Genomic DNA, 57,671 nt, shown 5'->3' with positions numbered 1-57,671 from the left:
GTCTTGGCGCGAAGCGCCATTGCCCAGCCGGCCTACGGTAGGGCATGTTTGGCGGCGATGACGCCCCCCACTAAGACTGACGCGCTGGCCGCCCTTCGAAACCCCCAGCCAGCGTCGCTCGACAGCCTCGTGGCCCTGACGTACGACGAGTTACGCCGGATCGCGCGGCGTCATTTGGCGCGCGGCCGCCGCGTCGGCGTGAGGAGCGGAACGCTCGGCACGACCGCGCTCGTCAACGAGGCGTATCTCAAGCTCGTCGACCAGTCGAATGCCGGTCCCAAAGACCGGGCGCACTTTCTCGCCATAGCGGCCGTCGCGATGCGCCACATTCTCATCGACCGGGCGCGGGCGCGTTCGGCCCGAAAACGCGGCGGGGGAAATGCGGCCGTCACTCTCGACGCGGACGCGATCGCCGGCGCCGACGACCCCCAAACTCTGCTCGACATCAACGACGCGCTGGAGCGAGTGGCGGTCGTCGATGCGCGGCTGGCCCGCGTGGTGGAGCTGCGCTTTTTCGGCGGACTCTCGGAGGACGAGATCGCGGAGGTGCTCGGCGTAACCGTGCGAACGGTACAGCGCGATTGGGCGCGCGCGCGGATGCTTCTTCGCCGCGAGCTCTCCGCCTGACGCAGCCGTGACCGATCGCCCGGGTGGAGGGAACGGTTCCGGTCCGATGTCGCCGGACGAGTGGCGCGTCTTCGGGCCGCTGCTCGACGCGGCGCTCGAGACGCCCCCGGAACGCCGCGCGCGGTTCATCGCGGATGCAAGTCACGGCGACCCGGCGATGGCCGAGCAGCTGCGTCAGCTCGTCGCCGAGTGCGAGGAAGGCGACACGCTGCTCGACGCGGGCGCGATCGATCGCTTCTCGTTTCTCCTCGACGACGACGAAACCGTCTCACGATTTCCGGCGACGCTCGCCGGCCGGTATCGCGTGGAGCGCGAGATCGGGCGGGGCGGCATGGCGATCGTGTTCCTCGCCCACGACACGGCGCACGACCGGCCGGTCGCGGTGAAAGTGCTGCGTCCATCGGCGCGGGCGCGCGTCGGGGCCGCGCGATTCTTGGCCGAAATTCGGACGACCGCCGCGCTGCGTCATCCGCACATCGTGCCGCTCCACGACTCCGGCGAGGCGGAAGAATCCTTGTACTTCATCATGCCGTACTACGAGGGCGGCACGTTGAGCTCGCGGCTCGATCAGCAGCCGCAGCTGCCGGTGGCGGAGGCGTTGCGGATCGCGTCGGACGTCGCGGCCGCGCTCGAGCACGCGCACGGGGCCGGACTGATCCATCGCGACATCAAGCCCTCGAACATTCTTTTCTCGAGCGGGCAGGCCCTGCTCGGCGACTTCGGCGTCGCCCGGCCGGTGGAGCGAACGGCGCCGAGCATCACGTCGACCGGCGTTGTCGTCGGGACACCGGAGTACATGAGTCCGGAACAAGCCGCGGGCGCGGCGACGATCGACGGGCGAAGCGACATCTACAGCTTGGGGTGCGTCCTCTATGAGATGGTCGCCGGCGAGGCGCCAGTCGGCGCCTTGAGCACGGAGACTCTCTCACAACATGGGGCCCGCGCGCTTCGACGGCTGCGTGCGGCTCGGCGTGATCTCCCGGCGTGCGTCGAGCGCTGCGTGTCCCGCGCGATGGCACCCGACCCGGTGAATCGTTACAACGCGGCGGAAATGTCTCTCGCGCTCGCGGATTGCGAGCGTGCGATCGCCGCGCCGGAGTCGGCGGCGAGGCGCGGATTCAACTTCGTGTGGAGGTCGGTGACCGGTATCATGCTCGCCGCCACGGCACGGGGCGAAGGCCGCAGCGGCGAGCGAGGGTAGAGGAGAGCGGAATCAGCGCCGATCGTTTCAGTGCGCGACGAAGGGAATCGTCGCGATTCCCAGGACATCGTTTGACGCCTGATCGATGATGGCGACGTGAAGCGTCAACACCTGCTCGCCCCGTCCAATCTTCTTGAAGTACACGAATCCGCCGGCCGCACCACCTGACTCGATGGCGCCTTCGGGCAGCGCCCGCTGCAGCATCTCCGGCGTTGGAAGCGCGATGTCCGTGTACACGGTGACGTATGGCTGATAGTACTGCGGGTCGTACGCGAATCCACCGGTTCCATTGATGTAGTTGTACCGCATGTAGGTCGGCGAAAAGCGGCCCACGTACGGCGCGTACGTGTACCCGCCGAAATAGTACGGCTGCTGAACGGTCACGGGGACGCTCACCTTGCCCTCGACGTTGTAGGGTGGGATGACGTCCAATCGGTGCCCGGCGGCATCGGTCAGCACGATGTGGTCGTACCGGACCACGATCGCGCGGTCGCTGTTGTTGTTGAACTCGAGCAGGACGGGCGTCGCTTTCGTCTCGAGATCGGGTGGGTCGAAGTGCCAAGCCTGGGTTCGCGCGGTCACGCTGACGTTCGCCACCGACGCGACGGCGCCTTCACCGGGTCCCGGCGACGCCGGGGTGGATCCCGCGGCCGGTGAAAGCTCGGCATATGATCGGGCGCACGCCGAAGCGGCGACGACACCCGCGACAAGAATCAATCTGGACTTCACAACTGCCTCCTTCGTGCACAATCAACGTTTCCGTGTTACGTCGTTGGCATTCGACTTCCTCGATCGGGTTGGGGAGGGAGGGGAGGGAGGTGACTCTGGAGCGGGTGATGGGGGCGAGGCTGGGGGTTTGCCTGGCGGCTGGGGACCGGCCGTGGCGTCTTCGTATTCGCCCCGGCTCGGAGCGCGTACGTGCACGCGCCGCCCTTTCGTGACGCCCGCGGACCCTTGGTCGACGTCGGGCCTTTTGCCACCGTCTCGCATTCGCCCATCCTTGCGCGGGGCGACATCACGACTCGCCCGCGCGCACCTCTGCCATCGACAAAGGGCAGACTTCGGGCCGCGGCGCGAAAGGTTCTACGAGACCGGCTTCAGCTTCATTCGCGTCTGCACCTTCGAGGCGATGCAATCGCCAAGCTTGCGTCCCTCGACATTGCCCGAAGGAAAATGGATGCCGCCGTAAATGCGCGACATGCCCGCCTCGATCGCCGCCTCGCGGAACGATCCGAACTTCCGCACGGCGTGCCCGAGCGGAATGCTGGTGCTGTCCTCGAACGGCTGCGGGCCGAGCACATCCGTCATCGCGCCGGCCGCGGCGGCTGAGATCGTCGAATGGCCGGATAGGTATTCGGGGAAGGGCGGAGTCGGAATCGCCGGTTCCCATGTCGAGTCCATCGTCTCGCGGATGAACGTGCGCGGGCGGATCAGGTTGAGTCTGAACTTGTAGCCCCACGCGGAAATGAACGCGTCGTTCAGCGCGACGCTCGTCGCCACCATGACCCACGCCGCCTGTTCGGCGCTCAGGTGCCGCTCGGTCACCATCTGGCTCGCGATCGACAGCCAGTGTCCGGCCGGCGTTCCGGTCTCGCCGCCGTTGTCGGCCCAATACAGTGCGGTTTCACGCTGCGACGGCGTCAACGCCTTGGACGTCTCGTAGACACTTCGCGCTTCGTCGTACAGCGGCGTTCCCGGCTTCAACGAAAACGCCGGCGGCATTGGCGCGGGGCAGTCGTTCCATGAATGCAACGCGAATGGTCGATTGTAGCCCCAGTAGGGCTCGGTCACCCCTGCCATGTTCGCCGCCGGGAGCGTCTTTCGCCCCGGACGCTTCGGTCGGTCGAGAATGAGAGAGCGATCGTCGACTGTGCCCGCCTTGAGCGCGTTCGCCGGGTTGCTCGGCGTCACGGCTTGGCTCGCGCCGGAAAGGCTCTGCGTCGCGAAGACAGTCGCGGGATCGTCGTTCACCCAGAGCCCGGGTCCAACCGGCGCCACGTACGTTTTTCCCCGCGTGCTGTCGAATCCATCGCCATGCGACCAGGACACGATCGCAAGGCCGATGCGCTGGCCAAGATCCGTCGACTGCTTCGCGACGTCGCTGCCGACGCCGAGCGCCTTCCGAGCCCGCGCCAGCGAATCGGCGAGCCGGCTCAACGTGGCACGAGTCGTCGGCAATCCCTCGGTGAACAGCGAATCCAGAACGGTGTGCTCGGCCGCGACGGCGATCAGCGTGGGGTCGTAGGTCATGCCCGCGGTGGCTCGCGGCAGGGAATCGAGTCCGTTGAGCGTTCCGACGAGTGGCGTCGCGGCCGGTTTTGTCGCGACGAGCCCCGAGTACAGTCCCGCAGACGCGTACGCGAACACGCGCGACGCGACGGGCGGAGAGAGACGCTCGGCGCGGACGACGCCATATAGCGCGCGCTCCCACTCCGAAATCATTCGAGGGTCCGCATCGGGCGACGGACGGCACGCGAGGGGAGCGGTCAGGAGGGCCGCCACCGCGAAGATTCTGGCTTTTCGGTCAGTCATGTGGAACGACGGGGCGTGGCATCAAACGGGGGACGCGCGACCTGGGTTGCCGAACGCGGTCGCGGGGGTCCCGCTCTCAGTGGTATAATTGCGAGGCCACCCTCGGTAGACCTCCGATAGCAATGTACGCGTCGCGCACACCGCTCGCATCCGAACGCGCAACGGCCGTTGTATCACGGACTTTGCGGGGCCCCCTCGAGGCGCTGCCGTGGACGCTGCGGGTCGGCGCTTGTCTGTGCTTCGTGGGTCACGGGGCGTTCGGGATCATGGCGAAGCAGGCATGGCTTCCGTACTTCGCCGTCGCTCACATCGGCCCCACAACCGCGTATTCGCTGATGCCCGTCATCGGCGCGATCGACATCACGATGGGCTGTTTCGTACTGCTCTCGCCGCGGCCCGCCGTCGTCTACTGGATGACCCTGTGGGCGGTGTGGACGGCGCTGTTGCGGCCTCTCGCCGGCGAACCCGGATGGGAGGCGTTCGAGCGCGCCGGCAACTATGGCGTGCCACTCGCGATGATTCTTCTCGCGGCCCCGTGGCGAGGCGTCGGCGGTGTCTTCGCGCCGATCACACTACGTCCGCTGACCGACCGGCTCCTGCGACAGCTCGAGATCGTGCTCGTCGCCGTCGTCGTCCTCTTGCTCGTCGGCCACGGCGCGCTCGGCCTCGAGGGAAAGCCGGGTCTCGTCGCGAACTACGCGTCGATCTTTCCGGACGACGTCGCGGCGCAAATGACGCCGATTGTCGGCGGCAGTGAGATCGCGCTCGCGCTAGTGCTGGCGCGTTGGCCCTCGGTACCGCTCGCGCTCTTCGTCGCCTCGTGGAAGCTCGCGATCGAATCGCTCTTCCTCGCGGCCGGCGCGCCTTTTTGGGAAATCGTCGAGCGGGGCGGCAGCTACGCGGCGCCCGTGGCGTTGGCGATCGTGCTTCTGATCGCCGCACGCCGTCGGCGAAGAACCGGGCGTCGGACCCTGACGTGCGCTCGCGGCTAGCGAAGCTCGTCGCGAGGCTGCGCTCGAAGTACGGTCCTCCGACGCCGGCGCCGGCGAAGACCGCGTTCGAGTTGATCGCGTGGGAGAAGGTCGCCTACCTCGCGACGGACGAGAAGCGCGCCAACGCGTTCGCGCTCCTGCGAAACAAGATCGGGCTCACGCCGAAGAAGATTCTCGCGGCGCGACGCGCCGAATTGATCGACGTGCTGGCGACAGGCGGCATCGGTGCACCGGAGCGCGCGGAGAATCTCGTGAAGGCCGCGGAGCTGGTCGTAGGCGACTTCGACGGCTCGCTCGACCAAGTCTGCCGCCGCGCGCTGCCGGACGCGAAGAAGCAGTTAATGCGGATCTACGGAATCGGCGAGCCCGGGGCGGAGAAGATTCTGCTGTTCACGCGTTCTCACCCCGTCATGGGACTCGACTCGAACGCGCTGCGCGTGCTCAACCGGCTGGGATACGGCACCGTCGCGAAATCCTACACGACGACGTATCGCGCGGCGACCGCCGCGGCGGTTCCAGAATTGGGCTCCGACTTCGACGCGCTGATCGAAGCGAACCAGCTACTCCGAACGCACGGCCAAACCGCCTGCAAGACGACCGCGCCGCGCTGCGCCGCGTGCGTCATCCGCGGGGACTGCCCGAGCGCGCGGTGACCGGGGCCGGCTCCGACAACTCCTCGGCGCGTGAGTGCAGCTCGAGACCGGAATCCGCCGCGCGCGTCTTGCGCTTCTTGAAGATGAACTCGGGAGCGAGCGCGACGCCGAGCAATGTGACCGGAATGATCTGTTGGGTCTGGATGAGGAACGCGACGGCAATCGCCTCGTTGCTGTCCATACCGAATGCCGTGGCCGTGAGCGCGTAGAGCGCCTGAAACACGCCCACGTTTCCAGGAGTCGCGCGGATCGCGAAGCCGGTATTGACGGCGAGCAGCGCCGACACCGTTCCGACGAGCGACAAATTGAAGTCGGCCGCGCGCGCGGTAAGGGCGTACGTCCAGACCTGCATCGCCCAGATGGCCACCGAGAGCGCCATCGCGACGAGAAAGCGCGGACCGGTCGAGATACCGCCGATCGTCGAGCCGAAGTGCCTGAAGAATTCGGCGACGCGGCCGCGCCATCCGTCCGCTTTCGTTTCGGAGAACTTGATCTCGTCGAGGTGCGGACGCCGGATCAGGTAGATCATGAGGCCGACGACCAGGGCGAGGGCGATCCAAGCGACCGGCCGAGCCTTGGACAAGCGGTCCGGCAGCTCGAGGAACGAAACCGCCAACACGAACATGACGATGTAGCCGATCAGCTCGAACATTCGTTCGAGCGCCAGCGACGCGAGAATCTTGGCGCTCTGCACGTGCGCCGCGCGCGCGACGAACACGACGCGCGCCGCTTCGCCGCCGTTGGCGACGAGGATGTTGTTGAGCCCCGCGCCGGCGAACGTCGCCCTAATGGCGAGCCAAAGCGACGGAACACCGGCGGGGCGCAGGAAAATCCACCATCGCACACCCTTGAGCGCGAGCGACAGCAGATTCACCGCCGCGGCCGCGAGCAGGATGGTGAGATTCGCCCGGGTGATGTGCTCCCACGTCGTGGTCCAATTCACCTTGCGCGCGAACAGAACCAGACCCGCGATGATCGCGACGGAAAGCAGTGCGCGAAGCGATCGCGAGACGGCCTTGTTCATGCGGCGTCGAGGAGGCTGAATCGGTAACCCCGATCGAGGAGGCGATCCACCAAGAGGGGCACGGCGTGTGCCGTCTGCAGGCGGTCTCCGTCGGGATCGTACCCGTCACCATCGTGCAACAGCAGGATCGCGCCGGGCGACGCGCCCTCGACCGTGCGGCGTGCGATCTCGTCGGCGCCGGGACGATCCGAATCCCACACGCCCAACGACCAGCCGACCGTGCGCTGGCCGAGCGTGCGGGCGATATAGGTCACCCAAGGGCTGCGAAAGCCGTGCGGCGCGCGAAAGAAGCGCGGCCTTGGAGCGCCGGCTTTCATCATTGCGTCCGTGCCAAGCTCGAGGTCACGCCGTACGTACGCGGGCGACCTGAGGTGAAGTTTCCGATGGTAATAGCCGTGGTTGCCTAACGCGTGTCCTTCGGCGGCAGCGCGGGCGACCAGCTCGGGCCAGCGTTCGGCGTGCCGGCCGAGGATGAAGAAGGTCGCCTTGACCCCGCGCTCGGCGAGCGCGTCGAGCACGAGCGGCGTGGCGGCGGGGTTTGGCCCGTCGTCGAACGTGAGGGCGACGACACGGTCACGCGTCGCGAGATGGCGGATGGTGGGACCGAAGACGAAGCTGTTGCGATGGAAGGCGCCGTGCGCAGCCCCGCCGATCACGACGGCAGCCGCGCCCAGGCCGAGCATCATACCGCGACGGCGACCCTTCCGAGAACCGTTTGATACACGTCGAGTACCCGAGCCGTGACACGGGCCCACGAGTATTCGAGTGAATTCTCCCGACCGGTGGTGCCGAGTTGGATGGCAAGGCCCTCGTCATCGAGCACTCGAACCAACGCGTCCGCGAGCGCATCGCGGTCGCCGCACGGAACCATCAGCGCCTCCCGGCCGTCGACCACGACGTCCCGGAAGCCGAGAATGTCGGAGCAGACCACCGGCGTCTGGCAGGCCATCGATTCCAGCAGCGTGATGCCGAAGGATGCCTTCGTCGTCGGGCACGCGTACACGGAGCTGTGCGCGTAATAGCTCGGTCGGCCCTCGAGCACGGCGCCGACGAAGCGAATGTCGCGGTCACCATTGGCCTGCTTGTAGTAGTGCTCGCGAAGCGGTCCGTCGCCGACGACGACGAGCCGCGCCTGGCGCCCTCGGTTGCCCTTCGCCTTCACACGACGGAACGACTCGATCAGCGTCGTCAGTCCGTTGCGCGGGTCGAAGCGGCCCAGGAAAAGAATCGTCGGAACGTTGTTCGTGATTCCCGGAGGTGGAGGAGCACTCGGATGGAAAACGTCCGTATCGATGCCGTTCGGGATGATCCGCCAGTCCGCCTCGAAATAGCGGTCGAGCGCGACGGTCGTGCTGTGGGAGACGGCGATGGCGGCGCTGAGCATGTCGAGCCGCTTCTGGAAGAAGCGCCGGCCAACCGTGTAGCCGAACGACCGGTCGAAATACGTGTGGAACGTGCCGACGACCGGACAATCCGCCTCCTCGATCGCGAGGATCGGGAGGACGGGCGTGAGCGGCGAGTGCACGTGCACGATGTCGTACTGTCCCTGTCGAAGCACGCGGCGCATGTCGCGGCGGAGATTCCAGCCGAGTGTGATCCGCGCCTGTGAACCGTTGGCGTAGACCGGCTGGCTCCGGCCAAGCCGAATGACGTGCGGCTGCGGCTGGGCGTCGGGGATGTTCGAGGTGATGACGTCGACGTGGTGTCCACGCCGGCGGGCTTCGCGGGCGAAGAAGTGAACGTGCTCGCAAACGCCGCCGAGGTGCGGATAGTAGTACTCCGTGACCAGGGCAATGCGAAGCGGCCGCTCGTCGTGGGTGGACTCGAGGAGCGGTAGATTCGGCAACGCCGGATGATTACGACGAAAGCGCCTGGAACGAAGAGCCGGATTCAAGAGCGGCATGAGCAGCGGCAAGTCGTGCGATTGGGACTCGGAAGGGGGAACACGAGACGTAGTCGAGTCCGATCGAGTGGCAAAAAGCCACGGAGCGCGGTTCGCCTCCGTGCTCGCCGCAGATCCCAACTTTGAGCTGCGGACGCACCGTTCGACCGGCCTGTACGGCAAATCCAATCAGTTTGCCAACCCCGTTCCGGTCAAGGACCTGGAACGGGTCGTCGGGAAGTATACCACGATCTACGTAATTGGGTAGGAACCGCCCGGCATCGTCTCGGCTCAAACCGAATGTGGTTTGAGTTAAATCATTGGTACCAAACGAAAAGAAGTCAGCCTTCGCCGCGATCTCATCCGCGGTGAGGGCGGCACGGGGCAACTCTATCATCGTCCCGATGGTGTAGGGAATCTCTTCACCCATCGCACCAAGAATTCTTTGCGCGGCGTTTTCGAGGATCGCACGCTGATTCTCGAATTCAGCAACCGTCGCGACGAGCGGCACCATGATCTCGGGACGCACGTCGAAGCCGCGCCGCTTGGCGCGCACCGCGGCCTCGAAGATCGCGCGGCCCTGCATGTCGGTGATCTCTGGGAACGTGATTCCCAGCCTGCATCCGCGATGCCCCAGCATCGGATTCGTCTCGCGCAGCGACTCGACGATCCGTTGCAACTCCTCTCGCGGAATACCCAACGTGCGCGCGAGCAGTTTGCTCTCTTCGCCGCCGTGCGGCAGGAACTCGTGCAACGGCGGATCGAGCAGACGGATCGTCACCGGCAGCCCGCTCATCGCCTCGAAGATTCCCTCGAAGTCCGAGCGCTGCATCGGGAGCAACTTGGCGAGCGCGCGACGTCGTCCGGCTTCGTCGCGCGCCACGATCATCTCGCGCATCGCGCCGATGCGGTCGCCCTCGAAGAACATGTGCTCCGTGCGACAGAGCCCGATTCCTTCCGCGCCGAACCCGCGCGCGATGCGCGCGTCCTGCGGCGTGTCGGCGTTGGCGCGGACGCGCAGCCGACGGACGTCGTCGGCCCAGCCGAGCAATCGCGCGAACGACTGATAGGTCGGCGCGGACCGGCGGTCGCGCGTGCCGCGAATGACCTGCACGACCTCGCTCGGCGTCGTCGGCAGGTCGCCGGCGTAGATGCGGCCCGATGCGCCGTCCACGGTGACCCAGTCGCCTTCGGCAATCGTTTGATCACCGGCGGTGAACCGCCGGTGAATCACGTCGACGTCGATGTCGCGACAGCCGACGACGGCGCATTTTCCCATGCCGCGCGCGACGACTGCCGCGTGGCTCGTCATGCCGCCGCGCGCCGTGATGACGGCGCGCGCGGCGACGATGCCGTGAAAATCTTCGGGCGTCGTTTCTTCGCGCACGAGAATCACGCGTTTGCCGGCGGCCGCCTGTTGTTCGGCGACGTCCGGATCGAAAACGGCGATGCCGCTCTCGGCGCCGGGGCTCGCGGGGAGCCCTGTGCAAAGAGGCTGCGCGCGCACGTCGGACGCGATCACGGGGTGCAGCAACTGGTCGAGCTGGTCGGGAATCACGCGTCGCACCGCGGTCGACGGGTCGATCGAGCCTTCGTCCACCATGTCGATCGCGATGCGAACCGCGGCGGTCGCTGTGCGCTTTCCGGTTCGCGTCTGCAGCAGATACAGGCGTTTGCGCTCGACGGTGAATTCGAGATCCTGCATGTCGCGGAAGTGTCCCTCGAGGCGCTGCTGCGTCTCGAGCAGATCCTCGTAGGCTTCCGGCAAGCGTTTTTGCATCTGGTCGATCGCGAGCGGAGTGCGAATGCCCGCGACGACGTCCTCGCCCTGCGCGTTCACCAAGAATTCACCGTAGAACTTCTTTTCCCCAGTCGATGGATTTCGCGTGAACGCCACTCCGGTCCCCGAATCGTCGCCCAGGTTCCCGAAGACCATCGCAACCACGCTCACCGCAGTGCCGAGATCGTCGGCGATGCGGTGCACCTTTCTATAGTCCGCAGCCTTCTTAAGGGTCCACGATTTCCACACTGCCTCAATGGCACCCCACAGCTGCTCAGCCGGGTCGCCAGGGAACTCTTGGCCCGTGCGGTTTTTGACGAGCGCGCGGTAATCGGCGACGAGCGCTTTGAGCGCCTCGGCCGTGAGATCCGAATCGTTTTCGACTCCGGCCGTCATTCGCTTGGTCGTGAGCAAGTGCTCGAACTGCGTCGACGGGACGCCGAGCACGACGTCGCCGTACATCTGAATGAACCGGCGATAGGAGTCGTACGCGAAGCGCTCGTTTCCACTCGCGCCCGCGAGCCCGCCGACCGTGTCGTCGTTGAGGCCGAGGTTGAGGATCGTCTCCATCATTCCCGGCATCGAGACCGGAGCACCTGACCGCACCGAGACGAGCAACGGATTTCGCGTATCGCCGAATGCCTTCCCGGTCGCGCGCTCCAATCGTTCCAACGCGTTGCCGACTTCCTCGCGCAGTCCCTCAGGCGGGCGCTGCGTGCGCAGATATTCGACGCACGCCGCGCAGGCGATCGTGAATCCCGGTGGCACCGGAACGCCGAGGTTCGTCATCTCGGCGAGGCCGGCGCCTTTTCCGCCGAGGACACTCTTCATGTCCTTCGTGCCCTCGGCGTGCCCGTCGCCGAAGAAGTAGACGGATTGTGCCGCCGCCGCGGTCGCCACTAGCAGCCGCAGCCGAACCGCAGCTTGTCGGGATCCGCCGGCGGAGCCGTGGGATAGTCGCCCGAGAAGCACGCGTGGCAGAAACCATCTGGACCGGAGGGCACTGATTCCAACATGCCATCGAGCGAGAGATAACCGAGGCTGTCGACGCCAAGATGGCCCGCGATCTCATCGACCGTGTGGTTCGCCGCGATCAGTTCGTCGCGCGACGGCGTGTCGATGCCGTAGTAGCAAGGCCCGGTGACGGGCGCCGAGCTCACGCGCATGTGCACCTCGCGCGCGCCGGCCGCGCGGACGAGGGCGACGAGGCCGCGTGTCGTCGTGCCACGGACGATCGAATCGTCGACCATGACCACGCGCTTGCCTTCGATGATCTCGCGCACCGCGTTGTACTTGACCTTCACCTTCGCGTCGCGCCCCGCCTGCGTCGGCTGGATGAACGTGCGTCCGACGTAGTGATTTCTGATGAGCGCGAGCTCGTACGGAATTCCGCTTTCTTCCGAGAAGCCAAGCGCCGCGGAGTTGGACGAATCGGGCACGCTAAAAACCAGATCCGCCGTGGGCGCGGGATGCTCTTTGGCGAGGCGCTTGCCCAACGCGCGGCGCGCGCGATCGACCGATCCGCCGTAGACGCGGCTGTCGGGGCGCGCGAAGTAGACGTACTCGAAGACGCAGCGCCGCGATTCGGCCTTGGGCAGCGGCCGTGACGACTGCACGCCGTTGCCGTTGACCGACACGATCTCACCCGGTTCGACGTCGCGCTCGTACGTCGCGCCGACGATGTCGAGCGCGCAGGTCTCCGACGCGAAGACGATCGCGTCGCCCAAACGGCCCATGGCGAGCGGGCGCCAGCCGCGCGGGTCGCGCGCCGCGAGCAGCGTGTCGCCCATGGCGACGATCAGGCTGTACGCGCCGTCGACTTGCTTGAGCGCGTCGGCGAGACGAAGCGCCGGCGTCGGAGCGGTCGAGCGCGCGAGCTCGTGGACGATGACCTCGGAGTCATTTGTCGACGCGAAGATCGAACCCTTGTCCTCGAGCTCGTGCCGCAGCTCGGCGGCGTTGATCAGATTGCCGTTGTGGGCAAGCGTGATGAAGCCGCCCTTGGACCGCGCGACGACCGGTTGCGCGTTGTCGATGGTCGACGAGCCGGCGGTACTGTAGCGAGTGTGTCCGACGGCGGACGTCCCGGGAATCTTCGCCAACTCTTGCGAGAGCGCGTCCGAGAGCGTGCCCATGCGCCGCACGGCGCGCGCCTGGCCGGCGTCGTCGATCGACACGACGCCGACCGACTCCTGACCGCGATGTTGGAGGGAGTACAGGCCGAGCTGCGCGAGGTGCGCCGCGTCGGGATGGCCGTGGACTCCGAAAATGCCGCACATGTATTCAGGTCCGGGCTACGATCACGACGGTCGGTGTCACCCGCCGCGTGTTACTGCGCGGCAAGAGCCGACTGGGCCATGATCCGGGGAATCGTTTCGTGATAAGCGGCGTCGAGCCGCGCGAGCGGCGCGACGATACGCGTCGCCTTCATTGAAATCTGCACCGGCGAGCCCTTCGAGCCTACTGTCCCGATCACCCGGGCGGGGATTCCCCGGTCCGCGGCAATGGCGAGCACGACATCGGGCGAGGTCGTGCTCACGACCGCGCGGGCCTGTGCCTCGCCGTAGAGGACCGCTCGATCGGGGACGGTGGGCCAGCCGCTCAAATCGACCGTCGCGCCCCGCTGGTCCGCGCGATCCATGATGCAGCACTCGACGATGGCGACAGCCAGACCGCCGTCACTACAGTCGTGGGCCGACCGGATCACGCCGCGCTCGATCGACTCGAGCAGGGCGCCGATCAGTTCACGCTCGTCGTCCACGTTGCACGACGGAGGCGACCCCGCCACGACGCCGTGGATTCGCGACAGATACTCGCTGCCGCCGATGTGGTCCGTGGGTGAACCCAGCAGCACGATCGCGTCGCCCTCCTCGCGGAACGGCGCGCGGGTCACGTGCGCCAGCGATTCGATGAGGCCGACCATGCCGATGACCGGAGTGGGGAAGACGGCGCCGCTCGGATTCTCGTTGTACAGCGAGACGTTCCCACCGGTGACCGGCGTCTCCAAGGCGTCGCAGGCCTCGGCCATGCCGGCGACGGCTTCGCGGAGCTGATAGTAGACCTCGGGCCGCCGCGGATTGCCGAAATTCAGGTTGTTGGTGATGGCCTTCGGCCGCGCGCCAGTGCACGCGACGTTGCGCGCGGCCTCACACACGGCGATGCGCGCGCCGACGCGCGGGTCGAGGTACACGTACCGCCCGTTACAATCCGTCTTGAGGGCAAGCGCGCGGTCGGTGCCGCGCACGCGCACGACGGCGGCGTCGCCGCCGGGACCGACGACGGTGTTCGTGCGAACGGTCGTGTCGTATTGCCGGAACACCCAGGTCTTGGACGCGATGTTCGGCGACGAGAGCATCCGCTCGAGCGTCCAGAGCGGATCGCGCTCTTCCGGCCGCTCGGCGATCGTGGAAACGTCGCGCTCGCGTGCTTCGCGGACCGTCTCGCTTTCCTGCGCGTCCGGCGTGTACGTGGGACAGTCGGTGACGAGACGAGTGCCTGGGAACTCGGCCACGACGTGCTCGCCTTCCATCACGCGGTACACCGGTTCGGCGATCACCTCGCCGATGACGGCTGCCGTGAGATCCCACTTCTCGAGGATCGCCGAGACCTCGGCTTCGCGTCCGCGCTTGGCGACGACGAGCATGCGCTCCTGCGACTCGCTGAGCAGGATCTCGTACGGAGTCATCCCCGTCTCGCGCACGGGCACCTGCGTCGTGTCGATGGTGACGCCGACGTCGCCGCGCGCGGCCATCTCGGCCGACGACGACGTGAGACCCGCGGCGCCCATGTCCTGGATGGCGACGATCGCTCCGCTGCGAATCAGCTCGAGGCTCGCCTCGAGCAGCAGCTTCTCGGTGAAGGGATCGCCGACCTGCACGCGCGGCCGCTTGGCGTCGCTCTGCGCCGAGAGGTCTTCGGAGGCGAACGACGCGCCATGGATGCCGTCGCGTCCCGTGCGCGCGCCGACCGCGATGATCGGATTCCCGACGCCCTGCGCCACGGCGCGAATCAGCTCGTCCTCGTGCATCAAGCCGACGCACATCGCGTTGACGAGCGGATTGCCTTCGTAGGCGGGGTCGAACGAGACCTCACCGGCGACGGTCGGGATGCCGACGCAGTTGCCGTAGTCACCGATTCCCTTGACGACACCGGCGAAGAGGTAGCGCACGCGCGCCGAGTCGAGCGACCCGAATCGGAGCGAGTTGAGCATGGCGATCGGGCGCGCGCCCATGGTGAAGACGTCGCGCAGAATGCCGCCGACCCCGGTCGCGGCGCCCTGATAGGGCTCGACGGCCGACGGATGGTTGTGCGACTCGATCTTGAAGGCGACGGCGAGCCCGTCGCCGATGCTGATGACGCCGGCGTTTTCACCGGGCCCCTGCAACACGAACGACGCGCGCGTCGGGAGCGTCTTGAGCAGTGGACGCGAGTGCTTGTACGAGCAGTGCTCGCTCCACAACGCGCTGACGATGCCCAGCTCAGTGAAGGTCGGCTCGCGCCCCAGCATGTCGACGAGTCGGCGATACTCGTCCGGCGTGAGTCCGTGTTCGGCGACGAGCGCCGGAGTGATGGCGGGATCGCCGGGACGCGGCTCGACCTTCGCACTGACTTGCATCGTCTAATCAACTCTTCGGTTTGGGGTTCGGTTCAGGTTTGACGACCGCGCCCGCTTTCTTCGCCGTGTCCTTCTTGGGCGTCGGCGCGGGCCGGATCACTTCCGGCAGCTTGGGCGGAGCGGCGGGACGCTGCGCCGCCGCCGGCGCCGGAGCGGGTGCCGGCTTCTCGACCGCCGGTTTGCTCGGCGCGGTCTCGCCGTTGTCGACGCTCACGGCTTTTTCGGCTTTCTCTACCTTGACGGGCTTCGCGGGCTTTTCGACCTTGGCGACTTTGTCGGTCTTGTCGCTCGTCGCCGTCTCGAGCTGCGGCGCCGCGACTTTCGCGACCTTGGCGACCTTGGTGTGTTTCTCGAATCTCGCCGGCTTCTCGGGCTGTTGGGCCTTCTCGGCCTCCGCGACGGTGATCGCCTTGTCCTCCGTCGGGTGGAGGTCGGCCAGCGACATCATGCGCGGCGAGCTGCTCGTGCCCGAGAAGTGGCGCGCGTTCGAACGGAAGATCGCGTCGACGACTTTGTCGCTGTCGAGGACGACGAGGTCGCTCATGCCGCAGGAGCGCTCGCAGCCGTTCTTGTAGAGCAGGTAGGTGTGGCCCTCGTAGGTGCGCGTGGACATCGGCTCACCCAGCTTGGCCACGACCTGGGCGCGGGTCATGCCCGGATCGATCGTCGGCGGACCCTGTCCAACGACTTGCGAGGCGGCGACCGTGACGGCAAGGACAAACGCGATCATTGCAGTTTCCTCATGCAGTGACGCGGGCGAGCACCGATTCGAAAACGCCGAGTCCATCGTTGGACCCCAGCAGCGCATCGACGGCACGCTCGGGGTGCGGCATCATGCCGAGCACGTTTCCCGCGTCGTTGACGATTCCGGCAATGGCGCGCGCGGAGCCGTTCGGGCTCCACCACTCGTCGGCGTCGCCCGGACCGCCCACGTAGCGAAATACCACGCGCCCTTCGCCTTCCAGTCTATCGACCGTTTGCTGGTCCGCCGTGTAACGACCATCACCGTGGGCAATGGGTATTCTGAGCACCTGGCCGGCCTCGTACCGGTTGGTAAACAGCGTCTCGGTCGATTCGACACGAACTGATACAGTTTCGGACACGAACTTCAGACTTTCGTTGCGCAGCAACGCGCCGGGGAGGAGGCCCGCCTCGCAGGCGATCTGAAATCCGTTGCAGATGCACATCACCGGCCCGCCGCGGTTCGCGAACGCGACCACCTCGCGCATGATCGGACTGAATCGCGCGATCGCGCCGGGGCGCAGGTAGTCGCCGTACGAGAATCCGCCGGGCAAGATCACCACGTCGCTCTGCTGGAGATCGTGGTCCTTGTGCCAGAGAAAGGTCGCCTCTTCGCCGATCCCGTCGACCACCGCGCGGTAGGTATCGTAGTCGCAGTTGGACCCGGGAAAGGTGACGATGCCGAACTTCATGTGGCCTCCACGGCGGCGATGGAAAAATCCTCCGTGACGGGGTTGGCGAGAAGGCGGTCGCACATCTCGCGCGTCGACCGCTCCGCTTCCTCCGCGTCGCCCGCGTCGAGCTCCACCACGAGATGGCGTCCGACGTGAACGTCGCGCACGCCCGAGAACCCGAGCGTGTGCAACGCGTCGGCGACGGTGCGGCCCTGCGGATCGAGGATGCCCCGGCGCGGCGTGATGTGAACGGCGATGCGATATCGGCTCATTCAGGCTTTCCGGTCTGAGAGTCAGGAGGTGGAGTTTGCTGCCCGGACGGCGGCGGCGAGGACGGCGACCCCGGTGAGTGTGGAGGCCGATTGCCGCGCTGTCCGCGTCGGCGGCGGCGCCGTCGCGAGAATTTCGCGTCGCTTCCCTCGCCACCCGCGCGGGCGCCTGTTCCATCGCGCGATTCCCGGCGGTCGTCGTCGCGGCCGCCTCCGTCGTTTCGCCCGTGCGGACGCGAATCGTGAGGACGCGCGTCGAACGTCTCGCCGGAGATGCCCGACGCCGCCAGCTTCGGCGACGTTCGAGCCGGCGGCGAGCGGCGCGTTTCCGCCTCGGGCTCGGGTTCTTCGTCGCCGTAGGCCTCTTCCGGAGATCCCGCGCGGCTCAGCATGCCGAGGACGGCCGCGCGCACGAATCCATAGACGACGTAGGCGAGGAGCGCGGGGAAGATGAATTCCTCGCGCCGCACGAGCAGCAACACGATCGAGCCGAGCACGACGATCGAGCCGATGAGCTTGCGCGGCGTCCTCCAACCCACGGCCGGCACGTTCGGGTACGGAACCTCGCTGATCATCAGCGCGGCGAGAACCGCCATCAACCCGCGCAGGATCACGTGCCAGGGCAGATCCGAGAGCGTGCTGTCCGTGAACAGTATGACGGACTTGCTGTACAACGGCGTTTGGCTGAACCAGTAGTACGTGGCGAGGGTGAGGCCGGCGGCCGGCGTGGGGAGGCCGTGAAAGTACGTCTTCTTCCGTCCCGCTTGCTCGATGTTGAAGCGCGCGAGCCGCATCACCGCGCACGCGGTGAAGATGAAGACGAACAACCATTCCCACGTGCCGTGGCTCGGCAGCTCGAGGTACATCATGATCGCCGGCGCGAGGCCGAACGAGATCGCGTCGACGAGCGAGTCGAGCTCCTCGCCGAATCGGCTCCCCGTGCCGGTGGCGCGCGCGACTCGCCCGTCGAGAACGTCGGCGATGCCGCCGAGCACGATGAACGCGGGCGCAGCCGAGAACTCGCCGCGGATGGCGAGGATGATCGCGTAGACGCCGCAAAACAGGTTGAAGAGCGTGAACCCGTTCGGCATCAGCACCACGGCGCGCCGAACAACCTTTCGGTGCCGGCGCTCGCCGCCCTGGCCGCGTCGCATGGCGATCATTGGCCGGTCAGCTCACCGAGCACGGTGGTGCCCGCGAAGGTGATGTCGCCGACCTTTACCCGCAGCGCGGCGCCGGCCGGCAGAAAGACGTCGACACGCGAGCCGAATCGAATCAGCCCCATGCGCTCGCCCTGTTGCACGCGCTCGCCGACCCGGGAGTCGGTGACGATGCGGCGCGCGATGAGACCGGCGATCTGTCGCACCAACACGTGATTCGATCCCGATTCGATGCCGATCGACGTCTGTTCGTTCTCGAGGCTCGACTGCTCGGTCGCCGCGTTGGCGAAGCGTCCCGGCGTGTGATCGACGAGACGGACGACGCCGCTCACCGGGTACCGGTTCACGTGAACGTTGAACACGTTCATGAAAATGGAGAGGCGGACCGATCGTTCCTTCATGAAGGTGGGCTCGTTCACTTCCGTGATCATCACGACCTTGCCGTCGGCCGGCGCGATGACGAGACGCTCGCCCCGTTCTCCGGTGCGCACCGGATCACGGAAAAAGTACGCGACCCAAAGCGCGATGAGCGCCAGGACGAACGCGAACAGCCACAGCCCCCACGAGCGTCGCACGAGCGCGATGCCGAAGACGCCGGCGGCGACGAGCGCCGCGATGACGATGAAGCTCAAGCCCTCGCGGGCGAAATTCACGAGGATGCTCCCTGCGCGCCCAGCACGTCGTCGAGCGGCGAGCCCGTGATGCGCCGAAACGCGTCGACGTACCGCGCGCTCGTCGCGTCCACGACGGCTTGTGGCAGCGGTGGAGGCGGTGCGTCGCCGTTCCACCGCCCGGCGCGCCGCTCGCCGTCGAGATAGTCGCGCAGCGGCTGTTTGTCGAAGCTCGGCTGTCCACGGCCCGGCGCGTACGAGTCGGCGGGCCAGAAGCGCGAGCTATCCGGCGTGAGCACTTCGTCGATGAGCGTGATGTTTCCGTCGCGGCCGCGGCCGAACTCGAATTTCGTGTCGGCGATGATGATTCCGCGCGCCGCGGCGATCTCGCGGCCGCGCTCGTAGACCAGGCGGCTCAGTCGTTCCAGCTCCGTGGCAACCGCGTCGCCCACCGTCGCCGCCATTCGCGCTTTGGTGATGTTCTCGTCGTGGCCCGATTCGGCTTTGGTCGCCGGACTGAAGATCGCCGGCTCGAAGCGCTCGCTCTCGCGAAGCCCCGGCGCCAGCGCTTCGCCGGCGAGCGTCCCGTGCTCGCGGTATTCCTTCCAGGCCGAGCCGGAGAGATACCCGCGCACGACGCATTCGACGGGAAACACCTCCGTCCGCCGGCACAACATCGCGCGGCCGGCGAGCGCCGATCGATGGTCGGCGAGCGAGGGCACCATTGCGACGATCTCGTCGACGTCGGCCGAGAGCATGTGGTGGTGCACGAGGCTCTCGAACTGGCGGAGCCACCACGCGGTGATCTGGGTGAGAACGGCGCCCTTGTGCGGAATCGGCTCGGCCATCACGACGTCGAACGCACTGACGCGATCGGTCGCCACGAGCAGCAACCGGTCGTCGTCGACGACGTACACTTCGCGGACTTTGCCGCGGCGAAGATGGCGCAGAGGAATGCCGGTGAGCTCAGCGACGGTCATACGCGCACGTCCTCGGCTTCCGATTGAATGTTTTCCGCGACGAGCAGCGGGTCGACCACTTCGCGCAGGAACTCGTCGACCTGCTCGGGCGCGCGCCCGACGAACCGGTGCGGCTCGAGCGCGGCCTCGAGGTCGCGGATCGAGACGCCGAACTCGGTGTCGGCCGCCAAGCGGTCGAGCAGGTCGTTTCGCTCGGCACCGTCCTTGAGGGCGCGCGCCGCTTCGATGCTGTGCCGCCGGATGCACTCGTGCGCGGCTTGGCGGTCAATACCGGCGTGCACCGCGCGCACGATGAGCTCTTCGGTGGCCATGAACGGAAGCTCGTCGGCGAGACGGCGGCGGATGCGCGCCGGATGAACCTCGAGACCGCGGGTCACGTTCTCCATCAGCACGAGGATCGCGTCAGTGGCGAGGAAGCTCTCGGGGATCACGAGCCGGCGGTTCGCGCTGTCGTCGAGCGTACGCTCGAAGAACTGCGTGCCGTGGGTGAGATTCGCGTTCGGCTCGAGCGAGATGACGAACCGCGCCAACGACGCGATCCGCTCGCAGCGCATCGGATTACGCTTGTACGCCATGGCCGACGATCCGACCTGTTCCTTCTCGAACGGCTCCTCGATCTCGCCCACGGATTGGAGTACGCGCACATCGCCGCTGAACTTCATCGCGCTCGACGCGACGCCGGCGACGGTGCCGAGAATCTGCGCGTCGAGCTTGCGCGTATACGTCTGCCCCGAAACGGGAATCGAGTGCGGGAATCCGATCGCCGCCGTGACGCGCCGGTCGAGCTCCCGCACCTTCTCGTGGCTGCCGCCGAAGATCTCGAGAAAGCTGGCCTGCGTGCCCGTCGTGCCCTTCACGCCGCGGCAGGGCAGGGTGGCGATGCGATGATCGAGGTCGGCCACGTCGAGCACGAGATCCTGCAGCCACGTCGCCGCGCGCTTGCCGACGGTCGTCGGCTGCGCCGCCTGTAGGTGCGTCGAGCCGAGCGTCGGCTCGTGCCGCCACTCGCGCGCGAAGGCCGCCAGCGCGCGGATGACGCGGATCGCCTTCGCACGCAGCAGCTGCAGCCCGCGCCGCATCAGAATCAGATCGGCGTTGTCCGTGACGTAGGCGCTCGTCGCGCCAAAGTGGATGAAGCCGCGCGCGGCCGGCGCGACGTCGCCGAACGCGTGGATGTGCGCCATCACGTCGTGGCGGAAGCGTTTTTCGTACGACGCGACCGCCGCGAAGTCGATGTCGTCGAGATGCGCGCGCATTTCGACGAGCGCCGCTTCCGGAATGGCGACGCCGAGGTCGCGCTCCGCCTCGGCCAACGCCAGCCACAGACGCCGCCACTGGCCGTATCGCTCGGCCGGCGACCAGAGCGACAGCATCGCTTTGGATGCGTATCGCTCGGCGAGCGGCGACGAGTAGCGATCGTGGTCGGTCATCGAAGCGCGAACTCCGTCATTCCGAGTTGACCCTGGCGCACGAGCGTGACACGGAGATAGGTGCGGCTGCCGTAGTAGTCGATCGCCTTCTGAACGTCTTCGGCCGCGCGAATCGGAATGTTGTTGATCTGCACGATCACGTCGCCGGTCTGCAGCCCCGTCTGGTCGGAGACCGTTTGGCTGACGCTGTAGACGAGCGCGCCGCGCGCGTTTCGCAGCCCGTGCTCCGACGCGATCGACGGCGTCACGCTCACGAGACTCAGCTCGCGAAGCACTTGGACTTTCGGCGCCGTCACCTCGGGCAGATCGCTCACTTGGACGTCGACGTCGAACTCGCGGTTGCCGCGTTTCACGTGCAGCCGCGCCGGCTGTCCGACGCGCAGGTCGAGCAAGGCCGCTTGCCAGTCGAAGGGATTGTGAATGACGCGGCTTCCCTCGCGCAGAATGTCGTCGCCCGGCTGGAGACCTGCTTTCGCGGCGGGCGATCCCGGCTCGACGGCCGCGATGAACGCGCCCTGCGCGATGACGTCGCGCGGATTCGACGAATTCGACTGACGCAGGTGCACGCCGATCCACGGGCTGCGGATCGAGCCGTGGTTGATCAGATCGTCCACGACGCGCTCGACGCGGTTGATGGGAATCGCGAATCCGAGCCCGACCGATCCGCCGCTTGGCGAGAAGATGCTGCTGTTCACGCCGATGACCTCGCCGTCGGCGTTGACGAGCGGCCCGCCCGAATTGCCGGGATTGATCGCCGCGTCGGTCTGGATCATGTCGTAGTACGATGCCTGTCCTTCGCCCGGCGCGATGAGGTTGCGCTGCGTCGCGCTGATGACGCCGACGCTCACACTCGGTTCGCTGTTGCCAAGGTAGAAGCCGAACGGATTGCCGATCGCGATGGCCCACTCGCCGATGAGCAGCGCGTTCGAGTTGCCGATCTTGGCGTCGGGAAGGTTCTTCGCGTCGATGCGAAGCACCGCGATGTCGTTCGCTTCGTCCGAGCCGAGGACCTTCGCGGGGAAGACGCTTCCGTCGCGCATCATCACCGAAACCTTGGTCGCGCCGAGGACGACATGCGCGTTGGTCACGATGACGCCGTCGGACTTCACCACGAATCCGGTGCCGAGCCCCGCCGAGGTGCGCGGCTGCTGCTGCCCAAAGAAGAAATCGAACGGGTTTTGGGGAGCCTGCTGGTTGACCTGCTCGGTCTGCACGGTCACGACGGACGGCGAGATTTGGGCGACGGCGTTCGTGATGGCGTTCTGACGCGACGCCGAGACTGTCGCCGCCGACTGCGCCGCGGGAATGGCGTTGACGAGCCGTCCGGCCGCCGACCCTCCCGCCCCCCGCCCGTTCGAGGTGCCCGACGGCTGAGCGCAGCTCGCGACGACGGCAGTCAACAGCATCGGAAATACTGGCGACTTCATACGGCGGTCCTTGCCGGTTGGAGATAAAGGTCCGGCGGATACGTCACGTCATCGAGGAATAGCGCGTGCGCCGCGGACGGCGGCGACGTGTCCTCGTTCGTTTCTGCGTTCAGCAGGCGTGCCACGTCATCGGCCGAGCGGCGGCCCGAACCGACGTCGAGCATCGTCCCGACGAGAAATCTCACCATGTGATGTAGAAATCGGTTGGCTTCGATCTCGAACACCAGCCCTCCCCCGCCGGCGCGATCACGCCAGCGTGCCAGAATCACGCGACAGCGATGATCGTCATGCGCAGGAGCGGTACCGCGAACGGCAAAGCCCCGAAAGCAGTGCTCGCCCGCGATGCGGGCGGCGGCGGCATCCAGAGCGCTCCGATCCAGGGGCTGCCCGAATGCCAGCTCGTACCGGCCACGAAACGGGGAATGAGCTTCGTCATCGGTGCCGACGTAGTAACTGTACCGCCGGCTCACCGCACTGTAGCGCGCATGGAATTCGTTTTTCATCTCGGTCGCCGCGGCAACCCAGACGTCCGGCGGGAGCACGGCATTCAGCGCGCGCCGCAGTTCGTGAACGCCCCCCCTCCACCGGTCCGGCACCCGAACGCCAACCGCTTGTCCTCGCGCATGCACACCAGCGTCGGTCCGGCCGGAGGCCAGGGCGGCGATCGCCGCGCCCGTGAGGCGCTCGAGTGCCGCCTCCAAAACCCCTTGGACGGTGCGCGTTTCCGGCTGGCGCTGCCATCCACTAAATCCGGCCCCGTCATAGTGCAACACGAGTCGCACGGTGCGTTCGGCCATCGACTGAAAGCTAGAGAAACCCGAGAGTGTGTCAAGCAACGCGCTCGTGCGTCATAGTGTGGAGTCGCCTCACGTTACACGGCGTTGACCTGACGAAAACGAAGCTCCACCACCGGCCCATTTCGCTCCTCGATGCCCCCACGCACGCTCTCGTCGCTCGCGCATGCACTGACCGTCTCCGCCGACGCGGACGGCGCGTTGTCCGCACTCGGCGAGGCTCTCGCGGAAGTCGATCGCGTTGCCCGGCTGGCGCTCGTCCACTTCGACGAGCGGCGTGAGATGCTGTGCGAGCGCGTATTGCTGACGCCGAACGGAATGGAAAGCGTCTCGCTCGACACGACTTTCGACCATCTCCCGACGCGCGAGCGCACGGCGATTGGCGCGGGCGGACAGTTCGTGGATTTCGCGGACTCGGGCGACGAGTTCGCGCGTCTGTTCCAGATTCCGGCGTTCGGCAGCGAGACGGGGTGGCTCAACGTCCGCGGCCTTCGCTTCGACGGACACCTGACCGCGCTGCTCGTGCTGTACGAGACGCGGAAGCTGTTCGGAGCGCGCACCGCCGAGCGTTTTCTTCCGGCGATCGCTCTGTTCGAGCTCGCCTACCTCCGATTCCTCGAGCGCGGCGCGCGGGAAGAAGCGGTGCGCACGCTCGAGGACGTCACTCAGCGCGTGCACGGCGAGTACGAAGCGCGGCTCGGTGACTTGGAGACACGAATGACCGCCGCCAACAGCGAGCCGGCCGAAGACTCGGCGAGAGTCTTCGCGCTCGAGCGAGAATTGGCCCGTGCGACTGAAGACGCGCGCCGCGCGCTCAAGCGAGCGGAGATCGTCGACGCGACGGTTGCGTCGGCCGTGGAGCAGCTCGAGAAAGCCCACGTCGAGCTGCACCGGCGAAGTGAAGCAGTGCGTCAAAAGACACGCACTATCTATTTGATCGACAAGGTCTTGACACTCGACGCCTCGACGGACGATCCGCGTCAGCTCGCCGACGGGCTGCTCTCGCTGGTCGGCGACGAGATGCACGCGAACCGCTGTTCGCTGATGCTCCGCACGCCTGAGGGCAACTGCCTCTACATCGCCGCCGCCAAGGGCGTCGCTCCCGGAGTCATGGAGGGGCTGCGCGTCGCGATGGGGCAGGGCGTGGCCGGCCGCGTCGCTCAGGCGAGAGAACCCGTGCTCGTCCGAGACGCCACCGAGGCGCACACCCACCCGCTGCTACAGGATGGACATTTCACGACGGGGTCTTTCATTAGCTTCCCGTTGGTCTATCACGACGAGCTGGTCGGCGTCGTGAACGTGGCGAACCGCGCCATGCAGGGGATCTTTACGGAAGAGGATGTAGACCGCGTGCGCCTGCTCGGTCTCGTAATTTCCATCGTCGCCTCACACGCTCGACTGCCGGAACGCCTCGTCGAGGCGCTCAGTGTCCGGTAGCTCGTCGCCCAACGCGCTTCTTTCCACCGTTCGTCGTCTCACCGCGGGTGAACCAGCCGACCCGCAGGAGCTGACGGCCGCATTCGACGTCGTCCTTGCCGGCGACGCGACATCGGCGCAGATCGCGGCGCTCTTGATTGGTCTTCGCGTCCGCGGCGAAACGCCAGCGGAGCTCGCTGCCGTGGTGAGATCCTTCCGACGCGTCATGGTGCATTTGCCCGCCGAGCGTCCCGACGAGCTGGTAGACACGTGCGGGACCGGCGGCGGATCGATCAGCACCTTCAACATCTCGACGGCGGCCGCACTGGTCGCTGCCGGAAGCGGCATTCGCGTCGCGAAGCATGGCAACCGGTCGTTCACGACGCAGTGCGGCAGCGCCGACATTCTCGAAGCCCTCGGCGTTTCCATCGACGCCCCCGTGACGACGATGGCCAGCGCGCTGGCCGACGCCGGCGTGGTGTTCATGTTCGCTCCGCTCATGCACCCGGCGATGCGCCACGTCGGCCCGGTGCGACGAGAGTTGGGCGTTCACACCGTCATGAACCTGATCGGGCCGCTGGCGAACCCCGCGGGAGCGGGACGGCAAGTGGTCGGTGTGTCGGACGCCCGCCGCCTACCGCTCATCGCCGGCGCGCTCGCCGAACTCGGCGCGATTCACGCGCTTGTCGTGCACGGCGAGGGAATGGACGAGATCTCGCCATTCGCCGACAGCGCCGTCATGGAGATCCGAAACGGTTCGGTCACCGAGTGGAAGATTACGCCAACGCGCTACGGCCTCGGCGCCGGCTCGGTCGACCAAATCGCCGGCGGCACACCAGCGCAAAACGCTGCGACGGTCCTCGACGTGTTGCGCGGGGCGGGAAACGCCCCGGCCACCGCGGCCGTCGTCCTCAACGCCGCCGCAGCCTTCTACGTCGCCGGCGTCGCCCCGACGTTCGAGGACGGCGTTTCCGCCGCCACATCAGCCGTGAAATCAGGCGCCGGTCTCGCGGCCCTCCAACGGCTGCGCGCTGCGTTCTCACGCCCCAAGACCTGACGCGCTCCTCGGAAGTCCGCGCCTTTACTTCGTCGCGCCTTTTAGTCAGCTGCGCCGTCAGCCTTTAATAGCGACGAAGCACCCCGACCACGATCCCCTGAATCGTGATGTCATTCTCATGGACGTACATCGGCTGCATGGTCTCGTTGGCCGGCTGGAGGCGAATGCGCCCGTCGCGTTCCCGGTAGAACTTCTTTACCGTGGCCGATGACCCGTTGAGCATCGCGATCACCATCTCGCCGTTGTCGGCCCGCTGCCGCTCGTTGACCACGACGAAGTCGCCGTCGCGAATCTGTTCGTCGATCATCGAGTTGCCGCGAACGCGAAGGACGTAGTGGCTGCCGGACCGCCCGATGAGCGCCTCGGGAACAGTCAGCGTCTCGCCGTGCTCGAGCGCTTCGATCGGCACACCCGCGGCGACGGCGCCGAGCAGGGGGAGCTCGATGGCCCGTGGAGTCGCCTCGGTGGGGAGAATCTCGATCGCGCGACTCTCGTTGTAGCTTCGCTTGATGTAGCCCTTGCGCTCGAGGTTCGTCAGGTGCTCGTGGACCGTCGCGAGCGAGTTGTAATCAAAGTTCTCGGCGATCTCCTCGAAGCTCGGCGCAAAGCCGTTTTGCTCGGTGTAAGCCGTGAGGTAGTTTAGTATTTCGCGCTGGCGCTTCGTGAGCGGCATTGGACAGTGACCTGTTCAGTCGGGTTGAAGGTCTCATGGACCCGATTCACCGAAGAAGACCCGAATCCTACGATATCCGAATAGGTACCGAAGTGCAAGCGTCGACTGCTTGGACGGCCCCCGGGGGTACGCTCGGACGCCTCGTCGAGGAGGCGCGGCGTCGCGCCGACGCCTTGACCGGGCGCCGGAGCGAGCTCGAGCAAGCGGCCGCCGGCGTCGCCGATGCGGCGCCTTTCGGCGCGGCCCTCCGTCGGCGCGACGTGGCCGTCATCGCGGAAGTGAAGCGCCGGTCGCCCTCGAAGGGCTGGATCAACCCGGGAATGTCAGCCGTCGAGCAGGCCGCCGCGTACGCCGCGGGCGGCGCCGCGGCAATCTCGGTGTTGACGGAGCCCGATCATTTCGGCGGATCGGTCGATGACCTCGTCGCCGTTCGCGACCGAGTCGCGCTGCCGGTTCTCAAAAAGGACTTTCACGTCGACCCGATCCAGCTGCTCGAAGCGAAAGCGATCGGCGCGTCGGCGGCGCTGCTCATCGTCCGCGCGCTGTCGCCGGACTCACTCGTCGAGCTCGTTCGCGCCGCGGACGACCTCCAGCTCGAAGTCCTGCTCGAGGTGCGTGACCTCGACGAGCTTCAGCGCGCGATCGACGCGTCGTCGGCGAGCAGCGCCGCGACGACCATCGGGGTCAACAACCGCAATCTCGAGACGCTCGTGATCGACGCAGGCCGCGCCGAGGAAGTCATCGCGAGGATTCCGGCGCGGTTCGTCGCGATCTTCGAGAGTGGCGTCAGCCAGCGCGGGGACGTCGAGCGCGCGGCCAACGGCCATGCCGATGCAATACTCGTCGGCTCGGCGGTCTCGGCGGCGACGGATCCGTCGGCCGCCGTTCGCGGACTCACGAACGTGCCAAGGCAGCCACGTGTCGACTGAATCGGCGCGACCGGCGATCAAGTTCTGCGGGCTCACGCGCGCGGAGGATGCCCTCGCGGCGGCGGAGCTGGGCGCCTCGTACGTCGGGGTGATCTTCGCGGGCGGCCCTCGCCTGTTGACGGAGAATCGCGCGGCCGAGGTGTTGGCCGACGTGCCGCGCGACGTCGGCCGGGTCGGGGTCTTCGGCGATCAGGCGCCGGCGGAGATCGCGCGAATCGCGAGACGGCTGTCGCTGCGCGCGGTTCAGTTGCACGGCACGCTCGATCCGGCGCGTGTCGCCGAGATTCGCGCCGCCGTCGATGCCGAGGTGTGGCCGGTCATTCGCGTCTCGGGCGGCGAGCTGCCCGCCGGCGCGATGTGGATCATCTCCGATTCCAACATCCTGTTTTTCGACTCGTACGTTCCGAATTCGCCGGGAGGCTCGGGCGTCCCGTTCGACTGGAATGCGTTGGCGACGACGGTGCGATGGCTGCGCGAGGGAAAACGCGTAATACTGGCGGGAGGGCTGCGCGCGACCAATTTGCCTCAGGCGATCGCCGCGCTCGCCCCCGACGTCGTCGACGTGTCGTCGGGAGTGGAGTCGGCGCCCGGGATCAAGGATCACAATCAGATGCGTCTGTTCCGCGACGCAGCGGGGCCTGCTGGAAAATGACCGCGACGACGATCACTGAGACGCACGTGAGCGACCGGTTCGGCGTGTTCGGCGGACGATACGTCCCCGAGACGCTGATTCCCGCCATCGATGAGCTCGAGCGCGCGTACGATGAGGCGCGCGTGGACCCGTCGTTCGTCGCCGAGCTGGAAGAGATGCTGACGAACTACGTCGGGCGTCCGTCGGCGTTGACCGAAGCGCCGCGCTTTTCCGAGTACGTCGGGGCGCCGGTGTGGCTCAAGCGCGAGGATCTCAACCACACCGGCGCGCACAAGATCAACAACACGGTCGGCCAGTCGCTGCTCGCACGCCGCATGGGCAAGCGGCGCATCATCGCCGAGACCGGGGCGGGGCAGCATGGCGTCGCCACGGCGACCGTGTGCGCGCGCTTCGGGCTCGAGTGCGTCGTGTACATGGGCGAGGAAGACATGCGGCGCCAGGAGCTGAACGTCTTCCGCATGCGGCTCATGGGCGCCACGGTCGTCGGCGTGTCGAGCGGCACTCGTACGCTCAAGGACGCCACGACCGAGGCGATTCGCGACTGGGTGACGAACGTCAACGACACGTACTACATCATCGGATCGGTGGTCGGCCCGTCGCCGTACCCGCGTATGGTGCGCGATTTTCAGTCCGTGATCGGCCGCGAAGCGAAAGCGCAGATGCTGGAGCGCGCCGGCAGGCTGCCGAAGACGGTCGTCGCATGCGTCGGAGGGGGATCGAACGCGATGGGAGCGTTCCACGCATTCGTCGATGACGCCGCGGTCGAGCTGGTCGGCGTCGAGGCGGCGGGCGATGGCCTCGACACCGGGCGTCACTCCGCCTCTCTCGCTCGCGGCCGTCCGGGTGTCCTTCACGGATCCTTCAGCTATTTGCTCCAGGACGAGCACGGGCAGGTGTATCCCGCGCACTCGATCTCGGCCGGGCTGGACTACCCGGGGGTCGGACCCGAGCACTCGTACTTGAAGGATACCGGGCGCGCGACGTACGTCGCGGTTTCCGACCGCGAGGCTCTCGAAGGATTCGGCTTGCTGAGCCGTCTCGAGGGAATCATCCCCGCGCTCGAGACGGCGCACGCGGTAAGCTGGATCGCGTCGCAGCGCGGGCGATGGAAGCGCGACGAGCCGGTGCTGCTCTGCGTCAGTGGCCGCGGCGACAAAGACGTCGCGCAGGTGAGCGCGATGGGCATCCTGGAAAAGTGACGTCGCCCTCGTCGCCGCCGACCGCCGCGCTCACCACGGCGCCACGCGCGCCCGACACGGGCGAGCCGCCGTTCTCGCCGGCAGCCATCGAAGAGTGGCTGCGACTGATCGGGAAGGCCGGGCGCGCGCACCAGCTCTATCTGCCGAACAACCCGATCTACCGCGGCGCGATCGACGCGCTGCGCGCGGGATTCGGTCCGATCTGGAAAAACACCGACGAGTTCACACTCGCCGTCGGCGAGACGGATCTCCGGTGGTACGACGCGGTGGTGTCCGGCGAGTCGAACAGCGAGAAGAACGCCGACAACCTCGCGTGGCTGCTGTACAAGGACGGCCTTCGAGAGATCACGATCAGCAAAGGCTTCGAGGCATCGGAGGTCGTCAAGTTCCTCGAGGTCACGCAGCGCGCGCGCCACGCGCAGCCCGATGACGACGATCTGGTCGCGATGTTCTGGGAAGCGGACTTCGTGCACCTCAAGTACCGCTACATCGACCTCAGCCAGGACATGAGCGGCGCCGAGCCGGTCGACGGCACCGAGGTGCAACCGGCGTCGCCCGAGGAAATCGCCAACGCGGCGCACCAGCCGCCGCCCGAGACGAGCGTCGCATCGGTGGTCAACATGGCCGACTTCGACTCCACGCTCTACTTCCTGGACGAGCCGGAGATCGAATACCTGCAGGGCGAGATCGCGCGCGAGTATGCGCAGGATCTGCGCACGAACGTGATCGCGGCGCTGTTCGACATCGTCGACGGCCAAACCGATCCGGCGGTGCGCGCCGAGGCGATCGAAGACGTCCACACGCTGATGGCGTTTCTCCTCGTCGCGAGTCATTTCCGCGGCGCGGCGTTCGCGCTTCGCGAAGCGCAGGCAACGCTGGCGCGCGTGCAGGACATGGCCCCCGAGCACCGGCAGCGCCTCGCGGAGTTGCCGATTCGCCTCAGCGCGCCGGAGACGCTGGCCCAATTGCTTCAGGTGCTCGACGACTCGCCGGAGCTTCCGCCCGCCGCCGACCTCGAGGCACTGTTCGCCGAGCTGCAGCCGACGGCGCTCGCCACGGTGTTTCAATGGCTCAATCGGACGCGCAACGAGCGACTCCGTCCGGTGTTGGAGTCGGCCGCCGAACGACTGGCGTCCGCGAACACCGCGCAGTTGGTGAAGCTCATCGACTCGCCCGATTCCGACGTGTCGCTCGAGGCGATCCGTCGCTCGGGCGGACTCAAGGCGCAGGGAGCCGTCCCGCAGCTCGCGAAGGTGCTCGCCGGCGGCGACGTCGAGCGCCGTCAGGTGGCCGTTGGCGCGCTGGCGTCGATCGGTTCGCCCGGCGCGCTGCAGGCGCTCGAGCGCGCACTCGACGATGACGACCGCGAAGTGCGCGTCGGAGCGGCGCGCGCGTACGCGGCGCAGCCGCATCGTCCGGCCGCGGCGCGGCTCGAGGCCGCGGTGAAAGGCAAGGTGCGGAACGCCGACCTCACCGAGCGCATGGCCTTCTTCGAGGCATACGGGGCCGTCGCGGGCGAGGCCGGTATCGCGCTGTGCGACGGTATTCTCAACGGGCGAGGATTCCTCGGCCGTCGCGAGGACGATGAGCTGCGCGCCTGCGCGGCGATGGCCCTGGGCCGCATCGGATCGCCGGCGGCGCTCGAGGCGCTGCGGAAGGCGGCGGCCGAAAAAGACGTCATCGTGCGAAACGCCGTGACGCGCGCGCTGCGCGGCCAGACCGGAGCCACCCGATGACGGCGCCGGCACGCGCACCGGGCGCGTCCCCGCACGCCAGCGATTCGGTCAGCGACGCACAGGTCCGCCGCGCCGGGCGCAGCCTCATCTTCACTCTGTACGGCGCGCTGCGGGCGGTAAAGCTCTATCCCGTCGAAAACGCCGCGGTGCAAAAGGCACTCGCCGACGTGACCGCCCAGGCACGGTCGCTATTCGAGCTGGCCGGAGAGCTCGAGCTGCGCATGTCGGGCGAGTTCATCTTCGTGAACCAGACTCGCCTACGCCTCGACCTCGACAACTTCGCGAGCTTCAGCCACCTCCTCGCGTTGTTCCGCGGCGCCGGCATCGGCAGCATCACGCTCGAGCCAAAGGTCGAAGCCAAGGACTGGCTGATCTTTCTTTCGCTGTTGCAGACGCCGAGCGCGGACGATCCGGGGGCGCGGTTCGACCAGCTCATTCAAAAGCTCGCCGGCGCCGGCGTGACGGCGTTCACGCTCACGCCGCCGACCGATCACAACGACGACGACCTCGAGAAGAACAAAGAACGCGCGAAGCGCACCTACGCGCAGTCGGTCGCCGCGACGCGCGACCTCATGACATCGGTGCGCATGGGCGCCAGCGCGAACATCAAGAAGGTGAAGCGCGTGGTGCAGGGAATCGTCGATCAGATCCTGAACGAGGAGACCTCGCTCATCGGGCTGACGACGCTGCGCGACTACGACGAGTACACGTTCACCCACAGCGTGAACGTCTGCATTTTCTCCGTCGCACTCGGCAAGCGGTTGGGGCTTACCAAGCTCCAGCTGTACGACCTCGGCATGGCCGCGCTCTTTCACGACATCGGCAAGTCGCGCGTGCCGCAGGGATTGCTGACCAAAGCCGACGGCCTCACGGAAGCGGAATGGGTGCAGATGGCCGCCCACCCGTGGCTCGGCGTGTTCGCGCTCTTTCAGGTCCGCGGAATGCAGGAGCTGCCGTACCGCTCGATGGTCGTTGCGTACGAGCACCACATGAAGATCGACCTGAGCGGATATCCGCGGACGACGCACGCGCGGAAGATGGGCGTGTTCAGCAAGATCGTCGCGATCGCGGACAGCTTCGACGCGGCGACGTCGCGGCGCGTGTACCAGACGGTTCCATGGAGCCCGGCCGAAGTGATGCGCGAGATGCGCGACAATCCACGGCGCGGCATGGACGCCGTGATCCTCAAAGCGTTCATCAACCTGACCGGCGTGTACCCGGTCGGCACGCTGGTCGTCCTCGACACGTTCGAGCTGGCGATCGTGCACGCGGTCAATCCGATCGCGGACATGCTCTCGCGCCCGATCGTGCGCATCATCGCGGACGCGCTCGGCAACCTGTCGCATCCGGGCGTGCTCGCCGATCTGGCCGACCGAAACGCCGACGGCGTGTATCTTCGCACGATCATCAAGACCGAAGACCCACAACGGTATGGCATCCGGATTGGCGACTATTTCGTCTGACGTCATAGCCCGTCGGTTCGCCGAGCTTCGCGCGCGGAACCGGCGGGCGCTGGTTCCGTACATCACGGCGGGATATCCCGACGAGGCTCGAACCATCGAGCTGATGCGCGGCCTCGAGGACGCCGGCGCCGATGTCATCGAGCTTGGCCTGCCGTTCTCCGACCCCATGGCCGACGGTCCGGTGATCCAGGCGAGCTCCCAGCGCGCGCTCGAGCTTGGAATGAACTTCGACAGGCTGCTCGACCTCGTCGGGCAGGCGAACGTGCGCATTCCGCTCGTGCTGTTCAGCTATCTCAACCCGATTCTCGCCGCGGGCGACGACGCACTCGTTCGCGCGGCGCAGGCCGGGATGAGCGGGTTGTTGCTGACCGATCTCCCGGTGGGGGCCGACCCGGAACGCGAAGCGCGCATCGGCGAGGGACCGCTCGAGTTCATCCGGCTCGTCGCGCCGACGACGCCGCTCGAGCGCATGCGAGAGATCGGCGAACACGGGCGTGGCTTCGTCTACCTCATCAGCCGGCTCGGCGTGACGGGCGCGCGCGACGATTTGCCCGCCGAGCTTCCGGCGACGGCTCGACGGCTCCGTGAAGCGACGTCGCTCCCCGTGTGCGTGGGCTTCGGCGTGTCGCGTCCGGAGCAGGCGGCGCGCGTCGCGGGAATCGCCGACGGCGTCGTCGTCGGCAGCGCGATCGTCCGCGCGGCCGGAGAAACCGTTTCACAGGCGGTCGCTCTCGCGGCGTCGCTGCGCGCGGCGATCGACGCCGCGTGATTCGCCGCGCTGGCAAGACCGCGCCTTCCGGCGGCGCGTCCGACGTGGAGATCACGCTCCACGCGATGCGTTTCCACGGGCTCGTCGGCATCCTGCCGCACGAGCGCGACATTCCGCAGCCGATCGAGATCGATCTCACCGTGACGGTGGCGCCCGGAGAAGGCGTGATCGACTATCGCGAGCTCTACGCGCTCGCCGCGAACGCCGTGGTCGGCCAGACGAGCTTCCTGGAAGGACTCGCCGCGCGCGTCGCCAAGTCGGCGCTCGACCACTCGCCGCGGATTCGCACGGCGCGCGTGGCGGTGCGCAAACCGCACGTCGCCCTTCCGGGGCCACTCGCGTACGCCGAGGTGGTCGTCGAGCGGCGAGCCGATGCGTGACGTGGCGTACATCGCGCTGGGCTCGAATCTCGGCGACCGCGACGAGCATCTGGCGCACGCGCGAGACGCCCTGGCTCAGCTGCCGTCCAGCCGCGTGGTCGCCGAGTCTTCGATCGAGGAGACCGCTCCACTCGGCCAATTCGATCAACCGATGTACCTGAACCAGATGGTGGCGCTCGAGACGTCGCTGACGCCCCGCGAACTGCTGGACGGATTGCAGGCGATCGAAGAGCGAGAGGGTCGCACGCGGCATCGTCGTTGGGATTCTCGCACGCTCGATCTGGACATCGTGTGCTTCGACGCACAGACAGCGAGCGATCCCGACCTCGAGATTCCGCATCCGGGGTTGGCGAATCGAGCGTTCTGGCAACGTGAGCTCGCCGAGCTCCGGGAGAAGCGATGACACGGCAAGCCAGCGAGTCGCGCCTCGCGATGCCGGGGTGGGCCTGCGTGACGGAGAAGCGAATGGGGCACATCGCCCGCGTGGTCGGATTGTTGATGCGCTGGGCGGACGAGCTCGAGATCGCCGAGAGCGAGCGCCAGACGTGGTACGACGCGGGACTGCTGCACGACGCGTTGCGCGACGCGCCGGAAGCCGATCTGCGGCGGCTCTCCGCCGACGAGACGCGCGAGGAAGAGTTGCTTCATGGACCGGCCGTGGCGAACCTGCTCGAATCGCAGGGCAACACGAACGCGCCGCTGCTCGAAGCGGTGCGTTATCACACCGTCGGCTCGCCGCATTGGGATCGCACGGGACGGGCGCTCTACATGGCTGATTTCCTCGAGCCGGGCCGCGGGTTCTTGAAGAGCTACCGCGCGTTTCTCGCCGTGCAGGTGCCGCACGATTTCGACGGCGTGTTCCGCCAAGTGCTTCGCACGCGGCTGGAGCACGCGCTTCGCGAAGGGTTCACGCTCTTTCCCGAAACGGTGGGGTTGTGGAACGAAGTTCGATGAGCCGCCGCTGGATCGTCGCCGGCGTCGCGGTCTTGATGGCAATCGGCGCGGGCGGGGTCGCGCTCTCGCGGTCCAATACGTCCAGTTCTCCGCCGACAACTCCCACGCGAGCGGGCGTCGTCGCGCCGGAAAGCGTTCGCGTCCGCGTGCAGGTCCTCAACGGCACGCGCGTACGCGGACTCGCGCACCGAGCGACGACCCTGCTCAGGGGCCGCGGCTTCGACGTCGTCGAAACGGGCACGTCGAGCAAGCAAACGGACACGACGCTCGTGATCGACCTGTCGGGACACCCGGAATGGGCGAAGCGCGTCGCTGCGTTGTTCGCGCCGGCGCGCATTCAGACGCGCCCGGACAGCTCACGCTACCTGGATGTCGCCGTCGTGCTCGGGGCGACGTGGCGTCCGCCGGCCGAGGCGCTCCACCCGTAGCTGTCCGCACGCCGCGGCGATGTCCACGCCGCGACTCTTTCGAACCGCGACCTCGACGTCCGCATCGCGCAGCTCTCGCGCGAACGCGCGAATGCCGTCGGGGCTCGTCGGGGTGAAGCCGCGCGCGCCGCCCGGGTGCAACGGGATCAGGTTGACGAACGCGCGGCACTCGCGGGCCAGCGCCGCGAGCTGGATCGCGTGCTCCGGTCCGTCGTTCACGCCGCCGAGCATCACGTACTCGAACGTCACGCGCCGGTCGAAGACTTTGGCCGCGCGAATGACGTCGGCGAGCGGATACTTGGTGTTGATCGGCATCAGCTCGCGACGCAGCGAATCGCTCGGCGCGTGGATCGAGATCGCGAGGCGAAACTGTTCCGGACGTTCACCGAGCGCGACGATCCCCGGCAGCACGCCGACGGTGGAGATGGTGATGTGGCGCGCGCCGATTCCCTGACCGGCTGGATCGTTGAGGAGCGTGAGGGCGCGGTCGACCGCTTGCCAATTCATGAGCGGCTCGCCCATGCCCATGAACACGACGTTGGTGATGTCGATCGGCGGATCGAGCAGTCGCATCTCGCGGACTTGGCCGGCGATCTCGAACGTCGAAAGGTTCCGGCTGAACCCCATCGCCCCCGTCGCACAGAACGCGCACTGCAGCGCGCAGCCGGCCTGCGACGAGATGCACAACGTGACGCGGTCGCCTTCGGGAATGGCGACACTTTCGATCGCTTCGCCGTCGGCGAGACGGAAGAGAAACTTCTCGGTGCCGTCCGACGACTTCTGCCGCGCCGCAATCTCGAGGCGCGGCAGATCGAACGACTCGGCCAGCTTCTCACGCAGCGCCTTGGGGAGCTCGGTCATCTGATCGAACCTCGGCGCGGGATTCACCCAGAGTCGTCGGGCGATCTGGGCCGCGCGGTACTTGGGCTCGCCGTTGCGCTCGAGAAACGCCGACAGCGCCGCCTGCGCCGCGGCCGGCGTGAGGTTCAACAGGTTCACCCGCGATTCGGCGGGCGAAGAAGGATTCGGGGAGCTCGTCGTCATCGGATGGAGCGGGTCACGAGAAACTGGTAGTTCGCGCCGAGGCCCGCCGCGCCGTCTTCGCGCGCCACGGCCACCAAGTACGATGCATAGCGAAGTCCCACGGCTAGCCGCAGCCGGCGGTCTTGGTCGCCGAACGCGCTCGTCCAATCGAACCCGCCGCTGACATTGAGCCACCGGTAGTCGACGCTCGTGAACACATAGTCGTCGCGCCCTCTCGATTGAGTGACCGACGCCGAGTAACCCGCTCGCACGACCGTCGAATCACGGCGAAACACCGGAGCGTCGACAGCCGCCATGAACGTCGCCGCCTCATCCGACTTGGCGCTCAGTAGAAAGGTCGACGCGGCGCCGCGCAGCGGCGTGCCGAGAATTCTGTCGACGATCACGCCACCGTCGAGAGAAAACGCGCCTCCGTTGTCCTGATCGACCGTCGCCCAGCGATACCGCGCGGCCAGCCCCGCCGACCAGATGCCCAAACTCGAGCCGCGGCGAGTCATCGCCAGTCCGGCCGACAAAAGACTGGTGCCGTAGGGAATCTCGCCGCCGATCGACTGCGGGTCGCTCTCGGTGTGAATGATGTCGCTGACCGAGGCCTGAGCGAATGACATCGCCGCCGAGAGTCCGGGTCGAATCCTGTACTCCGCGCCGATCATTCCGAGTTGAGCACCTTGATTCTGCGGCGTCGTGAGGCCGGCGAGCCCGATGTCCGCGCGCGCGCTGGAATCAGCGGCTCGGCTTGCCGGATTCCAGAGACTTGCCGGCATGCGAGTGCTCAACGCCGGGGCGTCGGCGAGCAGGCCGAGGGGGAACTCGAGGAGGTCGCGCGCTGGGACTCGTTGGGCCGCCGCGGGCGCCGAGACGAGCACTGAAGCGAGCGCGGCGAAGGTCAAGCGCGACATATACTTGAGGTTAGTGGGGCGCGCGCGGACGGTCAAGCAAAATCACTACCGTCCGGGGCCCGCGGGCCCTACATTCCGAGGACTGGAATGAACCACACGACGAAGCAGAATCTGCTTCTCGCCCCGCACGATCCGGACGACGGGGCTTGGGCCGCGACATCGCCGACACGCGTCGACGACGCGTCGTGACGATCGCCCCCCCTCAGCCTCCGGCGCGCTCGACTTCGCGGCGCGACGTCGACGCGGCTGCCGCTCCGACGACTCACTCTTCGATGAACGACAACCATCTCGCAACGACCCTGCGCACGCATTTGTGCGGAGCGCTCCGCGCCTCCGACGTGAGCCAGCGTGTGCGCCTCGGCGGTTGGGTCCACCGCAATCGCGACCTCGGCGGACTCACGTTCGTCGATCTGCGCGATCGCGCGGGAATCGTGCAGGTGTCGTTCGATCCGAAGCACTGCGCGCAGGAGGTCTGCGCGGCGGCGGCGGCGCTCGGGCCCGAGACGGTCGTCGTCATCGAGGGCGAAGTCGTCGCGCGTCCCGAAGCGATGAAGAACCCGGAGCTCGACACGGGTGAGGTCGAGGTGCGCGGAACCACGTTGACGATCGTCGGCCCGGCCACGCCGCCGGCGATTCCCGTGGCTCGCGCGCGCAACGAGAATCTCGCCGCGGAAGAGCTGCGCCTGCGACACCGGTTCCTCGACCTGCGCCGTCCCGAGCTGCAGGAGAACATCATCCTGCGCCACCGGCTGATGCAGGCGACGCGGCGCTATTTGAGCGAGAGCGGCTTCTTCGAGATCGAAACGCCCATTCTCACGAAGCCGACGCCCGAAGGGGCACGCGACTATCTGGTGCCGAGCCGCGTGCACGCCGGCGAGTTCTACGCGCTTCCGCAATCGCCGCAGCTGTACAAGCAGCTGCTCATGGTCTCGGGGTTCGACCGCTACTTCCAGATCGCCCGCTGTTTCCGCGACGAGGATCTGCGGCAGGACCGACAGCCGGAGTTCACGCAAATCGACATCGAAGCGTCGTTCGTTCAGGCGGAGGACATTCTGCGTCTGAGCGAGGGGCTCGTTGGTGCTCTATGGCGCGAGGCGGGCTTCGAGATTCCAGTGACGTTCCCCCGGATGACGTACGCCGAGGCGATGGACCGCTACGGGTCGGACCGGCCGGATACGCGGTATGGCCTGGAGATCTTCGATGCGAGCGACGTGTTCCGCGCGACGGACTACGCCATCGCCAAGGCCGCGCTCGACGCCGGAGGACGCGTGCGCGGCATTCGCGTGCCCGGCGGCGCGACGCTGTCGCGCAAACAAGTCGACGAGCTCGAAGGCGAAGCGAAGAAGGCGGGCGCCGCTGGACTGCTGCGGCTCAAATTCGTCAACGGCGCGCTCGACGGGCCGGTCGCGAAATTCCTTCCCGAAGGCGCGAACCAGCAGCTCAGCCTCGCCGAGGGTGAGCTCGCGCTCTTCGTCGCCGGACCGGATCGCGTGTCGAACCCGGCGCTCGATCGCGTGCGGCAGGACGTCGCGCGACGGTTGAATCTCGTTCCGGATTCCGTGCTGAGTTTCTTGTGGGTGATGGATTTTCCGATGTTCGAGCGTGATCCGGTCACGGGCGCGCTTGGCGCGGTGCATCATCCGTTCACGTCGCCGATGCCCGCCGACGTGCCGCTGCTCGACAGCGCGCCGGAACGCGCGCGGGCGCAAGCGTACGACTGCGTGCTGAACGGCACGGAGCTCGGCGGCGGCAGCATTCGTATCAGCGACCCTCGTCTCCAGGGGCGGATCTTCTCGCTGCTCGGCATCGACGAGGCGACGGCCGCCGCGCGATTTGGATTCCTGCTCGAGGGGCTGCGCGCGGGCGCGCCGCCTCACGGCGGCATCGCGTTCGGCTTCGACCGGATCGCGATGCAGCTGGCGCATGCCGGTTCATTGCGCGACGTCATCGCGTTCCCGAAAACGACGGCCGCGCGCGCACTGTTCGAGGGCGCTCCTTCGCCGGTGCCGGCGGAGGACCTGACCGAGCTTCACATCACAGTGACGGACACCAAGGCGTGACCGACGGCGTGGTGACCGAGCGCCTTTCCACCGAGGGTGCCGACCCGCTCACGCTGGCGGGCGTCAACGACGGCAACCTCGTCGAGCTCTCGCGCGTCACCGGCGCGCGAGTGACGTTGCGCGGCGACACGCTCACGATCTCGGGGTCCGCCGAGCTGGTGTCGCGCGCGAGTGGAATCGCGCACCGGATGATCGAGGCGGCGCGCCAGCATCGCGACCTGACCCCCGACGACATCCTGCGCTTCGGCGACTTGGTGGATCGTCACGAGGACGAATTCGAGACGCCGGCCGGACCGCAAGGCGGCAACGGCACTCGCATCGCGCTGCCCGGCGTGCGCCGCGTCATTCAGCCGAAGACGCCCGGGCAGACCGAGTACCTGCGAATGATCCAGGACAACGACATCGTCGTCGGGATCGGACCGGCGGGAACGGGCAAGACTTATCTCGCCGTCGCCGCGGCCGTCGACGCGCTGGCGCGAAAACGCGTGCGGCGCATCGTCCTCGCGCGGCCCGCGGTCGAAGCGGGGGAGAACCTCGGATTTCTTCCCGGCGACATGCAGGCGAAAATCGACCCGTACCTGCGCCCGCTCTACGACGCGCTCGACGACATGATGCCGTTCGAGCGGGTGCAGAAGGCGCTGGAGCAGCGTGTGATCGAGGTCGCGCCGCTCGCCTTCATGCGCGGACGGACCCTCGGCGACGCGTTCGTCATCGTCGACGAGGCGCAGAACGCCACGACGATGCAAATGAAAATGCTGCTCACGCGTCTTGGCGTGAACTCGCGCATGGTGATCACGGGCGACAAGACACAGGTCGATCTGCCGAAGCGCGAGGATTCGGGGCTCATGCAAGTCGAGCGAATCCTGCCGGGCATCGACGGGATCGGGTTTCACTATTTCACGGAGCTGGACGTGGTTCGCCACCGCCTCGTCCGCGACATCGTTCGCGCGTACGCGGCCGACAGTCAGGTTTGATCGCGCGTGTGCCCCCACCCACCACGCGTTCGAGCGTGAGCCTCGACGTGGACGTGTCCACGTCCGGCGTTCGCTCGCCCGTCGCGGCGGCGAAGCTCGCCGCCGCCGCCCGGGCCGTTCTGCGGACGGAGCGTGTGCGTAACGCGCTCGTTTCCGTGACGCTCGTCGATCGCCCGGCCATCGCGCGAATGAATCGCACGCACCTCGGGCACCGCGGCGCGACCGACGTGATCTCGTTTTCGTTTTCGCGCGCGTCCACCCGCGACGCGGTGATCGGCGACGTGTACATCGCGCCGGACGTCGCGCGCGCGAACGCGGCGGCCCGCGGCGTGCCGGTGCGAGAGGAGATCCTCCGGCTCGTCGTGCATGGAACGCTGCACGTGCTTGGCCATGACCATCCGGAGGGGGCGACGCGCGAACGGTCGCCGATGTGGCGAAAACAGGAGCGGATCGTGCGGCGCCTGACGCGCACCGGGGCACGCCGATGATTGTCGAGATCGCGGCGTGGATCGTCGGCGCGGTGGCGACGCTCGTCGCGTCGGCGTGCGCCGCCGCGGATTCCGCGCTCCTCGTGTCGCACGTTTCGGAGACGGCCACCGTGTGGGACGCGGAATTCGCCGACCGCGAGCGCGACCACCGCGCGCTGTCGATGGCCCGCGTGCTGGCGTACGTCGTCGCGGGCGCGGCGTTCGCCCAAGCGCTGCGACTTCCGCTCGCGTCTTTTCCAGTCCGATTCTTCGCGATCGTCATCGCGGCAATGCTCGTGTGCATCGTCGCCGAAGGCATGGGCCCCGCGATCGGCGAGGCCGACGCGGAGGCCAGCGTGCCGCGCTTCGAGCCGCTCACTCGATTCGTCAGCGTGATTCTGAGCCCGGCCGTGACGCTCGGCCAGCTCATCGACCGCGCGCTCCACGTCGTGATTCCCCCCGCGCCGCCAGACGACGAGGACCGTGAGACGTCCGCCGAGCAGTTCCGAGAGGTCGTCGCCGCGGAGGCGGAAGTCTCGTCGGCCGAGGAGGAATTGATCCACGGCGTCTTTTCGCTCGGCGAGACCGAGGTGCAGGAGATCATGGTCCCTCGCGTGGACATGGTCGGCATCGAAGCCGAAACACCCTGGTCCGAAACGCTGGACCGTATTCGCAGCTCGGAGCACGCGCGATTGCCGGTGTTCCGCGAGACGATCGACGACATCGTCGGGATTCTCTACGCCAAGGACGTGCTGCCGGCCATCGTCGCCGACGAGGAGCCGACGAACGGTTGGGGCTCGCTGGTGCGCCGGGCGACGTTCATTCCCGTCTCCAAACGGATCGACGCGCAGCTTCGCGAGTTTCAGGCGAGCCGTACGCATATCGCCATCGTCAGCGACGAATACGGCGGCACGGCGGGGCTCATCACCATCGAGGACATCCTCGAGGAAATCGTCGGCGAGATCCGCGACGAGTACGACGTCGAGGAACCGCCGATCGAGCAGCAGGGCGCCGACCGGTTCTGGGTGAGCGGCAACGTGCCGATCGACGAGTTGGCCGAGCGTCTCGAGACCGATTTCGGCGTCGAGGACGTCGCCACCGTCGGCGGGTTGGTGTACGCCCTCTTTCGCCGCGTGCCGCGGTCGGGCGAGTGGTTGGCGCACTCCGGGTTTCGCGTCGTGGTCGAGCGCGTTCGACGCCGCCGCATCGAGCGCGTGTACTTCGAGCGGCTCGAGGCCCGCCACGCGGCGGAGATCGAATGACGCTCACGCTGCCGCTTCTCGTCGCGCTCGGTGTCGTGGCGTTGCTGACGGGCGGCGGTACGGCCGTGCGTCTCGTGAGCCGGATCTGGCTGCGCCACTGGGCCGAGCGGCGTCTGCGCGGGTCGGTCGCGGCCGTGACGTATCTCGAGCGTCCGCATCGATTGCTCACCGCCGCGGGCGCGGGCGTTGCGCTCACCCTCGTCGTCGCCGGCGTGTTGATCGGCATGAGCGGGCAGGGCGCCGGCGTACTTCTCGCGGCGACCGTGTTCGCCGGTCTCGTTGTGCTCGCGGGACAGCTCGTGCCCCGCGCGATCGCGCGTCGATGGCCCTCGGCGGTCGCCGCGGCCACGCTGCCCGAGCTGCGGTTCGCGGACATGGTCACGATGCCGCTCGTCGCAACCGGACGAGCCGCCGCGCGGCTCGTCGTGCGCGCCGTGCCTCCGGTTCCAACGCTCGAAGTGCGCGACCCCATCCAGGAATTGCTGCGCGAGGGTGAGCTCGAGGGCATCGGCGAGCGCGAAGAGATCGCGATCATCAGCGGCGTCGTGGAATTCAGCGGGAAGGTGGTGAAGGAGGTGATGACGCCACGATCGGACATGTTCGCGCTTCCGGACGGCGTCGATCCGAGAACTCTCGCCGCGCAGATCGCGCAGTCGCGCTACAGCCGCGTGCCGATCTACCATGGGACGCTGGACCAAATCATCGGCATGGTCCACGCGTTCGATGTGATCAAGGCCCACGGCGACGATCCGCCGCGCCTTCGTCCCGTCGCGTTTTCCGCTCCCGGCGCTCCCTGCAACGAGCTACTGTTTCGCATGCTCCGCGAGCGACTTCACTTCGCCATCGTACGCGACGAATCGGGCCACGCACTCGGTCTCGTCACACTCGAGGATCTCCTCGAGGAGTTGGTCGGCGACATCCGCGACGAGCACGACGAGCCCGAGCCGCCGCGCGCCCCCCCGAAACCGAGCGGAGCGTGACGACCGTTCCGGCGGTCGATCGACGCGCGCGGCTGCTCGCGGATTTCGACGCTGGACACAAGGCGGCGCTCGCGCGCGTCGTGAGCGTCGTCGAAAACCACCGGCCCGGGTTCGACCGCGTTTTGGCGGCACTGCACGCGCGCGTTGGTCATGCGCGGCGCATCGGCATCACCGGACCGCCGGGCGCGGGCAAGAGCACGCTGACGGTCCACCTCGCGCGCGCGTATCGAGAGGCTGGGCTCTCCGTGGGAATCGTCGCCGTCGATCCGACGTCTCCATTCACCGGTGGCGCGCTGCTCGGCGACAGAATTCGCATGGAGGCGGTCGCGCTGGACCCGGGAGTCTTCATTCGATCCATGGCCACTCGCGGCTCGCTGGGCGGACTCGCCGCGGCGACGCGCGAAGTCGCCGACGTGCTCGACGCCTTCGGTCTCGATCGCATTCTGATCGAAACGGTGGGCGTGGGGCAGAGTGAGCTGGACATCGCGCGGACCGCGGATACGAGTGTGGTCGTGCTCGTTCCGGAGTCGGGCGACTCGATTCAGACGCTCAAAGCCGGCTTGATGGAGATCGCCGACGTCTTCGTCGTGAACAAATCGGATCGGCCGGGCGCGGATCGACTTCGTAATGAGCTCGAGCTGATGCTGGGGCTGAGGCACGGGGCAACGATGCGCAACGTGCCGGCGCACCACGGTGTGGACCTGTCCATGAATCCGCGGCGCGCCGCGCGCGCCGCAGCGCGCGAAGACAATGCGGAACACTGGACGCCCCCGGTGATTCGAACCGTTGCATCCAACGGGGAGGGGATCGCCGAGGTCGTCGAGGCGACCGACCGGCACCGGGGCTATCTTGAAAAGAGCGGGACGCTCGGCGCGCGCCGCCGGGCCCGGTTGCGCGATCGCGTGAAGGACGTCGTTGAGATGCGGGTGCGCAGCCGTATCTGGACCGACGCCGGCACCAACGCGTGGTTGGATGATCAGTTGGGTGCGCTGGAGGCCGGCACGACGAATCCGTTTGCCGTCGCGGACGAGCTGCTGGCGCGCAGCGTGAACCTTCTAACGCGGAACGAGTCATGACGTCGACGCGAGATTTCACCGACCGCACAGCGGACGACCGAGAAGAGCTCGATCGTTTGCGCGCCGAGGTCGCCGAGTGGCGGCGTCGCTACGAGGCCGGCGAGCTGCGCGACATCGCTTTCGTCAACTCGGCGCGCGAAGTCGAGGCGCTGTATACGGCCCTGGACGCCGATCCCCAGACGGCGGAGAGCCTCGGCGTTCCCGGCGCGTACCCGTTCACGCGCGGCATTCACCCGACCGGGTACCGCGGCAAGCTGTGGACGATGCGTCAGTTCGCCGGCTTCGGCAGCGCCCGCGACACGAATGCGCGCTTCAAGTTCCTCCTCGAGCACGGGCAGACGGGCCTTTCGACGGCGTTCGACTTTCCAACGTTGATGGGCTACGACTCCGACCATCCGCGCTCGCTCGGTGAAGTCGGCAAGACCGGCGTCGCGATCTCGAGCCTCGCCGACATGGAGGTGCTGTTCGACGGCATTCCGCTCGACCGTGTGTCGACGTCGATGACGATCAACGGGCCGGCGATCATCATCTGGGCGTTTTACGTGGCCGCGGCGGAAAAACAGGGCGTGTCCGCGGACAAGCTGCGCGGCACGATTCAGAACGATATCCTCAAGGAGTACATGGCGCAGCACGCGTGGTGCTTCCCGATCGAGCCCGCGCTGCGTCTGATCGTCGACTGCTTCGAGTGGGGCGCGAAGAGCGCGCCGCTCTGGAACACGATCTCCATCTCCGGCTATCACATTCGCGAAGCCGGCGCGACGGCCGCGCAGGAGTTGGCGTTCACGCTCGCCGACGGCTTCACGTACGTCGAGCGCGGCATCGAGCGCGGCTTGGACGTCGACGACTTCGCGCCGCGGCTGTCGTTCTTCTGGGACATTCACAACGATTTCTTCGAGGAGATCGCCAAGCTCCGCGCGGCGCGCCGCATCTGGGCGCGCCACATGAAGGAGCGGTACGGCGCGCGCAGTCCGCGGTCGTGGATCATGCGATTCCACTCGCAGACGGCCGGCGTGACGCTCACGGCGCAGCAGCCGATGAACAACGTCGTGCGCGTCGCCTACCAGGCGCTCGCCGCGGTTCTGGGCGGCACGCAGTCGCTCCACACGAACTCGATGGACGAGACGCTCGCGCTGCCCACCGAGGAAGCCGTGCAGGTCGCGTTGCGCACGCAGCAGGTCCTCGCGTACGAGACCGGAACGCCCAACGTCGCCGATCCGCTGGGCGGCTCGTACTACATCGAGGCGCTCACCGACCAGCTCGAGCGCGAGGCCGAATCGTTGTTCGAGGAGATCGAACAAGTCGGCGGCGTCGTGCGCGGTCTCGAGACGGGTTGGTTCCAGCGCAAAATCGCCGAGTCGGCGGCGCGCCAGCAGTGGGAGATCGAGCAGCATCGGCGCGTGATCGTCGGGGTCAACGAATTCGTGACCGACGAGCCCGAGCTGAGCATTCCGATTCTCAAGGTCGGCGCGGACGCCGAGGCGTCTCAGCGCACGTCGATGGCCAAGCTGCGCGCGGCGCGCGACAACGCGTCGTGCGAAGAGGCGCTCGCCCGGTTGCGCACCGCGGCGAAGGGAACGGAAAATGTCTTCCCGTTCATCCTCGAGTGCGCGCGGCGTTACTGCACGCTCTATGAGATTCGCGCGGCGATGGAAGAAGTCTTCGGCGCGTACCGGGAGCCGGTCTTTTTCTAAGCACCGCCGGGCGCGGCGCGCGGCTTACACCACCTGATCGAAGTGCTGCGCGATGCGCTTTCGCATCGACGCGTCGGGCAAGCTGGTCGGCGGTCGCCAAAGGGACCGGCAATGTCGTGCTCGGCGCGCGCTCAATTGTCGTTGTCCCGGCGCTCGTTCCGCAACGCCGCCTCGAAGACGAGCTGAAATAGGACCAAAGTCGTATCGTCATGCCCGAGCCCGGCCGCTTACGCTTACCTCTCTCCGCGTACGGGTAAGCTCCGACGTCGATGATCGAAAAGCCTGTGAGCGCGCCTTCATCCGGCGCCGCGCCGCTCGGGCTTTGGCGCGGAATGTTGCTGTTTGCGCCGATCGCGATCCTCGGCAATTTCGTCGGCCCGTGGATGCGCTACCCGGAGCTCGGGAGCGCCGTCGTCTTTCCGCCGTACGCGGCGCTCACGGCGGCGCTGCTCCTCTCGCCAAAGCGCCACTGGGGCTGGTACGTCGTGGTCCACGTGGCGGCGCACACGTTCGCGTCGTGGCCGCATTGGAGTCTGTCGTGGGTCCTCGTCTCGGACGTCGCCAACCTCGCGCGTTCGTTCACCGCCGTCGCGTTGTTGCGCTGGGCGTTGAGGGGGCAGCTCCGGTTGAACGACGTCGACAGCCTCGCGCGCTTCGCGCTCGCCGCGGTGCTCATCGCTCCGATGGTCGGCGCGACGATCGGCGCGGCGAATGTTGTGCTTCACGGAGCGTCGGCCGGCTACTGGCGCTCGTGGGGCGAATGGTTTCTCTCGAATGCGCTCACGGGGCTCACGCTGCTCCCGGCGTTCGTACTCGGCGGGGCCGCTCTCGCCAAACGACGCGATCACCGCGTGAGCCACGCGCGCGCGGCGGAGGGCGCCGTGATCGCCGCCGGGCTCATACTCAGCGGATCGCTCGCGTTCGTCATCGCCGCCGGCAGCCGGTGGCAGCTCGCGCTTCTGCTCTACGCGCCGATCCCCGTGTTGATCTGGACCGCCCTCCGTTTCGGAACGGGAGCGGTGGGCCTCGGCCTCAGCGCGATCACGTTGGTGGCCATCTGGAGCGCGGATCGAAGAACGGGCCTCTTCGCCTCCACGACGGCCGATGAGAACATTCTCGTTCTCCAGCTGTTCGTGCTCCTCACGGCGATTCCGGTATTGTGCATCGCGGCGGTCGGCGGAGCGCGACGCACCGTGGTGCAATTGCATCGCGCGCTCCTCGCATCGCTCCACGACCATGTCGCCATTCTCGACGCGCAGGCCGTCGTCGTCGAAGTGAACGAGTCGTGGCGGCGTTTCGCGGATACGCCGGCCGCGGGCGCGTTCGACCGGGTCGGCGTCGGCGGGAGTTACCTCAACGCATGTCGCGCCGGGGCAGAGCGGGGCGACCCGATCGCGGCGCGCGCGCTCGCGGCCGTGACGCGGGTGTTGGCGCGCGAGGTGACGCGCGTCGAAGTGGAATACGACCACGCGGCGGGCGGGCGCCGATACGCCCTGAGCATCGAAGCGTTGGAGCGCGGCGACGGAGGCGCGGTCGTCACCCGGTCGGACGTAACGCCGCGCCGCGAGGCGCAGGTGGCGATGGACGAACAGCGCCGCGAGCTGTCGCACCTGGCGCGCGTCACGGCGTTGGGGCAGCTCTCGGGCGCGCTCGCCCACGAGCTCAACCAGCCGCTGACGTCGATTTCGAACAACGCGGAAGCGGCTCGGCATCTGCTCAGACGCCGTCCCGTCGACCTGCCCGAGATCGACGCCGCGCTCGGCGACATCCTGGCAGAGGATCGCCGCGCCGCTCAAGTGATTCGGCGTCTGCGCGCCCTGTTGCGTCGCGGCGAGGCGCGCGTTCTCCCGCTCGACGCCGGCGAGCTCGTGACCGAAGTCGTGGAGCTGTCGCACGCCGAATTGATCACGCGCGGCGTGGCCGCGAACTCGGTCATCGGGGGGGATCTTCCGCCGGTGCTCGCCGACCGCGTACAGCTCCAGCAGGTGCTGCTCAATCTGGTTCTCAACGCGTGCGAAGCCATGGAGCCGGTCCGGCCCCACTACCGGCGTTTGTCGGTGATCGTGGTGCAGGAGGGGAGCCACGTTCGATTCTCGGTGCGAGACTCGGGAACGGGAATCCCCGCGCACCTGGTCGACCACCTCTTCGAGCCGTTCGTGACGTCCAAGCGCGAAGGACTCGGATTGGGCCTCTCCATCTCGCGAACGATCGTCGCGGCCCATGGCGGGCGCATGTGGGCCGAGAACAACGCCGATGGCGGCGCGACCGTACACTGTTTGTTCCCCGCCGCCGCGCGCGATGCCGTCGCGGAAACGCCCGAATGCCAGGACGATGTGGCGCAGACCGCCGCCGACATCGCCATCTCCGCCTAGGCCATGACGAAGCCCCGTGTCTCGGTCGCCATCGTCGACGACGAAGAGTCGGTCCGCACGAGCTTGCGGCGCCTCTGCCGCGCGCTCGGACTCGATGCCGCGGTGTTCGCGTCCGGGCCCGAGCTGATCGAACATCTCGACGCGGGCGCACCGTCGCCGGACTGTTTGCTGCTCGACGCCCACATGCCGGACATGACCGGCCTCGAGGTCCTGCAGCTCCTCACCAGTCGCGGAAAGCGGTTTCCCGTCCTCGTCTACACCGCCGATGACGCGGCCGAGGCGCAGGCCCGCTACCTTGCCGCCGGCGCCGCCGACTATCTGAGAAAACCGCTCGGGAGCGACGAATTGTTTGCCGCCGTCACGCGCGCGGTGGGTGGCGGCGAGCTGCTCGCGCCGACTCTCGCGCCGATTACGTCGGTGGTCGAATCCTCCCACTGAGCCATCGTGGCCCCCGCTAGCTTGCGCGCAATGTCGAGCGCGAACTGGTGGGCCGACTATTTCGATTCACAATACCTGCTCGAGTACGAGCCGCTCTTTTCGCCGGAGCGGGATCGCGCGGAGGTCTCGCGTCTCATCGACATACTCGGGTTGCCGTCGGGCGCTCGGATTCTCGACGTGCCGTGCGGCCAGGGGCGACACGCCCACCTCCTCGCCGAGGCGGGCTTCGACGTCGACGGATACGACTACTCGGCGGAGCTTTTGGATCGGGCGCGCAAGCGCGGAACTTCGTCGCGGCTTCGCTATCGCCGAGGCGACATGCGCTCGCTTCCCACCGCGTGGACCGGCCGGTTCGAGGCCGTGCTCAACCTCTTCACCTCGTTCGGATTCTTCGCCGAGCCCGCGGATGACCGGCGCGTGCTCGCGGAGTTCGCCCGCGTGCTGGCGCCCGGCGGAATGCTCGTGTGGCACGGCGCGAGTCGAGATGGAGTCATGGCGCGGTTTCTCGTCCGCGACTGGTGGCAGACCACGGACGGAACGCTCGTGGCACAGGAACGAACCTACGACGCGCTGTCCGGCATTCTGAACGTGAGCTCGGTGTGGGCCGGGAACGGCCGGCGGGGCGAGCGCGCTCACCGAATTCGCCTGTACACGCCAACTCGGCTCGCCGAGCTGTGCGCGGACGTTGGGCTCATCGTGGAGCGATCGTTCGACAGCTTCCGCGACCGCCCGCTCACGCGTCGCTCGAGCGAGATGATGCTCGTCGCGAGAAAAGATGATTCCGAGTAGCTTGAGGACGCCATGCGTCCCATACGAGTCTTAGTAGCAAAACCCGGCCTCGACGGCCACGATCGCGGCGCGAAGGTCGTCGCCGCCGCCCTGCGCGACGCGGGGATGGAAGTCATCTACACCGGGCTGCATCAGACGCCGGAGATGATCGCCACGGCCGCGGTTCAGGAAGACGTCGATGTCGTGGGGTTGTCGATACTTAGCGGCGCTCACATGACGCTGTTTCCACGCGTCCGCGAGCTCCTCGTCGAGCAGGGCCGCGACGACATCCTCGTCACCGGCGGCGGCATCATTCCGCGCGAAGACATGGAGTCGCTGAAGGAAAAAGGCATCGGCGAGCTGTTCGGGCCGGGCACGAAGACGACCGACCTGATCGACTACATCAAACGGTGGTTCGCCGAGCGAGAGGAGCGGCTCGGGCAGGAAGCGTGACGACCCGGCTCCGACAGCTCAGCGCGGAAGTTCGAGAGCTCGAGGCACGGCTCAGAGACGGCGGCGGAGCGGAGAAGGTCGCCCGCCAACACGCGCAAGGAAAGCTCACGGCTCGCGAGCGCATCGAACGATTGCGCGATCCCGATTCGCGCTTTCTCGAGATCGGCCTCCTCGTCGCGTACGACGAATACGACGGCCAGGCGCCCGCCGCGGGCGTCGTCACTGGAATCGCCACGGTGTGCGGGCGCGAAGTCGTCGTCGTCGCCAACGACGCGACGGTCAAAGCGGGCTCGTGGTGGCCCGAAACGATCAAGAAGATGCTGCGTGCGCAGGAGATCGCGATGCGCTGCCGCATCCCGATCATCTATTTGGTGGATTCGTCGGGCGTGAACCTGCCGTACCAGGGCGGCGTTTTCCCCGGGCAGTACGGCGCGAGCCGGCTCTTCTATTACAACTCCATCATGCGGCGCTATCTGCGAATTCCGCAGCTCGCCGCGGTGATGGGACCGTGCATCGCCGGCGGCGCGTATCTTCCCGCGCTGTCCGATCTCATCGTCATGGTGAAAGGCACGTCGTTCATGGGACTTGGCGGACCCAATCTGGTGAAGGGTGCCACCGGCCAGGTGATCGACGCCGAGACGCTCGGCGGGGCTGTGGCACACACCGAGGTGAGCGGCGTGGCGCACTACGCCGCGGACGACGATGCGTCTTGCATCGCCAAGCTCCGCGATCTCGTGGCGAGGCTGCCCGAACAGAAGCGCATCGGAAATGGTTCGTCCGGCGTGGGGGAGAAGGGCAACGAGGCGTTGTACGATCTCTTGCCGGCGGACCACCGCATGTCGTACGACATGCGCGCGCTCTTGAACGCGATCGTCGACGATGGTGCGCTCGACGAGTTTCAGCGTGGTCTCGCGCGCGAAATGATTTGCGGCGACGCGCGAATCGACGGCGTGCCCGTCGGCGTCATCGCCAATGAACGCGGCCTCGTCAAAGGCCGTCAGGGCGAGAAGCCGCGCTTCGGCGGCATTGTCTACACTGAGAGCGCGGAGAAGGTCGCGTACTATATCGACCGGTGTGATCGCGAACGGATCCCTCTCTTGTTCGTGCAAGATGTGTCCGGATTCATGGTCGGTCCGGAAGCCGAGCACGAGGGGATCATCCGCGCCGGCGCGCGATTCGTCGAAGCCATGGCGACGGCGCGGGTGCCGAAGATCGTGCTCACGGTCAACCACGCGTCGGGCGCAGGCTACTACGCGATGGCCGGCCAAGGATTCGACCCCGATTTCATCTTCAGCTGGCCGACGGGCCGCATGGCCGTGATGGAAGGCGAAGCGGCGGTGCACGCCGTGCACGGCCCGGCCATCGAGAAGGCGAAAGCGAAAAAGGCCAGCGTGGCGTCCGAAACCGCAGAAGCGATCGCCGAGATGCGCGCAGACTACGAGCACCAGCTCGACGCGCGCTTCGCCGGCGCACGCGGCTTCATCGACGCCATCGTGTATCCCGAGGACACGCGCGACGTGATCGCGTTGGCGTTGCGCGCCACGCTTCAGAATCCCGGTCCGCACCTCGGACCGTTCGTCCTTCCCGCTCACTTCGACGAGGCATGACCGCGCCGACGCAGATGTTCACCCGTGTGGCCCGTCCCGAGCGCATCGTGCGCGTCGCGGCGGGGCAGGGGTTCTGGGGCGACTGGCTCGAGGCGCCCCGCCGCCAGGTCGAGGGTGGTCCAGTCGACTACCTGATGCTCGACTACTTGGCCGAAGTCACGATGAGCATTCTACAAAAGCAGAAAGAGCGAGACGCGAACATGGGGTACGCGCGCGACTTTGTGGGCGCGGTGGACAGTGTGCTGGGAGGGATCGCCGAGCGCGGCGTGCGCGTCGTCGCCAACGCGGGCGGCGTGAATCCGCCGGCCTGCGCCGCCGCCGTGCGGCAAGTCGCGGTCAAGCGCGGCGTGTCGGACCGCGTCCGCATCGGCGTCGTCACCGGCGACGATCTCTTGCCCCGCATCGACGAGTTGCTGTCACAGGGCCACCCTCTCGCCAACATGGACACCGGGGAGCCGCTGTCCACCGTACGCGATCGCGTGCTCTCGGCGAACGCGTACATCGGGTCGGTGCCGATCGTGGAAGCGCTGTCGCGCGGAGCGAACATCGTCATCACCGGGCGCTCGACCGACACGGCGCTCACGATGGGGCCGCTGCGATTCGAGTTCGGCTGGCGCGCGGACGATTGGGACCGGCTCGCGGCCGGAATCATCGCCGGCCACATCATCGAGTGCGGCGCGCAATGCTCGGGCGGAAACTGCTTGTACGACTGGCAAAACATCCCGGATCTCGCGAACGTCGGCTATCCGATCGTCGAGGGATCGGCGGATGGAACGTTCGTGATCGCGAAGCACCCGAACACCGGCGGACGGATCTCGGTGCAGTCCGTCTCCGAACAGCTGGTCTATGAAATGGGCGACCCGCACTCGTACATCACGCCGGACGTCGTCGCCGACTTCACGTCGATTCGGCTGGAACAGGTCGGCGAGAATCGAGTGCGCGTGTTCGGGATCAAGGGCCGGCCGCCGACCGACAAGCTGAAAGTCTCGATCGCCTATCGCGCCGGCTTCAAGGCGGTCGGCACGCTCGTCTACGCATGGCCCGACGCGCTGGCGAAGGCGCAGCTCGCCGACCGCGTGCTGCGCGAGCGGCTCGATCGCCTCGGCTTGCGATTCGATTCCGTCCTCACCGAATTCGTCGGCGCCTCGGCGACGCACGGCCGACTCGCCGGAGAGGCGCACGACCCGCCGGAGGTCCAGTTCCGCATCGGCGTGCGGGGCGAGGACAAGGCCGCGGTCGAACGCTTCACGCGCGAGATCGTGCCGCTCGTGCTGAACGGTCCGCCCACCGTGACGGGATTCGCTGGCGGCCGCCCCAAGGTCGAGGAGATCGTCGCCTACTGGCCCGCGCTCATCGACAAGCAGGTCGTGCGCACGAAAGTCGAGGTGCTCTCATGAAAGTGCGGCTCCTCGATCTGGCTCACGCCCGCTCGGGCGACAAAGGCGACACCGCCAACGTCGGCGTCATCGCGCTGCAGCCGCGTTGGTACCCGGTGCTCGAGAAATACCTGACTCGCGATCGGGTGGCGGAACACTTCGCCGGACTCATCACCGGCGGCGTGGAGCGCTTCGAGCTTCCGAACCTGAACGCGCTCAACTTTTTGCTGCATGGCGCGCTCGACGGAGGCGGAACGCTCTCGCTCAAAACCGACGCGCAGGGAAAAGTGTTCTCCACCGCGCTACTGCGCATGGTGGTCGACGTGCCCGACGCCGAGGCCGTGGCCGTGGGCTTGACGGGGGAGTAGAGGGACCGTGCGCACTGCGGCCCGAGCGCGGGTTTATTTGTCCAGAGCCGGTCCCATCCGCATCACGACGCGAAGCGTGCTGTCCGCAAAAATTCCCGTTGCTCGGCGCTGATCGGGATCTCGCGCGTAGAAGATCGATCCCACGCGCAACACGGCGAGCCTGGTGCTCGGGGAAAGAGCGTGATCGAGCTGCGATGCCAGGCGCCTGCACACCGAGCCATCGGTGACCGGAACTACGGCGACCTGGGTGGCGGAGTCGGGAATGCCCTGTTCGTGCCGGAGCTCGACGAGGAGCCGGCTGGCGCTGAACAAGATCTCTTCGACGTCCTCGCGAGCGCTGTCGAGAGCTGGCGTGGTAAGGGCGCAGGGCTCCTGCTCACGCTGTCGCAGCGCGGCCAAGCCGGCGTTATTCTCCTGCGCCGCAGCGACGCTCGAGCGCACGCCGAGGGCAGAGATTGCCAACGATACGGCGAACGCGACAGTCATTTTCATATTGGCGTTACTCCCTCACAGAGTCAGAGCGTTGACTAGCAAGCCGAAGGCCGAATTGGTGTACCGTGGGTCACCGTCGATCAATCGCCGAACTATTCCGCGCCAGATAGGCTGCTACCTTCGGGCGTGATCGAGATCAAGCGTCGCACCGAGATTCAACTCATCCTCGCCGCGATCGGGCTGGCGGTGTGGGGATACGGCGCGCGTTCCGACGACCATCGCCTCGAGTGGATCGGGATCGCGTTCTTCGGAGCCGCCACGGCCCTCCGGTTCTTCAAAAAGCGTCCGGAGCCGCCGGAGGAATAGCCCGTCCGGAGCGGCCCGCGCTCTGCCAGCCGTCTCGTCGCACGCTTATTCTTTCAAGGCTATGGCGTCGCGACACATCCCCGAGCTGCTCGCGCCCGCTGGCTCACTCGACGCCGTCCGCGCCGCCGTGGCCAACGGCGCGGATGCCGTCTACCTCGGCGCGGCGCGGTTCAACGCCCGCGACGAAGGCGCCCAACTCTCGCTCGACGAGTTGGCCGAGGCGTGCCGCATCGCGCACGAACGGCAGCGGCGCATCTACCTCACGCTCAATGTGCTGATCAAGCCCGCCGAGCTGATTGACGCACTCGTGTTTCTCGGCGAGGCGGTGGACCGCGGCATCGATGCCGTGATCGTGCAGGACATCGGCCTCATTCGGCTGATCCGGACCATTTATCCGGAGCTCGAGATTCACGGCTCCACGCAAACGACTGTGCATGACGAATCGGGCGCGCGCGTGATGCTGGAGCTCGGCGTCGACCGCGTGGTGCTCGCGCGGGAGAACACCCTCGACGACATTCGCGCCATTCGCGCCGCCGTTCCGGCCCTCGGACTCGAGTCGTTCGTGCACGGCGCGCTCTGCATCTCGTATTCCGGCCAGTGCTTCATGTCGGGAATGATCTCCGAGCGGAGCGCGAACCGGGGCTCGTGCGCCCAATCGTGCCGCAAGGACTACGTACTCACCGACGCGGCCAACGGATCGGAACTCGACCGCGGCTATCTCATCTCGGCGAAGGATCTGGCGGCGCACGAGCATCTTCCCGCGATTTCGGACGCCGGCATTGTCTGCCTCAAAGTCGAAGGGCGAAAGAAAAAGCCGGAGTACGTCGCGACGGTCACCAGGACCTACCGCGACTTCCTGGACCGCGTCGAGCGCGGCGACGACACGCCGGCGTCGCCCGAAGAAGTGCAGCCGCTCGTGCAGATCTTCAGCCGCGGTTTTACCGGCGGCATGTTCGGCGGCCGAGCCGGGCGCGACTACGCGACGCGCACACAGCCCGACAATCGAGGCATCGACCTCGGCGTCGTCGTCGGCCAGGAACGCGGAGAGATTCTCGTCGAAGTCTCTTCGCCGATTCGCGAGGGCGACGGCCTCGGCTTCGAGGCGCCCGACGCGATCGGTGGGCCGACGATGGGCTTCACGGTGGGGGCGGTGCGTACGCTCGCGTCACGAAACATCGTGAAGCAGGCAATCGACTCTCGCGTGCGCGTTCCGGCGGGTTGGCGAGTGATTCGTACGTCGGAGGCCGCGCTCCTCGGACGGGCGCGCGCCAGCTTTTCGTCGATGACGCGCGACATGCGCACGAAACGGTCGCGTCTCGACGTTCGGCTCTTCGGCGCACATGGCACACCGCTCAAGGCGGTGTTCACGTCCAACGGCGACGCGGTGACAGTGCGGAGCGGGACGACACTCGCGCCGGCGACGAAGCGTCCGCTCGACGCCGAACTACTCCGGGACCAGTTCGGCCGGCTGGGTGAGACGGCGTTCTCGCTCGGCGCCGTCGACATGCAAGGACTCGAGTCGGGACTCTTTCTGCCCGTCAGCGAACTAAACCACCTGCGCCAGCGTGCCGTCGACGAGCTCGCGCAGCGGCGCGGTTGGGCGCACGACACGCGCATCGGCGAACGCACGGCGCGCATCGACTCGGCCGTTGCGGCGATTCGCGTGGCCGAGTCGAGTCTCGACAACCACGCGCCACTCGAGGCGCCGCGTCTCACCGCGCAGGTCTATCGGATCGAGGCCGCCGAAGCCGCCGCCGCATCCGGTGCGACTGAAGTCTGCTTCGATCCATTTCTCAGGCATCCGGCGCCGCCGCTCGCGCGCGTCCGCGCGCTCGGCGAGCGGCTCGCCGAGTCCGGCGTCACGCTGCGGCTTCGCACGCCGACCATCGTTCGGCCGGAAGAGCGACGAGCTCTGGGGAAGTGGCTCGACTCCGGCCTGCCGTTGCTCAGCGGCCACCTCGGCCTCGTGTCGGAGTGGGGACGGGCAGGACGCGACGTCGTCGCCGACTACGCGACGAACGTGTTCAACGCGCATTCGGCGGTCGAAGTGTTTCGCGTCGGCGCGCGACGAATCGTCGCGTCGGTCGAGCTCACCGCCGACGAGCTCGCGCAGCTCGTCGCGCCGTGGGGCGGTAAGGGCTTCGACGTCTTCTTGTACGGACGCCCGGAGGGGATGACCATCGAGCATTGCGTGCTCTCGGCGGCGTTCGAGCGCGAACCCACGACTTGCCGCGACCTATGCGTCGTGAAGCACGCGAACGTCGAGCTGACCGATCCCACGGGCTACACGTTCCCAGTCGCGACCGACTCCGCGTGCCGGAACCGCCTGCTGCATTCGCGCCCGGTGGACGGCTCGGAATTTCTGCCGAAGCTCTGGCGCGCGGGAATTCGCGGATATCAACTCGTGTTCAACGTGCCCGGTGACGACGTCGGCGCGATCGTCGCGCGGTATCGGTCGATGATCGACGCGCTCAGTGCGGGGGCGGAGCCGGACACGGCGGAGATTCGCCGGCTCCTCGGCACGTCGTTTACGCGCGGTCATTTCGCGCGTGCGGTGTAACGATCCTGCGCGCCGCCTTTCGATGACGGCCTTTGTTCGACTCGGTGTCACGCTGAGCCCGTGACCAGCACATCGACGGCGTCCACCATGCCGACGCTCGAGCAAGCGCGTGCCGCCCTGCGCGAGCGATTCGGCTATCCGGCGTTTCGAGCGGGGCAGGAAGCCGCCGTCGAATCGGTTCTGGCGGGGCGCGACACGCTCGTCGTGTTGCCGACGGGCGGCGGAAAATCGCTCTGCTTTCAGGTCCCGGCGCTCATCCTGCCCAAGCTCACGGTCGTCCTCTCGCCGCTCATCTCGCTGATGAAGGACCAGGTGGACGCGCTGGCCGCGCGCGGGCTTCCGGCGACGTTCGTCAACAGCACGCTCACCGGCTCGCAGATCTCGGATCGGCTCTCACGCGCGATGCGCGGCGACGTCAAGCTGCTCTACGTGGCACCGGAGCGGTTTGAATTCGGGACGACGGCCGAACGTTTGCGGGATGCCGGCGTCTCGCTGCTCGCGGTGGACGAGGCGCACTGTATCAGCGAATGGGGACACGATTTCCGCCCCAGTTACCTCAAGATCGCCAGCGTCCGCGAGCGCCTCGGCAACCCGCCGACCGTTGCGCTGACCGCGACCGCGACGCCGCACGTCCGCGCCGACATCGTCACGCACCTGGGTCTCGAGAAGCCGACGACGATCATCACGGGATTCGACCGGAAGAATCTGGCGTATCACGTCGTGCCGACCAAGACCGAGCGTGACAAGGACGACGCGCTCGTCCAACTGCTCCGATCGAACAGCGACGGACTCGCCGTGGTGTACGCGGCGACGCGGAAGGCGGTAGAGCGGATCGCGACGCTCCTCGAGCGCGCGCGCATTCCCGCGGCCGCGTATCACGCGGGCCTCGACGATGCGCGGCGCCACGCGGTGCAAGACGCGTTCATGACCGAGAAGGTGCGCGCGATCGTCGCCACGAACGCGTTCGGCATGGGGATCGACAAACCGAACGTGCGGCTCGTCGTGCACTACGCCATGCCGGGCACGCTCGAGGCGTACTACCAGGAGGCTGGCCGCGCGGGGCGCGACGGTCTACCCGCGACTTGCTATTTGCTCCACGCGTTTCCCGATCGCTTCACGCACGAGTTCTTCATCAAGGGCGCCTACCCGGAGCGCGCGCTCGTCGAGAAGGTGTACCAGCGTGCGTGCACGCTGGCGGATAAGACAGGCGCGGTGTCGCTCGAGCCGGCGTCGATCGCCGCGTCGCTGCCCGGCAAGGTGAGCGACCGCGAGGTGGAGTCGGCGTTGCGTGTGCTCATCCAGGCGGGCGCGATCCGTTCCGAGCCGGAGAGCGGCAGTCGGGTCTTCGTGCGGCTGCTCGCCACGCCGGATCGGATCAAGCGCGAGCTCGGCGCGAGCCGTGCCCTCGAGCTGGGATTGCTCCGCGCCCT

Annotated in this window: 54 protein-coding genes; 33 read left to right on the top strand and 21 right to left on the bottom strand. The window is 67.3% G+C overall.

Features of this window, described 5'->3' with window-relative positions; all coding sequences use genetic code 11:
- The first annotated feature begins 57 nt into the window (after positions 1–57).
- Positions 58–627 carry an ECF-type sigma factor gene (locus tag VGQ44_08720; protein ID HEV8446891.1) on the top strand — a complete coding sequence of 190 codons (570 nt, stop codon included), beginning with the start codon at positions 58–60 and terminating at the stop codon, positions 625–627.
- Between the two features lie 7 nt (positions 628–634).
- A complete protein-coding gene (locus VGQ44_08715; protein ID HEV8446890.1) occupies positions 635–1,828 on the top strand; it encodes a serine/threonine-protein kinase in 1,194 nt (397 codons plus the stop codon).
- A 27-nt stretch (positions 1,829–1,855) separates the two neighbouring features.
- On the opposite strand, the gene VGQ44_08710 is transcribed toward VGQ44_08715, so the two are convergent.
- Both VGQ44_08710 and VGQ44_08705 read right to left on the bottom strand, forming a co-directional pair.
- Entirely contained in the window at positions 1,856–2,557 is a 702-nt protein-coding gene (locus VGQ44_08710; protein HEV8446889.1) for a hypothetical protein, read from the bottom strand.
- Positions 2,558–2,911: 354 nt separating this feature from the next.
- Positions 2,912–4,270, bottom strand: a complete 1,359-nt coding sequence (locus VGQ44_08705; protein HEV8446888.1) for a vanadium-dependent haloperoxidase — start codon at positions 4,268–4,270, stop codon at positions 2,912–2,914.
- A gap of 356 nt (positions 4,271–4,626) precedes the next feature.
- Here VGQ44_08705 and VGQ44_08700 point away from each other — a divergent pair, with 356 nt between their 5' ends.
- The gene (locus tag VGQ44_08700) at positions 4,627–5,352 is read left to right on the top strand and encodes a hypothetical protein (protein ID HEV8446887.1); all 726 of its coding nucleotides are present in this window, start codon (positions 4,627–4,629) and stop codon (positions 5,350–5,352) included.
- Positions 5,337–6,005 carry a hypothetical protein gene (locus VGQ44_08695; GenBank protein ID HEV8446886.1) on the top strand — a complete coding sequence of 223 codons (669 nt, stop codon included), beginning with the start codon at positions 5,337–5,339 and terminating at the stop codon, positions 6,003–6,005. Before VGQ44_08700 ends, VGQ44_08695 begins: the two co-directional genes overlap by 16 nt.
- Here the strand turns inward: VGQ44_08695 and VGQ44_08690 are convergent.
- Genes VGQ44_08690 through truA form a run of 15 tightly spaced genes read right to left on the bottom strand, consistent with a single transcriptional unit; the run spans position 5,974 to position 23,395 of the window.
- Positions 5,974–7,029, bottom strand: a complete 1,056-nt coding sequence (locus VGQ44_08690; GenBank protein ID HEV8446885.1) for a lysylphosphatidylglycerol synthase transmembrane domain-containing protein — start codon at positions 7,027–7,029, stop codon at positions 5,974–5,976. The genes VGQ44_08695 and VGQ44_08690 overlap by 32 nt on opposite strands.
- Positions 7,026–7,715 (bottom strand): polysaccharide deacetylase family protein, encoded by a 690-nt coding sequence (locus tag VGQ44_08685; GenBank protein ID HEV8446884.1) that lies wholly within the window; start codon positions 7,713–7,715, stop codon positions 7,026–7,028. The genes VGQ44_08690 and VGQ44_08685 overlap by 4 nt, the downstream gene beginning before the upstream one ends.
- A complete protein-coding gene (locus tag VGQ44_08680; protein HEV8446883.1) occupies positions 7,712–8,875 on the bottom strand; it encodes a glycosyltransferase family 4 protein in 1,164 nt (387 codons plus the stop codon). Before VGQ44_08680 ends, VGQ44_08685 begins: the two co-directional genes overlap by 4 nt.
- A gap of 10 nt (positions 8,876–8,885) precedes the next feature.
- Complete coding sequence (gene ppdK / locus VGQ44_08675; protein HEV8446882.1) at positions 8,886–11,591, bottom strand: pyruvate, phosphate dikinase; 2,706 nt, start codon at positions 11,589–11,591, stop codon at positions 8,886–8,888.
- Positions 11,591–12,970 (bottom strand): amidophosphoribosyltransferase, encoded by a 1,380-nt coding sequence (gene purF / locus VGQ44_08670; GenBank protein ID HEV8446881.1) that lies wholly within the window; start codon positions 12,968–12,970, stop codon positions 11,591–11,593. The genes ppdK and purF overlap by 1 nt, the downstream gene beginning before the upstream one ends.
- A 50-nt stretch (positions 12,971–13,020) precedes the next feature.
- Entirely contained in the window at positions 13,021–15,306 is a 2,286-nt protein-coding gene (gene purL, locus VGQ44_08665; GenBank protein ID HEV8446880.1) for a phosphoribosylformylglycinamidine synthase subunit PurL, read from the bottom strand.
- Between the two features lie 7 nt (positions 15,307–15,313).
- Positions 15,314–16,036, bottom strand: coding sequence for a hypothetical protein (locus VGQ44_08660; protein ID HEV8446879.1), 723 nt, complete (start codon positions 16,034–16,036; stop codon positions 15,314–15,316).
- Positions 16,037–16,046: 10 nt separating this feature from the next.
- Entirely contained in the window at positions 16,047–16,739 is a 693-nt protein-coding gene (purQ, locus tag VGQ44_08655; GenBank protein HEV8446878.1) for a phosphoribosylformylglycinamidine synthase subunit PurQ, read from the bottom strand.
- The gene (gene purS, locus VGQ44_08650) at positions 16,736–16,993 is read right to left on the bottom strand and encodes a phosphoribosylformylglycinamidine synthase subunit PurS (GenBank protein HEV8446877.1); all 258 of its coding nucleotides are present in this window, start codon (positions 16,991–16,993) and stop codon (positions 16,736–16,738) included. The genes purQ and purS overlap by 4 nt, the downstream gene beginning before the upstream one ends.
- Positions 16,990–18,153, bottom strand: coding sequence for a CDP-diacylglycerol--serine O-phosphatidyltransferase (gene pssA / locus VGQ44_08645; GenBank protein HEV8446876.1), 1,164 nt, complete (start codon positions 18,151–18,153; stop codon positions 16,990–16,992). The genes purS and pssA overlap by 4 nt, the downstream gene beginning before the upstream one ends.
- The gene (locus VGQ44_08640; protein HEV8446875.1) at positions 18,150–18,803 is read right to left on the bottom strand and encodes a phosphatidylserine decarboxylase family protein; all 654 of its coding nucleotides are present in this window, start codon (positions 18,801–18,803) and stop codon (positions 18,150–18,152) included. The genes pssA and VGQ44_08640 overlap by 4 nt, the downstream gene beginning before the upstream one ends.
- Positions 18,800–19,741, bottom strand: coding sequence for a phosphoribosylaminoimidazolesuccinocarboxamide synthase (locus VGQ44_08635; protein HEV8446874.1), 942 nt, complete (start codon positions 19,739–19,741; stop codon positions 18,800–18,802). Before VGQ44_08635 ends, VGQ44_08640 begins: the two co-directional genes overlap by 4 nt.
- Entirely contained in the window at positions 19,738–21,171 is a 1,434-nt protein-coding gene (gene purB, locus VGQ44_08630) for an adenylosuccinate lyase (GenBank protein HEV8446873.1), read from the bottom strand. Before purB ends, VGQ44_08635 begins: the two co-directional genes overlap by 4 nt.
- Positions 21,168–22,598: a trypsin-like peptidase domain-containing protein gene (locus VGQ44_08625; protein ID HEV8446872.1), complete on the bottom strand. Its 1,431-nt coding sequence runs from the start codon at positions 22,596–22,598 to the stop codon at positions 21,168–21,170. The genes purB and VGQ44_08625 overlap by 4 nt, the downstream gene beginning before the upstream one ends.
- Complete coding sequence (truA, locus tag VGQ44_08620) at positions 22,595–23,395, bottom strand: tRNA pseudouridine(38-40) synthase TruA (protein ID HEV8446871.1); 801 nt, start codon at positions 23,393–23,395, stop codon at positions 22,595–22,597. The genes VGQ44_08625 and truA overlap by 4 nt, the downstream gene beginning before the upstream one ends.
- Before the next feature lie 132 nt (positions 23,396–23,527).
- On the opposite strand from truA, the gene VGQ44_08615 reads away from it, so the two are divergent.
- A complete protein-coding gene (locus VGQ44_08615) occupies positions 23,528–24,829 on the top strand; it encodes a GAF domain-containing protein (GenBank protein HEV8446870.1) in 1,302 nt (433 codons plus the stop codon).
- Entirely contained in the window at positions 24,819–25,865 is a 1,047-nt protein-coding gene (trpD, locus tag VGQ44_08610) for an anthranilate phosphoribosyltransferase (GenBank protein ID HEV8446869.1), read from the top strand. Before VGQ44_08615 ends, trpD begins: the two co-directional genes overlap by 11 nt.
- A gap of 64 nt (positions 25,866–25,929) precedes the next feature.
- Here trpD and lexA read toward each other — a convergent pair whose 3' ends face one another.
- Entirely contained in the window at positions 25,930–26,538 is a 609-nt protein-coding gene (gene lexA / locus VGQ44_08605) for a transcriptional repressor LexA (protein ID HEV8446868.1), read from the bottom strand.
- 92 nt (positions 26,539–26,630) lie between these two features.
- On the opposite strand from lexA, the gene VGQ44_08600 reads away from it, so the two are divergent.
- The 10 genes from VGQ44_08600 to VGQ44_08555 are packed head-to-tail and all read left to right on the top strand — an operon-like array spanning position 26,631 to position 35,048.
- Positions 26,631–27,467, top strand: a complete 837-nt coding sequence (locus VGQ44_08600) for an indole-3-glycerol phosphate synthase TrpC (protein ID HEV8446867.1) — start codon at positions 26,631–26,633, stop codon at positions 27,465–27,467.
- A complete protein-coding gene (locus VGQ44_08595; protein ID HEV8446866.1) occupies positions 27,457–28,119 on the top strand; it encodes a phosphoribosylanthranilate isomerase in 663 nt (220 codons plus the stop codon). The genes VGQ44_08600 and VGQ44_08595 overlap by 11 nt, the downstream gene beginning before the upstream one ends.
- On the top strand, positions 28,116–29,318 hold the full coding sequence (gene trpB / locus VGQ44_08590) for a tryptophan synthase subunit beta (protein HEV8446865.1): 1,203 nt from the start codon (positions 28,116–28,118) through the stop codon (positions 29,316–29,318). The genes VGQ44_08595 and trpB overlap by 4 nt, the downstream gene beginning before the upstream one ends.
- Positions 29,315–31,054 carry a HEAT repeat domain-containing protein gene (locus VGQ44_08585; GenBank protein ID HEV8446864.1) on the top strand — a complete coding sequence of 580 codons (1,740 nt, stop codon included), beginning with the start codon at positions 29,315–29,317 and terminating at the stop codon, positions 31,052–31,054. Before trpB ends, VGQ44_08585 begins: the two co-directional genes overlap by 4 nt.
- Positions 31,051–32,517 carry an HD domain-containing phosphohydrolase gene (locus VGQ44_08580; protein ID HEV8446863.1) on the top strand — a complete coding sequence of 489 codons (1,467 nt, stop codon included), beginning with the start codon at positions 31,051–31,053 and terminating at the stop codon, positions 32,515–32,517. Before VGQ44_08585 ends, VGQ44_08580 begins: the two co-directional genes overlap by 4 nt.
- A complete protein-coding gene (gene trpA, locus VGQ44_08575) occupies positions 32,486–33,286 on the top strand; it encodes a tryptophan synthase subunit alpha (protein ID HEV8446862.1) in 801 nt (266 codons plus the stop codon). The genes VGQ44_08580 and trpA overlap by 32 nt, the downstream gene beginning before the upstream one ends.
- On the top strand, positions 33,283–33,666 hold the full coding sequence (locus tag VGQ44_08570) for a dihydroneopterin aldolase (GenBank protein ID HEV8446861.1): 384 nt from the start codon (positions 33,283–33,285) through the stop codon (positions 33,664–33,666). Before trpA ends, VGQ44_08570 begins: the two co-directional genes overlap by 4 nt.
- The gene (gene folK / locus VGQ44_08565) at positions 33,659–34,069 is read left to right on the top strand and encodes a 2-amino-4-hydroxy-6-hydroxymethyldihydropteridine diphosphokinase (protein ID HEV8446860.1); all 411 of its coding nucleotides are present in this window, start codon (positions 33,659–33,661) and stop codon (positions 34,067–34,069) included. The genes VGQ44_08570 and folK overlap by 8 nt, the downstream gene beginning before the upstream one ends.
- Positions 34,066–34,620, top strand: a complete 555-nt coding sequence (locus tag VGQ44_08560) for an HD domain-containing protein (GenBank protein HEV8446859.1) — start codon at positions 34,066–34,068, stop codon at positions 34,618–34,620. The genes folK and VGQ44_08560 overlap by 4 nt, the downstream gene beginning before the upstream one ends.
- A complete protein-coding gene (locus VGQ44_08555) occupies positions 34,617–35,048 on the top strand; it encodes a LytR C-terminal domain-containing protein (protein ID HEV8446858.1) in 432 nt (143 codons plus the stop codon). The genes VGQ44_08560 and VGQ44_08555 overlap by 4 nt, the downstream gene beginning before the upstream one ends.
- On the opposite strand, the gene rlmN is transcribed toward VGQ44_08555, so the two are convergent.
- A complete protein-coding gene (gene rlmN / locus VGQ44_08550) occupies positions 34,977–36,092 on the bottom strand; it encodes a 23S rRNA (adenine(2503)-C(2))-methyltransferase RlmN (GenBank protein ID HEV8446857.1) in 1,116 nt (371 codons plus the stop codon). The two genes, VGQ44_08555 and rlmN, sit on opposite strands and share 72 nt — an antisense overlap.
- Positions 36,089–36,991, bottom strand: coding sequence for a hypothetical protein (locus VGQ44_08545; GenBank protein ID HEV8446856.1), 903 nt, complete (start codon positions 36,989–36,991; stop codon positions 36,089–36,091). Before VGQ44_08545 ends, rlmN begins: the two co-directional genes overlap by 4 nt.
- Before the next feature lie 272 nt (positions 36,992–37,263).
- Between VGQ44_08545 and aspS the strand changes: the two genes are divergently transcribed.
- From aspS to VGQ44_08475, 14 genes are all read left to right on the top strand, one after another.
- Positions 37,264–39,051: an aspartate--tRNA ligase gene (gene aspS, locus VGQ44_08540; GenBank protein ID HEV8446855.1), complete on the top strand. Its 1,788-nt coding sequence runs from the start codon at positions 37,264–37,266 to the stop codon at positions 39,049–39,051.
- On the top strand, positions 39,048–40,025 hold the full coding sequence (locus VGQ44_08535; protein HEV8446854.1) for a PhoH family protein: 978 nt from the start codon (positions 39,048–39,050) through the stop codon (positions 40,023–40,025). Before aspS ends, VGQ44_08535 begins: the two co-directional genes overlap by 4 nt.
- A gap of 35 nt (positions 40,026–40,060) precedes the next feature.
- Positions 40,061–40,513, top strand: a complete 453-nt coding sequence (ybeY, locus tag VGQ44_08530) for an rRNA maturation RNase YbeY (GenBank protein ID HEV8446853.1) — start codon at positions 40,061–40,063, stop codon at positions 40,511–40,513.
- Positions 40,510–41,754 carry a hemolysin family protein gene (locus tag VGQ44_08525; protein ID HEV8446852.1) on the top strand — a complete coding sequence of 415 codons (1,245 nt, stop codon included), beginning with the start codon at positions 40,510–40,512 and terminating at the stop codon, positions 41,752–41,754. The genes ybeY and VGQ44_08525 overlap by 4 nt, the downstream gene beginning before the upstream one ends.
- Positions 41,751–42,734, top strand: coding sequence for a CNNM domain-containing protein (locus tag VGQ44_08520; GenBank protein HEV8446851.1), 984 nt, complete (start codon positions 41,751–41,753; stop codon positions 42,732–42,734). The genes VGQ44_08525 and VGQ44_08520 overlap by 4 nt, the downstream gene beginning before the upstream one ends.
- Positions 42,731–43,810, top strand: coding sequence for a methylmalonyl Co-A mutase-associated GTPase MeaB (meaB, locus tag VGQ44_08515; protein HEV8446850.1), 1,080 nt, complete (start codon positions 42,731–42,733; stop codon positions 43,808–43,810). The genes VGQ44_08520 and meaB overlap by 4 nt, the downstream gene beginning before the upstream one ends.
- Positions 43,807–45,501 carry a methylmalonyl-CoA mutase family protein gene (locus VGQ44_08510; protein ID HEV8446849.1) on the top strand — a complete coding sequence of 565 codons (1,695 nt, stop codon included), beginning with the start codon at positions 43,807–43,809 and terminating at the stop codon, positions 45,499–45,501. Before meaB ends, VGQ44_08510 begins: the two co-directional genes overlap by 4 nt.
- 284 nt (positions 45,502–45,785) lie before the next feature.
- Complete coding sequence (locus VGQ44_08505) at positions 45,786–47,873, top strand: ATP-binding protein (protein ID HEV8446848.1); 2,088 nt, start codon at positions 45,786–45,788, stop codon at positions 47,871–47,873.
- A 3-nt stretch (positions 47,874–47,876) separates the two neighbouring features.
- Positions 47,877–48,311, top strand: coding sequence for a response regulator (locus VGQ44_08500; protein ID HEV8446847.1), 435 nt, complete (start codon positions 47,877–47,879; stop codon positions 48,309–48,311).
- A 6-nt stretch (positions 48,312–48,317) separates the two neighbouring features.
- Positions 48,318–49,100, top strand: coding sequence for a methyltransferase domain-containing protein (locus VGQ44_08495; GenBank protein ID HEV8446846.1), 783 nt, complete (start codon positions 48,318–48,320; stop codon positions 49,098–49,100).
- A gap of 12 nt (positions 49,101–49,112) precedes the next feature.
- Entirely contained in the window at positions 49,113–49,532 is a 420-nt protein-coding gene (locus VGQ44_08490; GenBank protein HEV8446845.1) for a cobalamin B12-binding domain-containing protein, read from the top strand.
- Positions 49,529–51,139, top strand: coding sequence for a carboxyl transferase domain-containing protein (locus tag VGQ44_08485; GenBank protein ID HEV8446844.1), 1,611 nt, complete (start codon positions 49,529–49,531; stop codon positions 51,137–51,139). Before VGQ44_08490 ends, VGQ44_08485 begins: the two co-directional genes overlap by 4 nt.
- The gene (locus VGQ44_08480; GenBank protein HEV8446843.1) at positions 51,136–52,536 is read left to right on the top strand and encodes an acyclic terpene utilization AtuA family protein; all 1,401 of its coding nucleotides are present in this window, start codon (positions 51,136–51,138) and stop codon (positions 52,534–52,536) included. Before VGQ44_08485 ends, VGQ44_08480 begins: the two co-directional genes overlap by 4 nt.
- Positions 52,533–52,883, top strand: coding sequence for a hypothetical protein (locus VGQ44_08475; GenBank protein ID HEV8446842.1), 351 nt, complete (start codon positions 52,533–52,535; stop codon positions 52,881–52,883). The genes VGQ44_08480 and VGQ44_08475 overlap by 4 nt, the downstream gene beginning before the upstream one ends.
- A 33-nt stretch (positions 52,884–52,916) precedes the next feature.
- Here the strand turns inward: VGQ44_08475 and VGQ44_08470 are convergent, their stop codons facing one another.
- Entirely contained in the window at positions 52,917–53,375 is a 459-nt protein-coding gene (locus VGQ44_08470) for a hypothetical protein (protein HEV8446841.1), read from the bottom strand.
- A gap of 126 nt (positions 53,376–53,501) precedes the next feature.
- Between VGQ44_08470 and VGQ44_08465 the strand changes: the two genes are divergently transcribed.
- The 3 genes from VGQ44_08465 to VGQ44_08455 all read left to right on the top strand — a co-directional run.
- Positions 53,502–53,681 carry a hypothetical protein gene (locus tag VGQ44_08465; GenBank protein HEV8446840.1) on the top strand — a complete coding sequence of 60 codons (180 nt, stop codon included), beginning with the start codon at positions 53,502–53,504 and terminating at the stop codon, positions 53,679–53,681.
- A 61-nt stretch (positions 53,682–53,742) separates the two neighbouring features.
- Positions 53,743–56,241 carry a DUF3656 domain-containing protein gene (locus VGQ44_08460; protein ID HEV8446839.1) on the top strand — a complete coding sequence of 833 codons (2,499 nt, stop codon included), beginning with the start codon at positions 53,743–53,745 and terminating at the stop codon, positions 56,239–56,241.
- Positions 56,242–56,301: 60 nt separating this feature from the next.
- A partial coding sequence (locus VGQ44_08455) for an ATP-dependent DNA helicase RecQ (protein HEV8446838.1) occupies positions 56,302–57,671 on the top strand: 1,370 nt, incomplete at its 3' end.

It is taken from the genome of Gemmatimonadaceae bacterium, assembly GCA_036003045.1.
In the GTDB taxonomy this organism is placed as follows: domain Bacteria; phylum Gemmatimonadota; class Gemmatimonadetes; order Gemmatimonadales; family Gemmatimonadaceae; genus JAQBQB01.
This window is presented reverse-complemented; position numbering and strand designations above follow the sequence as displayed.

Coding starts and splice junctions, on each gene's coding strand:
- VGQ44_08720 (HEV8446891.1), top strand. CDS start 58: ATGACGCCCCCCACTAAGACTGACGCGCTGGCCGCCCTTCGAAACCCC.
- VGQ44_08705 (HEV8446888.1), bottom strand. CDS start 4,270: ATGATTTCGGAGTGGGAGCGCGCGCTATATGGCGTCGTCCGCGCCGAG.
- VGQ44_08700 (HEV8446887.1), top strand. CDS start 4,627: ATGGCGAAGCAGGCATGGCTTCCGTACTTCGCCGTCGCTCACATCGGC.
- VGQ44_08690 (HEV8446885.1), bottom strand. CDS start 7,029: ATGAACAAGGCCGTCTCGCGATCGCTTCGCGCACTGCTTTCCGTCGCG.
- VGQ44_08685 (HEV8446884.1), bottom strand. CDS start 7,715: ATGATGCTCGGCCTGGGCGCGGCTGCCGTCGTGATCGGCGGGGCTGCG.
- purF (HEV8446881.1), bottom strand. CDS start 12,970: ATGTGCGGCATTTTCGGAGTCCACGGCCATCCCGACGCGGCGCACCTC.
- purL (HEV8446880.1), bottom strand. CDS start 15,306: ATGCAAGTCAGTGCGAAGGTCGAGCCGCGTCCCGGCGATCCCGCCATC.
- VGQ44_08660 (HEV8446879.1), bottom strand. CDS start 16,036: ATGATCGCGTTTGTCCTTGCCGTCACGGTCGCCGCCTCGCAAGTCGTT.
- purQ (HEV8446878.1), bottom strand. CDS start 16,739: ATGAAGTTCGGCATCGTCACCTTTCCCGGGTCCAACTGCGACTACGAT.
- purS (HEV8446877.1), bottom strand. CDS start 16,993: ATGAGCCGATATCGCATCGCCGTTCACATCACGCCGCGCCGGGGCATC.
- pssA (HEV8446876.1), bottom strand. CDS start 18,153: ATGATCGCCATGCGACGCGGCCAGGGCGGCGAGCGCCGGCACCGAAAG.
- VGQ44_08635 (HEV8446874.1), bottom strand. CDS start 19,741: ATGACCGTCGCTGAGCTCACCGGCATTCCTCTGCGCCATCTTCGCCGC.
- purB (HEV8446873.1), bottom strand. CDS start 21,171: ATGACCGACCACGATCGCTACTCGTCGCCGCTCGCCGAGCGATACGCA.
- VGQ44_08625 (HEV8446872.1), bottom strand. CDS start 22,598: ATGAAGTCGCCAGTATTTCCGATGCTGTTGACTGCCGTCGTCGCGAGC.
- truA (HEV8446871.1), bottom strand. CDS start 23,395: ATGGCCGAACGCACCGTGCGACTCGTGTTGCACTATGACGGGGCCGGA.
- VGQ44_08615 (HEV8446870.1), top strand. CDS start 23,528: ATGCCCCCACGCACGCTCTCGTCGCTCGCGCATGCACTGACCGTCTCC.
- lexA (HEV8446868.1), bottom strand. CDS start 26,538: ATGCCGCTCACGAAGCGCCAGCGCGAAATACTAAACTACCTCACGGCT.
- trpB (HEV8446865.1), top strand. CDS start 28,116: ATGACCGCGACGACGATCACTGAGACGCACGTGAGCGACCGGTTCGGC.
- VGQ44_08580 (HEV8446863.1), top strand. CDS start 31,051: ATGACGGCGCCGGCACGCGCACCGGGCGCGTCCCCGCACGCCAGCGAT.
- trpA (HEV8446862.1), top strand. CDS start 32,486: ATGGCATCCGGATTGGCGACTATTTCGTCTGACGTCATAGCCCGTCGG.
- folK (HEV8446860.1), top strand. CDS start 33,659: ATGCGTGACGTGGCGTACATCGCGCTGGGCTCGAATCTCGGCGACCGC.
- VGQ44_08560 (HEV8446859.1), top strand. CDS start 34,066: ATGACACGGCAAGCCAGCGAGTCGCGCCTCGCGATGCCGGGGTGGGCC.
- VGQ44_08555 (HEV8446858.1), top strand. CDS start 34,617: ATGAGCCGCCGCTGGATCGTCGCCGGCGTCGCGGTCTTGATGGCAATC.
- rlmN (HEV8446857.1), bottom strand. CDS start 36,092: ATGACGACGAGCTCCCCGAATCCTTCTTCGCCCGCCGAATCGCGGGTG.
- VGQ44_08545 (HEV8446856.1), bottom strand. CDS start 36,991: ATGTCGCGCTTGACCTTCGCCGCGCTCGCTTCAGTGCTCGTCTCGGCG.
- aspS (HEV8446855.1), top strand. CDS start 37,264: ATGAACGACAACCATCTCGCAACGACCCTGCGCACGCATTTGTGCGGA.
- VGQ44_08525 (HEV8446852.1), top strand. CDS start 40,510: ATGATTGTCGAGATCGCGGCGTGGATCGTCGGCGCGGTGGCGACGCTC.
- VGQ44_08520 (HEV8446851.1), top strand. CDS start 41,751: ATGACGCTCACGCTGCCGCTTCTCGTCGCGCTCGGTGTCGTGGCGTTG.
- VGQ44_08510 (HEV8446849.1), top strand. CDS start 43,807: ATGACGTCGACGCGAGATTTCACCGACCGCACAGCGGACGACCGAGAA.
- VGQ44_08500 (HEV8446847.1), top strand. CDS start 47,877: ATGACGAAGCCCCGTGTCTCGGTCGCCATCGTCGACGACGAAGAGTCG.
- VGQ44_08490 (HEV8446845.1), top strand. CDS start 49,113: ATGCGTCCCATACGAGTCTTAGTAGCAAAACCCGGCCTCGACGGCCAC.
- VGQ44_08480 (HEV8446843.1), top strand. CDS start 51,136: ATGACCGCGCCGACGCAGATGTTCACCCGTGTGGCCCGTCCCGAGCGC.
- VGQ44_08475 (HEV8446842.1), top strand. CDS start 52,533: ATGAAAGTGCGGCTCCTCGATCTGGCTCACGCCCGCTCGGGCGACAAA.
- VGQ44_08470 (HEV8446841.1), bottom strand. CDS start 53,375: ATGAAAATGACTGTCGCGTTCGCCGTATCGTTGGCAATCTCTGCCCTC.
- VGQ44_08460 (HEV8446839.1), top strand. CDS start 53,743: ATGGCGTCGCGACACATCCCCGAGCTGCTCGCGCCCGCTGGCTCACTC.